At 60.6% G+C, this 57,193-nt stretch carries 50 protein-coding genes and 1 pseudogene (1 of these 51 cut by a window edge); 24 read left to right on the top strand and 27 right to left on the bottom strand.

Features of this window, described 5'->3' with window-relative positions; genetic code table 11:
* The 5 genes from ACQZ6J_RS23440 to fhuB all read left to right on the top strand — a co-directional run.
* Positions 1-433: the 3' portion of an RNA polymerase sigma factor gene (locus ACQZ6J_RS23440; RefSeq protein WP_449085808.1), read on the top strand. The gene continues 77 nt to the left of window position 1, outside the view; the window shows 433 of its 510 coding nt (coding positions 78-510); its start codon lies beyond the left edge, outside the window; the stop codon is at positions 431-433.
* 76 nt (positions 434-509) lie between these two features.
* Complete coding sequence (locus ACQZ6J_RS23435; RefSeq protein WP_449085807.1) at positions 510-1,457, top strand: FecR family protein; 948 nt, start codon at positions 510-512, stop codon at positions 1,455-1,457.
* Positions 1,458-1,580: 123 nt separating this feature from the next.
* Positions 1,581-4,019, top strand: coding sequence for a TonB-dependent siderophore receptor (locus ACQZ6J_RS23430; protein ID WP_449085806.1), 2,439 nt, complete (start codon positions 1,581-1,583; stop codon positions 4,017-4,019).
* Positions 4,013-4,954 carry an ABC transporter substrate-binding protein gene (locus tag ACQZ6J_RS23425; RefSeq protein ID WP_449085805.1) on the top strand — a complete coding sequence of 314 codons (942 nt, stop codon included), beginning with the start codon at positions 4,013-4,015 and terminating at the stop codon, positions 4,952-4,954. Before ACQZ6J_RS23430 ends, ACQZ6J_RS23425 begins: the two co-directional genes overlap by 7 nt.
* A 4-nt stretch (positions 4,955-4,958) precedes the next feature.
* On the top strand, positions 4,959-6,944 hold the full coding sequence (fhuB, locus tag ACQZ6J_RS23420) for a Fe(3+)-hydroxamate ABC transporter permease FhuB (protein ID WP_449085804.1): 1,986 nt from the start codon (positions 4,959-4,961) through the stop codon (positions 6,942-6,944).
* A gap of 218 nt (positions 6,945-7,162) precedes the next feature.
* Here fhuB and ACQZ6J_RS23415 read toward each other — a convergent pair whose 3' ends face one another.
* Positions 7,163-7,639 (bottom strand): MarR family winged helix-turn-helix transcriptional regulator, encoded by a 477-nt coding sequence (locus tag ACQZ6J_RS23415; RefSeq protein ID WP_163989182.1) that lies wholly within the window; start codon positions 7,637-7,639, stop codon positions 7,163-7,165.
* Between the two features lie 91 nt (positions 7,640-7,730).
* Between ACQZ6J_RS23415 and ACQZ6J_RS23410 the strand changes: the two genes are divergently transcribed.
* The 5 genes from ACQZ6J_RS23410 to ACQZ6J_RS23390 are packed head-to-tail and all read left to right on the top strand — an operon-like array spanning position 7,731 to position 13,858.
* A complete protein-coding gene (locus ACQZ6J_RS23410) occupies positions 7,731-8,966 on the top strand; it encodes a M20 family metallopeptidase (protein WP_449085803.1) in 1,236 nt (411 codons plus the stop codon).
* 33 nt (positions 8,967-8,999) lie between these two features.
* Positions 9,000-10,022: an ABC transporter permease gene (locus ACQZ6J_RS23405; protein ID WP_163989186.1), complete on the top strand. Its 1,023-nt coding sequence runs from the start codon at positions 9,000-9,002 to the stop codon at positions 10,020-10,022.
* 45 nt (positions 10,023-10,067) lie between these two features.
* Positions 10,068-11,222, top strand: a complete 1,155-nt coding sequence (locus ACQZ6J_RS23400) for a sugar ABC transporter substrate-binding protein (protein ID WP_163989188.1) — start codon at positions 10,068-10,070, stop codon at positions 11,220-11,222.
* 14 nt (positions 11,223-11,236) lie between these two features.
* Entirely contained in the window at positions 11,237-12,826 is a 1,590-nt protein-coding gene (locus ACQZ6J_RS23395; RefSeq protein ID WP_449085802.1) for a sugar ABC transporter ATP-binding protein, read from the top strand.
* A gap of 12 nt (positions 12,827-12,838) precedes the next feature.
* The gene (locus ACQZ6J_RS23390) at positions 12,839-13,858 is read left to right on the top strand and encodes a succinylglutamate desuccinylase/aspartoacylase family protein (protein ID WP_449085801.1); all 1,020 of its coding nucleotides are present in this window, start codon (positions 12,839-12,841) and stop codon (positions 13,856-13,858) included.
* A 155-nt stretch (positions 13,859-14,013) separates the two neighbouring features.
* On the opposite strand, the gene ACQZ6J_RS23385 is transcribed toward ACQZ6J_RS23390, so the two are convergent.
* Positions 14,014-16,131, bottom strand: coding sequence for an oxidoreductase (locus tag ACQZ6J_RS23385; RefSeq protein ID WP_449085800.1), 2,118 nt, complete (start codon positions 16,129-16,131; stop codon positions 14,014-14,016).
* Positions 16,132-16,263: 132 nt separating this feature from the next.
* Between ACQZ6J_RS23385 and ACQZ6J_RS23380 the strand changes: the two genes are divergently transcribed.
* Together ACQZ6J_RS23380 and ACQZ6J_RS23375 are read left to right on the top strand one after the other, a co-directional pair.
* A complete protein-coding gene (locus tag ACQZ6J_RS23380; protein WP_449085799.1) occupies positions 16,264-16,398 on the top strand; it encodes a hypothetical protein in 135 nt (44 codons plus the stop codon).
* A 153-nt stretch (positions 16,399-16,551) separates the two neighbouring features.
* On the top strand, positions 16,552-17,190 hold the full coding sequence (locus ACQZ6J_RS23375; protein WP_449085798.1) for a TetR/AcrR family transcriptional regulator: 639 nt from the start codon (positions 16,552-16,554) through the stop codon (positions 17,188-17,190).
* A gap of 183 nt (positions 17,191-17,373) precedes the next feature.
* On the opposite strand, the gene ACQZ6J_RS23370 is transcribed toward ACQZ6J_RS23375, so the two are convergent.
* The 4 genes from ACQZ6J_RS23370 to ACQZ6J_RS23355 form a co-directional block, all read right to left on the bottom strand.
* The gene (locus ACQZ6J_RS23370; RefSeq protein WP_449085797.1) at positions 17,374-18,501 is read right to left on the bottom strand and encodes an NAD(P)/FAD-dependent oxidoreductase; all 1,128 of its coding nucleotides are present in this window, start codon (positions 18,499-18,501) and stop codon (positions 17,374-17,376) included.
* Positions 18,502-18,530: 29 nt separating this feature from the next.
* A complete protein-coding gene (locus ACQZ6J_RS23365; RefSeq protein WP_449085796.1) occupies positions 18,531-18,704 on the bottom strand; it encodes a hypothetical protein in 174 nt (57 codons plus the stop codon).
* A gap of 30 nt (positions 18,705-18,734) precedes the next feature.
* On the bottom strand, positions 18,735-20,261 hold the full coding sequence (locus ACQZ6J_RS23360; protein WP_449085795.1) for an amino acid ABC transporter permease/ATP-binding protein: 1,527 nt from the start codon (positions 20,259-20,261) through the stop codon (positions 18,735-18,737).
* Between the two features lie 104 nt (positions 20,262-20,365).
* Entirely contained in the window at positions 20,366-21,196 is an 831-nt protein-coding gene (locus tag ACQZ6J_RS23355) for an ABC transporter substrate-binding protein (protein WP_432444388.1), read from the bottom strand.
* 175 nt (positions 21,197-21,371) lie between these two features.
* Between ACQZ6J_RS23355 and ACQZ6J_RS23350 the strand changes: the two genes are divergently transcribed.
* On the top strand, positions 21,372-22,442 hold the full coding sequence (locus ACQZ6J_RS23350; protein WP_449085794.1) for a LacI family DNA-binding transcriptional regulator: 1,071 nt from the start codon (positions 21,372-21,374) through the stop codon (positions 22,440-22,442).
* A 66-nt stretch (positions 22,443-22,508) separates the two neighbouring features.
* On the opposite strand, the gene ACQZ6J_RS23345 is transcribed toward ACQZ6J_RS23350, so the two are convergent.
* The 6 genes from ACQZ6J_RS23345 to ACQZ6J_RS23320 all read right to left on the bottom strand — a co-directional run bounded on the left by ACQZ6J_RS23345 (position 22,509) and on the right by ACQZ6J_RS23320 (position 29,438).
* Positions 22,509-23,147, bottom strand: coding sequence for a flavin reductase family protein (locus ACQZ6J_RS23345; protein ID WP_163989208.1), 639 nt, complete (start codon positions 23,145-23,147; stop codon positions 22,509-22,511).
* A gap of 17 nt (positions 23,148-23,164) precedes the next feature.
* Entirely contained in the window at positions 23,165-24,319 is a 1,155-nt protein-coding gene (locus ACQZ6J_RS23340; RefSeq protein WP_449085793.1) for a M24 family metallopeptidase, read from the bottom strand.
* 69 nt (positions 24,320-24,388) lie between these two features.
* Entirely contained in the window at positions 24,389-25,984 is a 1,596-nt protein-coding gene (locus ACQZ6J_RS23335) for an ABC transporter substrate-binding protein (RefSeq protein WP_449085792.1), read from the bottom strand.
* Positions 25,985-26,015: 31 nt separating this feature from the next.
* The gene (locus tag ACQZ6J_RS23330) at positions 26,016-27,608 is read right to left on the bottom strand and encodes an ABC transporter ATP-binding protein (RefSeq protein WP_449085791.1); all 1,593 of its coding nucleotides are present in this window, start codon (positions 27,606-27,608) and stop codon (positions 26,016-26,018) included.
* A 16-nt stretch (positions 27,609-27,624) separates the two neighbouring features.
* Positions 27,625-28,497 carry an ABC transporter permease gene (locus tag ACQZ6J_RS23325; RefSeq protein ID WP_449085790.1) on the bottom strand — a complete coding sequence of 291 codons (873 nt, stop codon included), beginning with the start codon at positions 28,495-28,497 and terminating at the stop codon, positions 27,625-27,627.
* Complete coding sequence (locus ACQZ6J_RS23320) at positions 28,497-29,438, bottom strand: ABC transporter permease (RefSeq protein WP_163989217.1); 942 nt, start codon at positions 29,436-29,438, stop codon at positions 28,497-28,499. The genes ACQZ6J_RS23325 and ACQZ6J_RS23320 overlap by 1 nt, the downstream gene beginning before the upstream one ends.
* Positions 29,439-29,641: 203 nt before the next feature.
* Between ACQZ6J_RS23320 and ACQZ6J_RS23315 the strand changes: the two genes are divergently transcribed.
* A complete protein-coding gene (locus ACQZ6J_RS23315; protein WP_163989219.1) occupies positions 29,642-30,340 on the top strand; it encodes a GntR family transcriptional regulator in 699 nt (232 codons plus the stop codon).
* Positions 30,341-30,482: 142 nt separating this feature from the next.
* Here the strand turns inward: ACQZ6J_RS23315 and ACQZ6J_RS23310 are convergent, their stop codons facing one another.
* The 3 genes from ACQZ6J_RS23310 to ACQZ6J_RS23300 all read right to left on the bottom strand — a co-directional run bounded on the left by ACQZ6J_RS23310 (position 30,483) and on the right by ACQZ6J_RS23300 (position 33,826).
* Positions 30,483-31,577, bottom strand: coding sequence for an amino acid ABC transporter permease (locus tag ACQZ6J_RS23310; RefSeq protein ID WP_449085789.1), 1,095 nt, complete (start codon positions 31,575-31,577; stop codon positions 30,483-30,485).
* Between the two features lie 2 nt (positions 31,578-31,579).
* The gene (locus tag ACQZ6J_RS23305; protein ID WP_449085788.1) at positions 31,580-32,728 is read right to left on the bottom strand and encodes an amino acid ABC transporter permease; all 1,149 of its coding nucleotides are present in this window, start codon (positions 32,726-32,728) and stop codon (positions 31,580-31,582) included.
* 69 nt (positions 32,729-32,797) lie between these two features.
* On the bottom strand, positions 32,798-33,826 hold the full coding sequence (locus tag ACQZ6J_RS23300; protein ID WP_449085787.1) for an amino acid ABC transporter substrate-binding protein: 1,029 nt from the start codon (positions 33,824-33,826) through the stop codon (positions 32,798-32,800).
* A gap of 194 nt (positions 33,827-34,020) precedes the next feature.
* On the opposite strand from ACQZ6J_RS23300, the gene ACQZ6J_RS23295 reads away from it, so the two are divergent.
* Both ACQZ6J_RS23295 and ACQZ6J_RS23290 read left to right on the top strand, forming a co-directional pair.
* Positions 34,021-34,713: a GntR family transcriptional regulator gene (locus ACQZ6J_RS23295; RefSeq protein WP_449085786.1), complete on the top strand. Its 693-nt coding sequence runs from the start codon at positions 34,021-34,023 to the stop codon at positions 34,711-34,713.
* A gap of 209 nt (positions 34,714-34,922) precedes the next feature.
* Complete coding sequence (locus tag ACQZ6J_RS23290; RefSeq protein WP_163989228.1) at positions 34,923-35,675, top strand: GGDEF domain-containing protein; 753 nt, start codon at positions 34,923-34,925, stop codon at positions 35,673-35,675.
* 177 nt (positions 35,676-35,852) lie between these two features.
* On the opposite strand, the gene ACQZ6J_RS23285 is transcribed toward ACQZ6J_RS23290, so the two are convergent.
* The 3 genes from ACQZ6J_RS23285 to ACQZ6J_RS23275 are packed head-to-tail and all read right to left on the bottom strand — an operon-like array spanning position 35,853 to position 38,157.
* A complete protein-coding gene (locus tag ACQZ6J_RS23285; RefSeq protein WP_449085785.1) occupies positions 35,853-37,076 on the bottom strand; it encodes a cyanate transporter in 1,224 nt (407 codons plus the stop codon).
* 3 nt (positions 37,077-37,079) lie between these two features.
* Complete coding sequence (locus ACQZ6J_RS23280) at positions 37,080-37,553, bottom strand: nucleoside deaminase (RefSeq protein ID WP_163989232.1); 474 nt, start codon at positions 37,551-37,553, stop codon at positions 37,080-37,082.
* Positions 37,554-37,563: 10 nt separating this feature from the next.
* On the bottom strand, positions 37,564-38,157 hold the full coding sequence (locus ACQZ6J_RS23275) for an ankyrin repeat domain-containing protein (protein ID WP_449085784.1): 594 nt from the start codon (positions 38,155-38,157) through the stop codon (positions 37,564-37,566).
* Positions 38,158-38,638: 481 nt separating this feature from the next.
* Here ACQZ6J_RS23275 and ACQZ6J_RS23270 point away from each other — a divergent pair, with 481 nt between their 5' ends.
* Entirely contained in the window at positions 38,639-39,496 is an 858-nt protein-coding gene (locus ACQZ6J_RS23270; protein WP_449085783.1) for a LysR family transcriptional regulator, read from the top strand.
* A gap of 66 nt (positions 39,497-39,562) precedes the next feature.
* Here the strand turns inward: ACQZ6J_RS23270 and ACQZ6J_RS23265 are convergent, their stop codons facing one another.
* Complete coding sequence (locus tag ACQZ6J_RS23265; RefSeq protein WP_204326695.1) at positions 39,563-39,865, bottom strand: hypothetical protein; 303 nt, start codon at positions 39,863-39,865, stop codon at positions 39,563-39,565.
* Between the two features lie 256 nt (positions 39,866-40,121).
* Positions 40,122-41,042, bottom strand: coding sequence for a LysR substrate-binding domain-containing protein (locus ACQZ6J_RS23260; RefSeq protein WP_449085782.1), 921 nt, complete (start codon positions 41,040-41,042; stop codon positions 40,122-40,124).
* Positions 41,043-41,142: 100 nt separating this feature from the next.
* Here ACQZ6J_RS23260 and ACQZ6J_RS23255 point away from each other — a divergent pair, with 100 nt between their 5' ends.
* Both ACQZ6J_RS23255 and ACQZ6J_RS23250 read left to right on the top strand, forming a co-directional pair.
* Entirely contained in the window at positions 41,143-41,694 is a 552-nt protein-coding gene (locus ACQZ6J_RS23255) for a carboxymuconolactone decarboxylase family protein (protein WP_449085781.1), read from the top strand.
* Between the two features lie 76 nt (positions 41,695-41,770).
* Complete coding sequence (locus tag ACQZ6J_RS23250; protein ID WP_449085780.1) at positions 41,771-42,415, top strand: pyridoxamine 5'-phosphate oxidase family protein; 645 nt, start codon at positions 41,771-41,773, stop codon at positions 42,413-42,415.
* Positions 42,416-42,457: 42 nt separating this feature from the next.
* On the opposite strand, the gene ACQZ6J_RS23245 is transcribed toward ACQZ6J_RS23250, so the two are convergent.
* Both ACQZ6J_RS23245 and ACQZ6J_RS23240 read right to left on the bottom strand, forming a co-directional pair.
* Complete coding sequence (locus ACQZ6J_RS23245; protein WP_449085779.1) at positions 42,458-42,805, bottom strand: DUF488 domain-containing protein; 348 nt, start codon at positions 42,803-42,805, stop codon at positions 42,458-42,460.
* Positions 42,806-43,018: 213 nt separating this feature from the next.
* On the bottom strand, positions 43,019-43,918 hold the full coding sequence (locus ACQZ6J_RS23240; RefSeq protein ID WP_449085778.1) for a DMT family transporter: 900 nt from the start codon (positions 43,916-43,918) through the stop codon (positions 43,019-43,021).
* A gap of 251 nt (positions 43,919-44,169) precedes the next feature.
* On the opposite strand from ACQZ6J_RS23240, the gene ACQZ6J_RS23235 reads away from it, so the two are divergent.
* The 4 genes from ACQZ6J_RS23235 to ACQZ6J_RS23220 all read left to right on the top strand — a co-directional run bounded on the left by ACQZ6J_RS23235 (position 44,170) and on the right by ACQZ6J_RS23220 (position 50,603).
* A complete protein-coding gene (locus tag ACQZ6J_RS23235) occupies positions 44,170-44,874 on the top strand; it encodes a L,D-transpeptidase (RefSeq protein WP_449085777.1) in 705 nt (234 codons plus the stop codon).
* A 538-nt stretch (positions 44,875-45,412) separates the two neighbouring features.
* Complete coding sequence (locus ACQZ6J_RS23230; protein ID WP_449085776.1) at positions 45,413-47,782, top strand: methyl-accepting chemotaxis protein; 2,370 nt, start codon at positions 45,413-45,415, stop codon at positions 47,780-47,782.
* Between the two features lie 467 nt (positions 47,783-48,249).
* Positions 48,250-49,584 (top strand): acetyl-CoA hydrolase/transferase family protein, encoded by a 1,335-nt coding sequence (locus ACQZ6J_RS23225; protein WP_449085775.1) that lies wholly within the window; start codon positions 48,250-48,252, stop codon positions 49,582-49,584.
* 218 nt (positions 49,585-49,802) lie between these two features.
* Positions 49,803-50,603: an alpha/beta fold hydrolase gene (locus ACQZ6J_RS23220; protein WP_449085774.1), complete on the top strand. Its 801-nt coding sequence runs from the start codon at positions 49,803-49,805 to the stop codon at positions 50,601-50,603.
* A gap of 74 nt (positions 50,604-50,677) precedes the next feature.
* Here the strand turns inward: ACQZ6J_RS23220 and ACQZ6J_RS23215 are convergent, their stop codons facing one another.
* From ACQZ6J_RS23215 to ACQZ6J_RS23205, 3 genes are all read right to left on the bottom strand, one after another.
* The gene (locus ACQZ6J_RS23215) at positions 50,678-52,270 is read right to left on the bottom strand and encodes a bifunctional aspartate transaminase/aspartate 4-decarboxylase (protein ID WP_163989247.1); all 1,593 of its coding nucleotides are present in this window, start codon (positions 52,268-52,270) and stop codon (positions 50,678-50,680) included.
* 27 nt (positions 52,271-52,297) lie between these two features.
* Complete coding sequence (gene aspT / locus ACQZ6J_RS23210) at positions 52,298-53,986, bottom strand: aspartate-alanine antiporter (protein ID WP_163989248.1); 1,689 nt, start codon at positions 53,984-53,986, stop codon at positions 52,298-52,300.
* A 240-nt stretch (positions 53,987-54,226) separates the two neighbouring features.
* On the bottom strand, positions 54,227-55,204 hold the full coding sequence (locus ACQZ6J_RS23205; RefSeq protein ID WP_449085773.1) for a quinone oxidoreductase family protein: 978 nt from the start codon (positions 55,202-55,204) through the stop codon (positions 54,227-54,229).
* Between the two features lie 102 nt (positions 55,205-55,306).
* On the opposite strand from ACQZ6J_RS23205, the gene ACQZ6J_RS23200 reads away from it, so the two are divergent.
* Positions 55,307-55,681: a winged helix-turn-helix transcriptional regulator gene (locus ACQZ6J_RS23200; protein WP_163989251.1), complete on the top strand. Its 375-nt coding sequence runs from the start codon at positions 55,307-55,309 to the stop codon at positions 55,679-55,681.
* A 96-nt stretch (positions 55,682-55,777) separates the two neighbouring features.
* Here the strand turns inward: ACQZ6J_RS23200 and ACQZ6J_RS23195 are convergent, their stop codons facing one another.
* Entirely contained in the window at positions 55,778-56,965 is a 1,188-nt protein-coding gene (locus tag ACQZ6J_RS23195) for an adenylate/guanylate cyclase domain-containing protein (protein ID WP_449085923.1), read from the bottom strand.
* A gap of 49 nt (positions 56,966-57,014) precedes the next feature.
* Positions 57,015-57,193 (bottom strand): annotated as a pseudogene (locus tag ACQZ6J_RS23190) (EmrB/QacA family drug resistance transporter); the annotation flags it as partial.

The raw sequence follows: 57,193 nt of genomic DNA, 5'->3' as shown, positions 1-57,193 counted from the left end.
CAGGGAAACGGCCCACGATCTCACCCAGGATGCGTTCGTGCGGTTGCTGTCTTATAATGGCCGCCCCGATCGCGGCCAAGGCAATCCGCGGGCGCTTCTTTTCCATGTCGCCCGCAATCTCAGCATCGATTTCTATCGGCGGGAGCGCCTCGTCCAATATGCCGACCTGACGGATGAAGAGTTTCTTGCGATTCCCGATCTCAGTCCTTCGGTCGAAACGATTGTCTACGATCAGCAGCGCCTCGCAATTACCGCCGCCGCGCTTGCTGAGCTTCCCGAACGCACCCGGCTTGCGTTCGAACTGCACCGGCTCGGCGATATGACGATCAACGAGGTTGCCGAGCAGCTCGAACTGTCGTCGACACGGACATGGGCGTTGATTCGGGAGGCGTATCACCATATTCGCCAGCGCCTGCAGGCTGCTACCGACTGACGTACGGATAAATTGAAGCGCTTGTTCGTTTCCATCTATAGTGTTCAACCGATCAGCCTTACCGACAAGACCAATCATGCAGCACGATATGGGAGATGACGATCGATTGTTCGAAGAGGCGATGAATCTCATCATCCGCCTGCAGAACGATCGCAGCAATCCCGTCGCGCTCAACATGATCCGCCATTGGCGCGCGCTGAGCCCGGCTCACGAGCGCACATGGGCGGAGGTGCTGGAAATCCACGCCATGTCCGGGAAGGTTCTTACGGATCAGTACCAGCTCGAATCCAAGCCTGGGATTTCCCGACGCAAATTGATGCTCATGGGGACTTTGCTCGTCGGAACGGCGGCTGTCGGGGGGGTGCTCGGTCCGGGTCTCATCGCCAAAGCGAGCGCCGATTTCGCCACGACGACGGCCGAGATCAAGCGTGTTGCCCTTCCGGACGGGAGTATGATCACGCTCGGGCCGGACAGCGGGATCAAGCTGGCTTTCAACGACCGGCGACGCGACATACGACTGCTCTATGGCATGGCATTCGCAGAGGTGGCCAAGGATGCCGATCGTCCTTTCTCCGTCGGTGTCGACGAGATAACGGCAACGGCGCTTGGGACCGCCTTCGATGTCAGCGATGACGATGGCTTCGTGACGATATCGGTGGATCACGGTCTGGTGCAGGTCGATGCCTCGGTAGTCGATCGGGCGCAACTCTCAGCCGGTCAATGGTTGCGGGTCGATACGAATGGGCGGCGTTTCGATCGCGGCACGCGCAGCGCCGGGCAAATCGCCGTCTGGCGCGATGGCATGATCGTTGCCGACAACGAGCCGATTTCAGCCGTCATCGCCAGGATCACCCGCTGGCAGGCCGGGAAAGTATTGATCGCCGACCCTGGTCTCGGGTCCCTTCCCATCAGCGGCGTGTTCGATCTCAATCAGCCGCTCAGGGCGCTCGAAGCCGTCGTCCAGCCCTATGGCGGCAGGGTGCGTCAAATTTCGCCGTGGCTCACCGTCATTACGAAAATCTGATTTTTTTCGTCAGGAAAAGAGAAAATCCATCAACCATGCTCGTCTCCATCGATAGGGCGGCAAATACCGAGCTTGACCAGGCAAAGCACGCTCTTTCGCATCTGTATCAATTGGAGTGGTTTAATGGGGCGTGGATTGGCTTTTCTGTTTCGGGGCAGGAATGGCGGCAGCGCAAGCTTGGCTGCGTTGATGGTGTCGACCATGTCGGTCGGCCTGGGTGTCATGCAAGTGGGTCCGGCGCATGCGCAAACGACAGCCGCGATCAATTTCTCGGTGCCGGCGGGGTCGCTCGATCAGGCGCTTGCCGCCTTCGGCAGGCAGTCCGGCCTTCAGGTCACCTACACGCCGTCGATCACTGCAGGCAAGAAGTCGCCTGGCGCGTCCGGACAGCTCTCCCCGGATCAGGCGCTTGCCCGAATCCTCAAGGCATCCGGCCTGTCCTTTTCATTCACCAACTCCACGACCGTCGCGATCTCGGCGGCAGCGGCAAGTGGCACCGTCGATAGCGCCGGTGCGACTGCCTTGGCGCCAATTGAAATCCGGAGCGGGAAGGAAAGCGCGTGGGGGCCGGTGAACGGACTGGTCGCAACGCAGAGCGCTTCGGGCACGAAGACCGATACGCCGCTTGCCGAAACGCCGCAGTCGATATCGGTCGTTTCCCGCAAGCAACTTCAGGACCAGGCGGTGCGCAATGTCGGAGAGGCGTTGCGCTACTCGCCGGGCGTGCTTGCGGAAGAATATGGCGGCACGGATTCGCGTATCGATCGCTACATGATACGTGGTTTTGCCAGCACCAATCCTTATCTGGACGGCCTGACCACCAACACCTACTACACGCTGCTGTCGCCGAAGATAGAGCCCTACGGGCTTGAGCGGGTCGAGGTGTTGAGCGGGCCGGCGTCATCGCTCTATGGCGCCAATAGCCCGGGTGGCCTTGTCGCCGCAGTCAGCAAGCGGCCGACCGATACGCCGCTGCATGAATTTCAATGGCAGGTCGGCTCGCCGAAAGGCGCATCGGGAGCCTTCGACTTCAGCGGGCCGGTCAGCGATGACGGAACTCTTCTGTATCGCCTGACGGGGATTGCCCGGGCGGCCGATACCCAGGTCGACCACGTCGACACCAAGAACTACTACATCGCGCCCGCCTTCACCTGGAAGCCGGATGAGGATACGACCTTTACCTTCCTCTCCAAGTTCCAGCGATCGAACGATGGCGGGTTGGTGCAGAATCTGCCGGCATTGGGTACGCTTTATGGCGCGCCGTTCGGCAAAATTCCAACCAGCCTGTTCATCGGGGAGCCCGATTTCAACGATATTACCCGCTCCAGCAGGTCGGTGGGCTATTCGTTCGAGCATCGGTTCAACGATGTTTGGACGGTGCGCCAGAATTTTCGCTATTCCTATACGGATACGGACATCCAGGAGATCGGGACGTCGGGGTTCATTCCCGGAACCACGCAACTCAACCGCTGGACCTTGGGCGCAAACGCCAATCTTCACGACCTCGCGGTGGATACGCAGGCGCAGGCCAAGTTCGATACTGGGCCGCTCGATCATACGCTTCTGTTCGGTGTCGATTACATGCGCTCGCACAGCCGTTGGTCTGAGAGCGACGGATCGGCGTCGCCCCTCGATGTGCTTGATCCGGTCTACGGCCAGCCGTTCACCGTGCCGGCGGTCGATTTCGCGACCGACGACCATGTCCGGCAGACGGGGGCCTACGCGCAGGATCAGGTTGCCTTCGGCAATTGGCGCGTTTCCGGTGGGCTGCGTTACGACTGGGCAAAGACCAGCGACATGGACCTGGTTTCGGCCGGCAATCCGACCGTCGAGAATGACGACAAGAAGCTGACCGGGCGCGCCGGCCTCCTCTATCTCTTCGACAACGGCATCGCTCCCTACTTCAGCTATTCGACCTCGTTTCAGCCGACGCCTGGCCTGAATTCGACGACCGGGGATGCGTTGAAGCCGACGACCGGCAAGCAATACGAGATCGGCGTGAAGTATCAGCCGTCCGGCTACAACAGCTACATGACGGTTGCTGCCTATAATCTCGAACAGACCGATGTGACGACCACCAATCCCGGCCCGCCGGTCACCTACGAACAGACCGGCGCCATCCGCATGCGTGGTTTCGAAGTGGCAGGGGTCGCCGATCTCGACAACGGCCTGAAGCTGATCGGGAACTACACCTACAACAACGGAGAGATCACCAAGGACGACGATTCCTCCCTGCGTGGGAACCGGCCGAAGGACGTGCCGCAGAGCATGGCCAGCCTCTGGCTGGACAAGACCATCGAAAGCGGCGCAGCCGAGGGGCTCGGGTTCGGCGCAGGCGCGCGCTATGTGGGCAGCCGTTACGGCGATAACGCCAATACGCTGAAGATCCCGGATTATTTCCTCGTCGATGCTTCCGTCCACTACGACTACAAGGATTGGCGTTTCGCGCTTAACGGCACCAATCTGTTCGACAAGAAATATGTCGGCACCTGCGATGACGATACGTTCTGCTACTATGGAGAGCGCAGAGCGGTACTGGGCACGATTTCGGTAAAATGGTGATCCGGGACAGGTCCTCCCTCGGGAGTGCTCGACAGGCAGATGGTGGGCCGGGAAACCCGCTGACGCGCCGGCGATTTATCGCCGGCGCAGCCGCATCTCTTGCCGGGTATCCCCTCGCATCGAAGGCGGCGGCGGCAGAGCGCAAAATCGTCTCTCTGAACTGGGCGATCAGCGAGACGCTCTATGCCCTGGGCATCACGCCGATCGCCGCCGCCGAGACGGCGTCCTATGACCTGGTGGTGGGGCAGCCAAGGACACCGGCCGCGACCGTCGACGTCGGGCTGCAAGGTGCGCCGAATTTCGAATATATCGCCCAATTGTCTCCCGACATCATCCTCATCCAGACCTGGCAGGAATCGTTGCGGGCGCCGCTCGAGCGATGCGCGCCCGTCGAAACCATTGGCATCCATACCGGGGAGGGGGATGTCTATCAGCATGCCTGCGACGCGGTCCGCAAGATCGGAGCCTTGACCGGACGGGCAGCCGAATCGGAAGCATTTCTTGCAGGCGTCGAAGCCAGGTTCGCGTCGTTGCGAAAGAATGTTCAGGCCCGATCGGTGGCTCCGCTCTATCTCGTGCAAATGATAGACGACAACAACCTGACGGTTTTCTCGCGGGGAAGCCTGTTCGATGCCGCTCTTTCCAAGCTCGGTCTCATCAATGCATGGCAGGGCGAACCCACTTTGCTGTGGGGTGGGTCCGTCGTCGGCATCGAGCAGCTCGCGGCAGATCCCAAAGCCGGAATAATGCTCATCGATTCCCCCGGGCTTGCGCCGGAGGAAGCCCTGACGAAGAGCCCGTTATGGGCGACATTGCCGGCGGTTCGATCGGGTCGCTTTACCAGGATCCCGTCATACTGGGGGTTTGGAGCGCTGCCGACATCAGTCCGTTTCGCAGAGACGGTCGCGTCCAGCCTCGAAAGCCTCTCCGGGTGATTGCATGAGACCGCAGACTCCATCCTCCGGCACCAATGCACTTGTCATCGGCGGTCTGGTGCTTGCGCTGGCCCTCGTGCTGACAGGGTTCAATCTCAAAACCGCGTTTCCGCGGCTTGAATGGCACGATCTGGCGCAGCGAGCCCGCGAAGGGGATCTGCTTGCAGCCATCGCATTCTATAGCGCCTTGCCGCGTATCGCCGTTGCCATGCTTTGCGGTGCCGGGCTCGCCTTGTGCGGAACCATGTATCAGCAGGTGCTTGGCAATCCGCTGGCGGAGCCCTCGACGCTTGGGGTCTCTTCGGGTGCCTATCTTGCGGTATCGACCTTGTCCTGGCTGCTGCCAGGCCTGGGTATGCCGGAGAGAATCCTGATCGCCATGGCAGGAGCGGGGCTCGCCATGGCGCTGGTGCTGATCCTGGCCTGGGGTCACGGATTGTCGGTTCTTGCGTTGTCCTTGAGCGGATTGACCCTGAATCTCGTCTTCGGCTCGCTTGCGTCGATCATCATCACGTTCCATCGCGACGCTATGGTTTCATTGTCGTTTTGGGGATCGGGGGCTCTTCGGCAGAATGACTGGAGGGCGGCCGAAACCCTGGTATTCACCCTTCTTCCCGCCATTGCGGCTCTTGTTCCCGTCACGCGGTCGCTCTCGCTGTTCAGTGTCGGCGATGAGACGATGTCGGGATTGGGCGTTTCGGTCCGAACCTTTCGCCTGATGACGCTGGCGCTGGCCACATGGATCGCGGCCGCCATCGTCGCCTGTGTGGGAATAGTGAGCTTCGTCGGGTTGACCGCTCCCTGGCTTGCTCATCTGTTTGGCGCCAGGCGAATGGTGGAGCGGCTATTGGTGTCCGCCATGGTCGGCATGGCGCTGCTACTGGCAACCGATCAGCTGTTAATTGCATTCGGACCGATGGCGCAGTCGATTCCCGCCGGCTCGTTGACGGCATTGGTCGGTGCGCCGGTGCTCCTTTGGATATTGCGCAAGCCAAGGGCGACACAACCGGCTGCCGCTGCGAGCGCTTCCATTTTTTCCGTCCCGCGCGCGTCGATCATGCCGGTCGTGCTTCCTTTTGCGATGTTTGGCATGGCGGCGGCCATGATGATCGGAAGGGACGCTCACGGCTGGCATATTCTCGACCATGATACGCTTGCAAAGGTTCTTCCCTGGCGCTGGCCGCGCGTGCTGGGCTCGGCCGCAGCCGGAGCAGCATTGGGGGTTGCCGGTTCCGGCTTGCAGCGACTGACCGGCAATCCGATGGCAAGCCCCGAAGTTCTCGGCGTTTCAAGCGGCGCGGTTCTCGGCGCTCTGCTTGCCATGTTCGTCGCCTCGCCGGATCTACCCGTCACCCAGGACATCGGAGCCGTCGTCGGCTCAGCGGTCGTGGTTGCGCTTCTGGCGCTGTTCGCGCGCCAGGGAAGGTTTGCGGCGGGGCATGTTCTGATGGTCGGAATCGGGCTCGGCACGGTGCTCAGCGCAATCTCCAGCGCATTCGCACTTCTGCCCGATCCGCGCTTTCAAATCCTCCAACTCTGGATCGTCGGATCGACGGACGGCATCTCGCCATTCTCCGCTGTCGTTGCGGCTATCGTCGCAACGGCCGGCTTCGCCGCCGCCTGCCTGCTGCGACGCTGGCAGGCCATGCTGCAGCTCGGCGCGCCGTTTGCCGCCGCCGCGGGCGTGACCGTCGGCCGGGCGCAAATAGGGATGCTGATGCTTGTATCGGTCCTTTGCGCAATTGCCACATTGATTGTCGGCCCGCTTAGCTTCATCGGCCTCATGGCGCCCCATCTCGCAGAAATACTCGGGGCCCGGCGTGTCGTTCCTCACCTGGTTCTGACGGCAGCCGTGGGGGCGCTTATCATGGTTCTGGCGGATTGGCTGGGCCGGAATCTCCTGTTTCCCTACGAGGTTCCCGCCGGTCTTCTCGCCACGTTCATCGGTGGTCCATACTATCTCTGGCTCTTGCATAAGCGTGCTGTTTAGGAACGCAGGCGGCGGCCGACGAAAGCTTGGGGGCACCCATCATGGCCCGATACGAAGCTCGAAGAGCCGGTTGCCAAGGTCTCCGGCATTTGGCCGCGAAGCTGAGGGCGATCTTGCCGGCTGGCGAAAACCGCCCAACGCACCCGGCGCCGCTTCATCCCCGGCCTCATTCGGCAAATGCCGGGGCTTCACATCTGGACGATGACGGAACTGGTCGATCAGTCGTCAGGTCTCGCATTTTCATCCAAGTGTTCGACGCGCGGCTTCCATTCCGCCAGCTTTGCCAGGCATCTGTCGAGTATTTGAAGTTCTTGCTCGGTGAGCACCTTCAACATGTCCTCGTTCATCGTATCTCCGATGATGTCAGCTTGCTCTGCGAGTTTATCCCCTGCCGGGGTCGCCTGAAGAAGGAATTGCCGGGCATCCTCCTTCGATAGAATCCGTTCGATCAAACCGCGCTTTGCCAGGTTGGTGATGAGGCGCGAGACGAGTGTCCTGTCCAGATTGGATTCCTGAACGACCCAATTGACCGGCTGGCCCGGCGTTTCCACGACAATGGTCAGGATGCGCAGGTGCTGTATGTCAAGGCCGAATTCTCGACGATAAACCTTGTCGGCAGCCTCCTTGGCAGTGCGAGCCACCTTCTCCAAGCGAATGTTCATGTAGCTCCGAAACGAACGCTTCAACTGCACCATTGCCAAATCCTCAAATATGTTATATCTCGCAATATGTGCAAAAATAACATAATTACCGAAATCACATATTGCTCCGTAGGGATACGCTAACATGAAGGTTGCTGGCAATACGGCGGTTCAGTCCTTGAAAGACCGGGCAAATCGAGCCGTCGACTCGTTGGCGCCAACGCTCGTATCTCTGTCGCTACGGATCCACGCCAATCCCGAACTCGCTTTCAAGGAATTCGAGGCGTCCGCGGCTCTGTGCGATACGCTCGAAGACCTTGGCTACGCACCCCAGAGGGCCGCATATGGTCTCGAAACCGCCTTTGCCGCGGAATTCGGCAGTGCCGGACCCTATGTCGCTCTACTTTCCGAATTCGACGCCCTTCCGCAGGTGGGACACGCTTGCGGACACAACATCATCGCTGTGACGGGGCTCGGCGCATCGCTGGCGCTCGCTTCTCTCGGCGGCGATCTTCCAGGCCGCGTCCGCTATTTGGGAACGCCCGCGGAAGAGGATGGTGGCGGAAAGGAGCTCATGGCCCGTCGTGGCGCTTTCGACGGTGTCGATTGCGCAATGATGGTCCACCCTTCTACGGAGGATGTCGCTGCCTACCCGTTGCTTGCGGTCAATGACGTGACCGTCCGATATCACGGCCGCGCAGCCCATGCCGCCTCATGCCCGGAGGTGGGTCTGAATGCGCTGGACGCGCTGGTATCAGCCTATCAGGCCATATCCGCCCTTCGCCAGCATGTGCCGGCGGGCCAGAGGATTCATGGAATCATCTCGAATGGAGGCGCGGCTTGCAACGTGGTGCCGGATCTCGCCGAAGGGCATTTCGCCGTCAGGGCTCCGACGCTTGATGCGTTGCGCTCGTTGCAGGCCCGGGTCAATGCCTGCCTTGAGGCCGGAGCTCTGGCGACCGGGACCAGGGCGGAAATATGCTGGAATGACGTTGCCTACGCGGATATGCGCACCAACTGGCCGCTGGCGAAAGTCTATCAGCACAATGCCGAGGGTATCGGGCGGACCTTCGAGCGGTTCGAAGATATTCCGATTGCGCGCGCTGCAAGCTCGGACATGGGTAATGTAAGCCATCGCGTACCATCTATCCATCCGATGATTGCGATGGCTCCGAAGGGAACGGCCCATCATCATCGTGATTTCGCGGTTTGGTCGGCTTCCGACGAAGCTATGCGGGCGGCGATCGACGGCGCCAAGGCTCTGGCGATGACGGCAATCGATTTCATGACTGACGCGGACCTGCGGCAACGAGTCGGTGAAGCTTTTCTCGGCGCTCAAGCCAATCAATCCAGCGGTGTGCTCAGGCCGGCAGCGAAGTAGAAAGCGTTTCGTCTGAAAGGGAGGAAGATTGTGATGACTATCCAGGGTGAGGTGGCCTTGAACTTGAAGAACGGGGAAAGCAAACAGCCAAGAAACCACTCGGCGTCGCGCCTGGATCCCGGCGAAGTCGCGAGCCGTTATGGACTCCTGATCGCTTGGCTTGCGCTGGTGTTGATCTTTTCGATTGCAAGCCCGGAGATATTTCTGAGCAAGGCGAACTTTGCCAACATATTCGGGTCGCAGGCCATTCTGGTCGTGATGACGATGGGCATGATCGTTCCCCTCATCGTCGGTGAATTCGATCTCTCCATGACCGGCCTGATGTCCTGTTGCCTCATGATTATCGGGGTGCTGAACGTCCAATATGGCTGGCCGATCGGGTGGGTCATACCTCTCGTCGTCCTGCTTGGATTGGCGGTTGGATTGATCAATGCCTTCATCGCCGTTCGAATTGGCGTCGACTCGCTTGTTGTGACGCTGGGCATGGGAACCTTGCTGACGGGGGCTTCCTACGGCATCAGCGGGCTCAGCATCATCGGAATATCTCCGGTGCTGACCGAACTTGCTAGAACCAAGGTATTCGGCATCCAGATGGCTTTCTACTACGGCCTCCTGCTGACCATCGTCTGGTGGTACATCCAGCGGTTCACCCCCTTGGGCCGAAATATGCTTTTCACGGGCGCAAGCCGGGAAGTCGCGCGCCTGTCGGGCATCGATGTCGATCGCCTGCGCGCGGGCTCCCTCGTCGTGTCCAGCCTCATCGGAGCCGTTGCCGCAATCATTCTTGCGGGTGTTTTGGGTTCGGCCGACCCCAATGCGGCAAACGGATACCTGCTTCCGCCGTTCGCTGCGGCTTTTCTGGGCGCGACGGCGATCACGCCCGGGCGGTTCAATCCGTGGGGCGCCTTCATCGCGGTCTACTTCCTGATCACGGGGATCGTAGGCCTGCAAATACTCGGTCTTTCCGGCTGGATCGAACAGGTCTTCTACGGGGGAGCCTTGGTCGTAGCCGTTACCTTGTCGCGCCTGGCGGCCAATCGTCTCAGGAAGAACTGACGACGCCGAGGCGTTCCATCTATTCATGAAGCGGAGGAGAAAATCATGAAACACGAATCCTATAAGGCCGGTTTTCCCTGGAAGGCGAGAGGGGTCTTCACGGTGTCGTCGGTCTTGGTGATGATGTCTTTGGCCGCCCCGGCGCGGGCTGACGACACGTCGCTGACCGGGCAGGCAAAGCAGATCGTCGAGAAAGCAAGTGCGGCTTTTTCGGAGGGCTCCGGGGCATCTGCTGTCGACGTCGGTCAAAAGCTCTCCGGAAAATCGATCTTCTTTATTTCGGCCGGCCTGAGCTTCGAATTCAGCCAGGAGGTCCTCAAGGGCGTGCAGGACGCATCCGGTGAACTCGGGATGAAGGTCGTTACGGCCGACGGCCCGGATTCGTCGCAGGCATCGGCGGCAATCGATCGCGCCATCAGTCGGAGCGCATCTGCGATCGTGCTGCAGGGCATCGATCCCTATACCGTCCAAGCCTCGATATCGGATGCCGGGAAGGCCGGCATACCGGTCGTCAGCACCGCTGCCATTCCGGCGGGTCCGCTGCCCAAGGACATCGCGGATGCGGGCCTTTCGGCGAATGTGAACATCTCGGTTGTCGACGCCGGCAAGATCACCGCCGCCTATATTGCCGCGAAAGGCGAGCCGGACGCGGAGGTGGCGCTCATCAGCTGCTCCACCTTCCGCTCCGACACCGTTTTTGCCGAGGAATTCACCAAGGAACTGGTGCGGCTATGCCCCGGTTGCCAGATCATCCACAAGGATTCGCCGCTGCCGCAGTGGCAGACGACTTTGCCATCGCTCGTGCGCACCTTGATCACGGTAAACCCGAAGATCACCTATGTCGTGCCCTCGGTCGATTCCATGGTGCCCTCGATAAAACCCGCGATCATTGCCGTCGGCGCGGGTGACAGGGTCAAGATCGTAACGAGCAATGCGTCCCTGCCGGATATGCAGGCCATCGCCCTGAAGACGGACCAGGAGGTTGCCAATCTCGGCGCCTCCAACGAGCGGATGGGGTGGGCTACCGTCGACCAGATCGCACGCCTGCTTACCGGCCAGCCCGCGATCGACAATGTCGAGCCGCAGCGGTTGTTCACCGTGGACAATATCGACGGCGTGGATCTGACCAAGCCCGCCACCACATGGTACGGCTTCGATTTCCGAAGCTATTATCGCAAGCTTTGGGGCATGAAATCATGAGCCCGGCAAATGACATGGCGGTTGCCGATCCGGTGATCTCGCTGCGGAACATCTCGAAATCATTCGGTCCGCGCAAGGTTTTGGATGGCGTGAATCTCACGCTCTCGGGAGGGCAGGTACATGCGCTCCTCGGGCAGAACGGGTCCGGAAAATCAACACTCATCAAGATCCTGTCAGGCGTATACCAGCCTGACGACGCGGGGCAGCATGGCCGGATGCTCCTGCGCGGCGAACCGGTCGACCTGCCTCTCGATCCCAATTTTGCCGCAACGGCCGGGATTGCCGCGGTCCATCAGGATCTTCCCATCATCAATTCCGCCAGTGTACTGGAAAATCTGATGATCGGACGGTTCGAGACCGGGCGCGGGTGGCGGATCGATTGGCGTCGCGTTCGCAATGACGTGGCACGGGCCCTTGGCGAATTTGGCATTCACGCAACGCCGGAGCAACTCGCGAGCGACCTGCCGGAAGCCGATCGCGCCATGCTTGCCATCCTTCGAGGCCTGAAAGGGTTGCCGTCCGACAGGCCCGGCGTGCTCATCCTGGACGAGCCGACCGCACATCTTCCCCGCGATGGGGTAGACCGGGTCTTCGCCGCGATCCGGAAAGTGGCAAGCCAAGGTCACGCGGTGGTGCTGGTGACACACAGGCTCGACGAGGTTTTTGCCGTCACCGATATGGTATCGGTTATCCGGGATGGCATCATTGCGCACGTAGCCGGCACAAAATCATGTACCGAACGGGAGCTGGTCAAGGCCATTCTAGGTTTTGAGCTCGATGCGCTTTATCCGGAAAGGCAAACGAATGCCGGCGAAATCGTCCTCAACGTGGAAAACCTCTATGGGAAGCGGGTCCAGGACTTGTCCCTCGTTGCCCGCCGGGGCGAAGTGGTGGGCGTTACCGGCCTGATCGGCGCGGGCCAGGAGGAAATTCCGTATCTGCTCTACGGTGCAAGAAAGGTAAGTTCCGGTTCGGTAACCGTGTGCGGCCAGGCTTTTTCGCAAGCCGAGCTTTCACCCGCAAAATCCATTCGTGCGGGAATGGCCCTGTTGCCTGCCGATCGTCGCAACGCCTCGGGCGTCGGCACCGCTTCCGTTCGTGAGAACGTCAGTCTGCCGATCCTGGCCCGCTTCCTGAAGAACGGCATCTTGCGCGAGAAGTCCGAGCGGAATCATGTCCGCGAGCTGCTCGGACGATTTGAAGTTCGGCCCCTGGATCCGGAGCTGCCGCTTTCGGCGCTCAGCGGCGGCAACCAGCAGAAGGCGCTGCTTGCCAAGTGGTTTCAAATGAAACCCGATGTGTTGCTGCTGCACGAGCCGACGCATGGTGTCGACGTGGGTTCGCGGCGGACCATTTTTCGATTGATCAAGGACGCGGCCGACCAAGGCGCGGCCATTGTGCTGTTCAGCACCGAGTATGCCGATCTGGCCAATCTCTGCGATCGTGTTGTTATCATGCGGCATGGCCGCAAAAGCGCCGAACTCAGCGGAGCCTCGCTCAGCGAGCAGCGGATTGTGGCGCTATGCATGATGGACGAGCAAGGCTCGACCCTCGGGCAAGATGAAATGAGCGATGCCAGTGCGCCTGCTCCGGTCCTTAACTGAAAGAGACAATCTATGAAGCCGATCAAGATCGGGGAAATCAACGCCGAACCCGGTAAGAAATGCCGAACCTCGCTTGGAGCCATTCGCACTCCCTCCGGTTCCGAGCTGAGCATTCCATGCATGATAGCTCGCGGCGTGGAAGACGGTCCGACGCTGGTTCTTTCCGGCGCGACCCATGGCGACGAGATTGCAGGGACGGGGGCAATCATCCATCTCATGCAGGCGCTCGATCCGTCGAAGATGAAGGGATCGGTCATTGCTCTGCCCGCGGCGAATGTGGCAGCTTTCGACCAGGGAGCATATTTTACCCCGCAGGACAGTCGCAATATGGCGTCCGGTATCTATTGGACCACTGACCCCAAGAGCACCATGACGGCGCGGATGGGCGCGCTCCTTGGTCCCCTCTATCAGATGGCTGATTACTACATCGACATCCACGGCAATCATGAGCCGTGTGTCCCCATGTCGATGATGAATCTCAGTTCCGCGCGCGATTTGGTGGTTCGTGAAAAAACCATCGCGCTTGCCGATGCCTTCGGCGTGACGCCGGTGGATATGAGCGACCCTGTCGCGCATCCGGACTGGGTCGGTTCGGCCGACGACTATCCCGTCCCCACGGCCATGGCGAATGGCGTGCCGGCGCTGATGGTCGAGCTGATGATGTCGCGCACTTGCATGGATGCCGAGCGGGGCCGCAAGGGTGTGATGAACGTCATGCGAATGCTGGGAATGATGGAGGGAAGCCCGGAAGAGCAAGTGTCGCCGAGGGCTCTTCCCGGGCGCTATAAATATTGGGGCTCCCTCAGTTCTCAGGCGGCGGGCCTGCTGTGGCCGAAGATCGCGCCGGGCGAACTGGTTTCCAAGGGGGAGGCGGTTGCGGAAATCACCAATCTTTATGGTGACGTCCTGGAGCTCATTGTCAGCCCTGCCGACGGATTCATCTGGGCGTTTACCGGCGCGCTGTATGGCTCTGGAACCTTTGCCTTGCCCGAAGGGTCCGATATCGGATTTTTCGCGGAGCGGGTTTTGTAGTCGATCGTCGGATACCTTCGATATTCAGGAAGGATGCCGCGCTCGATCTATTGTGTTAGAGGTAAAGGCGGCTGTGCCCTCGGGCTCAGCCGCACTTTCTTGCGGTTGGGCGGCTTTGCGGCCATCCTTGATGCGGTGACGCACTGCGCCGACCGTCAGTACAGATCGGCGGTGAGTTTCCCGGGCGTTGCGTTGCCATACAGCATGGCAATGTCCTCACGTTTGAACGGCACGCGAGCGTCTTCGGGCGCGGTGCCATAGCCCTGCGCGTATTGATGCCCGGAATATACGGCGGATGCTATCAAGCCCGGAGCGAGACAATCGCCAAGCCTCGTTACGGACTTGATGCCCGCATCCGCCCATTCGCATTCCCGCGCCTTCATAGCCAGCCAGAGGTCGTCGTTGGGCAGGCGTGCCGTCACGGGGACCAGCGTCGCACAGTCTATCGAGCTCAGCTTGCCGCTATAGACACATGACAGCGTCAGGCTGTCGCGCGTTCTCCCGGCAAGGCCGACCGACGGGATGATCTGGACCCCGAGATCGATCAGGCGTTTCTGTATGCGCGACTGTTCGAGCGTGTAGTTGCTCCAGGGTGAAACCTGCGACTCGGGCGTCAGGAAAATGACATGCCGGCCGGCTTCGACGAGGACTTCGGCGAGAACGCTGCCCAGGTAGAACGAATCGTCATCGTAAATGACCACCGGGCCATCGTCGGTCACCGCCTGGCCTCCCTCGTCAATGACTGAGTCGGGCGACACGATCTTCCCCTCGGAGAGAAAGGCAAGCGGGAGGCGGTGCGTGCGGCCGACGCCATCGCAACGCCAGCGGCTGCCGGTTGCGAGCGCGATGTGCGGCACCCCGTACTGCAGCACGTCGTCGACGGTCAACGGGCTTTGCAGGTAGATCTGCGCGTTTGGGCGCACCTGCAACTGCCCCACGCGCCAGTCCCGGACACGCGCCCAGGTCGCCAGTCCGGGCAACCTGCTTTCCCGCGAAATCCGCCCGCCCCACTCGTCGCCGCTGTCAGCCAGAACGATATCGACGCCAGCCTGCGAAAGGGCGCGGGCGGCTTCGAGACCCGCGGGGCCGCCGCCTATGATCAAGGCCGGCTCGGGGTGGTCTTTTGCAGACAGCCGCTCAGGATGCCATCCTTTGCGCCACTCCTCGCCGATCGTCGGGTTCTGGGTACAGCGCATCGGTGTGTTGGTGTTGTCACCCGAGGCGCAGATGTTGCATCCGATGCATTCGCGGATGTCATCGATCCGTCCCTCCTCGATCTTTCTCGGAAGGAACGGGTCCGCGATCGACGGGCGCGCCGCTCCTATGAAATCCATGATGCCTTGCCTGATCACCCGCACCATGCTGTCGGGTGATGTGTATCGTCCGACGCCGACGACGGGCTTGGTCGTCACCGATTTCACGAAGCCGATGTAGGGTTCTTGATAGCCCTCTTCCGAAAAACGCGCTGTCTGACTGTCGTTGGACCAGTTGGACAGGTTGACGTCCCATAGATCGGGCTCTTCCGCGAGTGCGGAGATAACGTCCCGGCCTTCCCCTTCGCTGGTGATCCCGGCTGGTCCCAGCAACTCATCGACGGCAAGGCGAACGGCGATGGCACAGGTGTCGCCAACCGCCTCCTTGGTGTCGCCGAGAATCTCCCGGAAGAGCCGCAGCCTGTTCTCGAAGCTGCCGCCATATTCGTCGGAACGGTGATTGTGGCGCTTGGACAGAAAGTGCTGCAGCACGCTCATATCGTGCCCCGAATACAGGTAGATGATGTCGAAACCGGCCCGTCTCGCACGGATGGCGGCCTCGCGATACCAGCGTCGCATGTCGATGATGTCGGCCTTGTCCATCGCGCGCGCTTGAACCGGATCAAGGCTGTCGCTCACCGAATTCGACGGCGCGAGCGGAATCATTCGGCTGAAGCGGTTGGCGACATGCAAGCCATTGTGAACCAGCTGGATCGCTGCGAGGCTTCCGTGAGCGTGGATTCTTTCTGTTACTGCCGCAAGCGTCGGCAGGTCCCCGTCGTCCCAAAGGCGGGCCTCGTTTGCGGGCGTCAGATCGGAGGTCGGGTGGATTTCCGCCTCCTGCGTCGAAACGACCGCCCAGCCTCCCTCCGCCTTGATCCCGCGAAGATGGGCCTCGGCGTTGGGATAGCGATAACCCATCCCCGAACAGTGCGGCACTTGATAGAATCTGTTGCGGGCCGTCAGCGGTCCGATCCGGACGGGTTCGAAGAGGATATCAAACCGGGGGTCGCGTTTCATGGTGTTCCCTTATTGGTTGTGAAGATGCTCGCCCTAAACGAAAAGGTGGCCCCGAGCACAGGCAGGATATCGCGTTGCTTGTTCCATGCAAGCAAAAAATTATACGATCGTATAATATCTTATAACCTATTGATGAAATGGCCGATCCATGTCGGTTCCGCCGTCCAGACGGTGCGGCCGGGCGATGCGAGAAAGCCGATCACCGCACCGCCCGGCCTCCTCGCAGATCTTTTCGAGGCGCAGCCGGAGCCGGAGACGCGCGTTTGACACGATGCGGCTGAGATCGTGTAGGTGAGGCCAAGGCGGCCATATGCCTGTATAACAAGCTTGAAATACCCGCTCGTTCATCTATGAGGAGGTGAAACATAAAATATATCAATGGCATCGTTACCCATGGCTCGCCAGCGTGAGGATACCGGTTTGACGAAAAACGATCCGACGAAATCCCGGGCGCGCTTCCGTCGTGAGACCCCTGACGATCGTCGTCGACAGCTGGGCGAAGCGGCGCTGCGCTGCATTGTCAAGCATGGAAACGCCGGTGTTTCCGTGCGCCAGATCGCTGCCGAAGCCGGCGTCACTCAAGGATTGATCACGCATCATTTTGGCGAGCTGAACGAACTTGTCATCTATGCCTTCGACATTATGGCGAGTGAGATGCTGCAGGGATTGATGAACGTCGTCGATCAGGCGGATCCTACGCCGCAAGGCCGCCTGAACGCATTCATAGAAGCATCGTTCTCGTCGATGCTGTTCGATCGTGATGTTCTCGGCGTATGGGTCGTTTTCTGGGGGCTCATCCTGCATTCTCCCAAGCTAAGTCTCTCGCAGCAGCGAGAGTTCTCCGGCTACGTGAAGGCGGTCGAAGCTCTCTTGAAGGACCTTGCGGATGACGAGGAAATTGCCGTTGGAGACATGCGGCTTGCAGCGCTTTCCTTCAGCGCGTTGCTGGACGGCCTGTGGCTGGCGTGGTGCTTGAACCCGACGACTTTCAAGCCCGAGGAAGGCGTTCAGTTGTGTCACAACTGGATCAAGGGATTGCGGCTAGGCGCCTACGCATAGCGCGTGCCAGCTCCGCCACATCGCTTCCATGAACTTGGACGCTTGGTGCTGAGCCGAAGAGCGCCCAGGCGGAAGCCGAGCGACGCCACAGATCCAGACAGGATCGAGCCGATCTGGTTGCGACGCCGACGGACCTGTCATGGCCACCCCACCATCGTGAGGTGGCCCGCGTTGCCCGAAGTCCTACTTGTAGAAGCGTTCCGGCCTGAACTGGGCGAAAAGAGGGTGGCGCTTGCCCGTGGCGATTTCGTCGGCAAGGAGTTCGCCTGCGATCAGCCCAAGGGTCGCGCCGCTATGGCTGAACGCGACGAAATACCCTGGGATGGAACGCAGTTCACCAAAGACGGGTTCGCCGTCGCCTGGGATCGGCTTCAGGCCGACACCGAAATCGTTCAGCTCCAGTTTTGGATGCCCCTCGAGAACCTTCGACGCCTCCTCAAGCAATCCGTCCAGAGTGCTTTGACGGATGTCGTAGCTGCCGTCTTCCTTGACGCCCACTTCTTCCTCGGACCATGCCGAGTCAAGTGCAAACGCACCGTCCGGCGTCGGCCTGATTGCGACACGAGGGGTGTTGAGGACCGCCTTTAGCGGGTGTTCAAGAGGCTTTGTGCGGACAAGCAGCGCGACCGGCGTCTGATCGCCGATGTGAATTCCCGCCTCTTGCACGATGGCAGGCACTTCTCCGCCCGCGGCAAGCAGAACCGCATCCGCCGGCCATGTCTTTCCGTCGGCGGTCCTTACGCCGATTGCCCGACCATTTTCGACCTCAACCGTCGCCCGTCCGGCACCCGTTTCGATCGTGCCGCCGAGCGACTGGAATTCCCCGGCAAGGACCGCGATCAGGGATGGCAGGTCGACCCAGCCTTCACCGGGATTGAAGATGGCGCCCTGCGGCGTGATCCGGGCGCCGTCGATGCCGGGAACGGTCGCGGCGACTGTGTCGGCGTCGACTGATATGGCGTGGTATCCGAGCTCGCGCTCATAGTCGAACACGGCGGCGATCTGATTGGCGCCGTCGTCGGCGTCCCAGGTCAGGCCGCCATCGAAGCGCAGCCATTTTGCGTCGGGATATTCGTGCGAGAGCGTCCGGTAGCGATCGATGCCGGCGAGGCGCAGCCGATGATAGGCGTCGGAGCGCATTCTCGATGAGTTCAGCCATGCCAGGGAGCGCCCGGAAGCCCCGTTGGCGAGAGGGCCGTCATTGATCAGCGTCGTCTTGATGCCGAGCCTGGCGAGATGAACCGCCGTCGACATTCCGAAAATACCGCCACCGACGACGATCACATTCTCTGGTTTCTTTCGTTCGCTCATCTTCATGGTCCTGGTTTGCATGATGGTTGTCAGGGTTGTTCGAAACGGCCGCAGTGCCCCGCGCGGAAAAGCGCGTCGATGACCTCCACGCCGCCGCTGGGCGGATCGCGCCCCTCATCGCTGGTGATGCGGCTGCCTGGGCTCAAAGTCTGGGGAGCGATCCTGGCGGTGCTGAGAATTCCCCAGCGGAGCGTCTTTTCCATTTGCAGATTTCCTTGCCGCTTTTCCCTCGATCACAGAACTTCCGCCAGGAAGCGGCGAAGCCGATCGCTTTTCGGGGCGTCGAAAATCTCCGTCGGCGATCCGACTTCGACGATGCGGCCTTCGTCCATGAAGACGACCTGGTCGGCCACCCGCCTGGCAAACCCCATCTCATGCGTGACGACCGCCATCGTCATCCCCTGCCGGCCGAGATCGGCCATCAGGTCGAGCACGCCCTTGACGAGTTCCGGATCGAGCGCGCTCGTGACCTCGTCGAAGAGAATGACTTCGGGATCCATGGCCAGAGCCCGGGCAATGGCCACGCGTTGCTGCTGGCCGCCGGACAGGCCGGCCGGACGATGATCCTTCCGGCCGATCAGGCCGACTTCGCCAAGCCTAGCCTCGCCGATACGCCGGGCCTCGCTGCGGGACATGCCCTTGATCTTGCGCAACGACAGCATGACGTTCTCAAGCGCGGTATGGTCGGGGAAGAGGTTGAAATGTTGAAACACCATGCCGACGCGCCGACGGAGCGCTTCCGGCTTCATGGTCAGGATGCTTTCGCCATCGAGAAGGATGTCGCCGCCCTTTGGCTCGACCAGCCTGTTCAGGCATCGCAGCAGCGTCGATTTCCCCGATCCGGAAGGCCCGATGATGCAGGTCACCGAACCTCGCGGGATTGCCAGGTCGACGCCCTTCAGCACGTCGAGGTGACCGTAGCTCATACTGAGGCCACGGATATCGAGCGAGCCGCCGGCAACCTTTTTGCCCGCTTCGGAAACGGCCGGCGGCGTCTTGGCCGCCTTCAGCTCGCTGACTTCCACGAGACCGCTCGCCGCGCCCGTCGAATGTCCCTGCTTGCCCATGCGAAGGCGTTGATCGATGTAGTTGACGAGGTGCGTCAATGGAACGGTGATGACGAGATAGAAGATGCCCGCAAGCAGGAGCGGAGAAAGATTGCCGGTGACGACGGCCTGATCCTGTCCGACGCGAAAGATCTCGCGTTCCGAGGCCAGAAGCCCGAGGAAGTAGACAAGGCTCGAATCCTTGACGTTGCCGATGAACTGGTTCACCAGGGCGGGAAGGACGCGCCTGATCCCCTGCGGAATGACGATCAGGCGCATTCCCTGGCCGTAGCTCATGCTCAGCGCCCGGCACGCTTCCATCTGTCCGCGCTCGACGCTTTGGATGCCCGCGCGAAAAATTTCGCCGATATAGGCGCCGGCGATCAGGCTCAGCGCAATGATGCCGAGCGGAAATGGAGACGGGCCGAACAGTTCGCGGCCGATACGGGCGAATCCCTGGCCGATGATCAGAATGGTCACGATCGCGGGCAGTCCGCGAAAGATATCCGTGTAGATGCGTGCGGGCAGTCGCAGCCAGCGGGATTGCGATATGCCCATGACCGCCAGGATCATGCCGATCACGACGCCTAAAATCGTCGAGGCTGCGGCCAGAATAAGCGTGTTCTTCAGGCCGACGGTGATCATGCTTGGCAGCACTTCCGCCATGGCGTCCCAATCGAGGAAGCTGCGGCGAAGATTTTCGAGCCAGTCCATCCAATTCCCCATGAGTTATCGCGCGGCGGTTGGCCGCGTCATCCTGCCTTATGCTCCGGCGGGACAGGTTTTCGGCCGCCCGCTTGCGCGGGCGGCTCTACCGGTCACTTCTTGGGAAGATACTGGTCCGGCATGGGCGAGCCGGGGAACCACTTTTCGTAGAGCGTTTTCCAGGTGCCGTCCTGCATGGCTTCGTGTAGCCCCTTGTTCAGAGCTTCCCGGAACGCATCGTTGCCCTTCCTTACGACGAAGCCGGCCGGGGCGTCGAATGACGGGATATTCACCGCGATCTTGAGGGTCGGATAGCGTTCGCCGTACTGCTTGGCGGCTTCGTAGTCGAGGAAGTGGGCATCCACCGTTCCATTGTTCAGAGCGGCTACGGCTGAATTGTTGTCAGGGAATTTGACGAGGTCGGTGCCGGTGAAGTTCTTGGTCGCATAGGCCTCCTGCAGCGTACCCTGCACGACGCCCAGACGCTTGCCTTTCAGTGTGGCGGCATCCTTTATGCTGCCATCGGCGGTCAGGACGGAGAGATAGCCGGCCAGATAGCCGTCAGAGAAATCGACGGTCTTCTTGCGCGCCTCGGTCGTGCCGATCGCGGCGACGGCAACGTCGAATCTCTGGTTGGCGACGGAGGGCAGCAGCGCGGAGAATTCCTGGCCGGTAAACGTCACCTTCTCCTTGGGGAAACCGATCCGCGAGGCCACATTCAGGAACAGTTCTATGTCGAACCCCGTGAACTGTCCGTCCGCGGTCGTAAATGTGTAGGGCTTCGCGTCCCCCATCGTTCCGACGCTGATCACGCCGGGATCGATGAGGCCATACGGATTGTCGGCGGCGATCGCCGATCCGGAGGCCGCGGCAAGGAGTAGGCATGCGGCAATGCCGGCCCGAACCGGGGTCGTGACGGCCGCCCATAGGCTCTGTTTAAACATTGTCATTCTCCGCTCTGAAAGTTGCTCTTATTGGCACTTCAATCGATTTTGATCGCCGACAGGAATCGGCGATTTCTGGTAAAGATACCGGTCTCATTTAAAAAGAGACCGGTCTCACATCGAATTTGATATAGGTCAATTGACGACCCGTCAATAACTCTTGTAGTCGTGGTGCATGAAAGATTTCGCCCCTTCGAAGCGGCCCGTTACCGTCGCAGACGTCGCCAAAAGCGCAAAAGTATCCAAAGCCACCGCGGCTCGCGTTCTGGGGGGCTATGGCACCGTCAGCGACAAGGTTCGAAGCCAGGTTACGGCTGCCGCAGCGGTGCTGGGGTACAGGCCGAACGAGCTTGCCCGGAGCATGACGACCGGCCGTTCGGGCACGATCGGCGTCGTCGTCGGCGACATCGAGAACGCCTTCTTCAGCCTGGCGGTCCGCGGCATCAGCGACGTCGCGCGAACCGCGGGCTTCAATGTCATCATCGCGAATTCAGGGGAAGAGCTTTCGGCGGAGAAGGCCGCCATCGACCTCCTCATCGGAAGACGCGTGGACGGTCTGATCGTGACCCCCTCCGATTGCGGTGCGTCTGAGCATCTCAGCGATGCAGTCGGCGTGGGGGTTCCGCTGATTCTGTTCGACCGTGCGATCCCGGCGCTGCAGGTCGATGCCGTGACGGGGGCAGACCGCGACGCGGCCATGATGGCGACCCGTCATCTCCAGAGTTTCGGACATCGGCATATTGCCTACGTCACCGCTCGGGAAGGCGAGGTCGGGGAATATTTCACCGACGAGAGCCAGCTTCCCGCGACTTCGGTCCTTCGCCGCGTCGAAGGATTTCTTGCCGCACAGTCGGCCAACGGCGTGCAGGATGCCCACCGCCTCGTTCGGCTGGGAGCCGTCGACCAGGACCATACGGACGCGGTCGTCGCTCACCTTCTCGGCGGCACGCCGAGGCCGAGCGCGATCATCGCCTCGGATAGCGTCGTCGGCCTCGAGGTGTTTCGCTCGCTGCAGACACGCGGTTTGTCGGTTCCCCGCGATATATCGATAATTTCATTCTTCAACGCAGACTGGACGACAGTCACCACGCCACCCATAACCGTGGTGGACCAGCCGGTATATGAGATGGGAAGACGCGCAGCGGAACGGCTGATCGCCCGGATCGACGGAGGGGCTGAAGCCAGCCAGCATTTTACCATTCAGACGACGTTGATTTCACGCGGCTCGGTCGGGCAGGCAAGCTGAGACCATCCGGCGGGTTGCGGCTTCGCTCAACCGGCACCGGGTTCCCGCTTTTGCCGTGGCCATGGCCTATGCCAACTTGGGGGTCAGCATCTCGAACCTGTCGCGGATCGTCGAACAGGTATCGCCGCCCAGCCGCGCGATGGAGTCGATGATGTTTGGATCGACATGCAAGCCCTCGTCCACCGCGCCTTCATGATAATGCGCAAAGACGATCTCGCCCATGATGATCTGGCGCGATTTGCCCAGCTCCAGCGTGATATGCCTGCGGCATTCGAATGCGGCGGGGGCCTCCTTTATCCAGGGTGACGCAACCATTTTTCCGGGCAGGGCCGTCAGGCCCGCCTCCGCCATCTCGTCGACGCCTCTCGGGTATTTCGCGCCGCAGACGTGCATTGCCTCGGCTATGGCATGCGAGACGATATTGACGGTGAAGACCTCCGTCATCCGGATGTTGTGACCGGTATCCTTGAAGGACATGTCCGGCTTGTTTTCGACTCCGATCGCCACGATCGGCGGATCGGCGGAAAGGCAGTTGAAGAAGCTGAAAGGAGCCGCGTTGTATCGGCCGTGTTCATCGACCGTCGTCACCAGCGCGATCGGCCGCGGGATGATCGTGCCGATCATCAGCTTATAGCGTTCATGCGCGGTAAGCCTGGTGAAATCGAAGGCGGTCCTGTCGCTCGGAGCGGCTCGGTTCTCATTCATATGGATAGCGTTGTTGTTCATTTGACACCAAAAACTGCTTCGTCGCCGCTCAGGGATTCAAATCCGCTGGCGGTCAGTACGCATGGCATGCTGGCGCCGACGCAACCGACGCCATCCTCGTAGAGGCAGGGGGTCACATGGAAGCACATGCCTTCCTCGAGAACGGCATCGAAATCGCGGCGGATCGCCATGACGTCGTCCTCGCCCCAGCCAGGCGGAAACGAGCCGCCGATGCTGTAGGCCGGGCGCGTGACCATCCATTCGGCAAAGCCACGGCGTTCGATCACGCCTTCGAACAGACGGGCGGCTTCGTGCGCCGTCATTCCGGGGCGAACATGGGCGAAGCCTTCGTCGAGGGCTTCCTTGCACACATCGAACATGCGGCGAACCCGGTCGGACGGCGCTCCGATCGAGTAGAAGCGGAAGATCGGCGTATGATAGTCGAAGACGGAGGCGGCAGGCTCGATATTGACCAGTTCCCCGCGCGCAATGGGTGCCCCGCACCAGGTGACATGGGCGCGAGCCGTGCGCGGGCCTGCGCAGACATTCGCCATCTTTGCCGGCCGGTGGCTGCCGTTGGCGAGCATGCTGTTGGTGACGACTGCAGCAAGCTGCGCATCGGTCATTCCTTCATGCAGTGCCTCGAAGCCATCCCGGCACGATTGCGCGGCGATCTGGCCTGCGCGCCGCAGAAGTTCGATTTCGGCGGGGCTTTTGACGCGGCGCAGCTGTTCGACAAGCCCGGAAGCGTTGAGGATAGCCCCATTCTTCGGACCAACGAAGCCGCGCAGAGCCGTCTGCACGGTCCCGTATTCGACCGCGATGACGGCTTTGCCGGGCACGAAATCGGCGAGCGTGCGATCGAGGACGGTCGAATAGTCCTGGCCGTCCCGCACGCCGACGCCTTCATCCGCCCAGATCTTGCCCTTGAGGGCCCTGATATTGCTGAGTTCCGTCAGGCGCATCACCCAGATCGCCTTGCCGTCGGCTCGAACGATCAGGGAGGTTGCGCCATGGGCGAGCGATCCGAACCCGGTGAGGTAATACATATTCTCGGTCGAGTTCAGCACACAGGCATCGATGCCATGCTCGGCCATGAGTTTTCGCAGCGCGTCCCTGCGTGCCAGGTACTCATTCGGTTGGAAAGGCAAGCGGTCGAAGTCGGTCGGCATGTTTCTGCTCGCTGTTGGATGGTCGATCTGATGGCGGCCGGCGTCAGGCCGGCAGTCCTCGGCGTTGCATCAGTCGCTTTTCTTGACGTTCCAGAACACCGGAACATCCTGCGTCGTCAGCACACCGGAAAGCTTGTTCGAATACGCCACGAAGGTATTCCACTGGCCGAGCGGGATGTGATGCCCGGTTTCGAAGGCGCGTTTGGAATATTCCGCCGCGACGGCCTTCTGTGCGTCGATGCCGTCGGCAAGGGCCCATTTCAGGCGCAGATCTTCAAGCGTCTTGTCGCAAGGCCAGCCGAAAATGCCCTTCTCGCAGGCGGCGGAGAAGGTGATGCTCCAGACCGGATTGGCGACGACCTGTCCGCCGACATAGGAATGAAGGAGGTTCCAGCCGCCCTTGTCCGTCGGCTCGGTGGAGTTCCGGCGCTTCAACACGGTCGCCCAGTCCATGGCCTGCACGTCGACCGTCAGGCCGATATCGCGCATTGCCTGCACCGTCACGACCGTTTCCGGATGCACGATGCTCTCGTCGGTCGGGTCGAGGATCACGATCGGCTTGGAAAAGTCCCAGCCGGCTTCCTTGAAAAGCGCCTTGGCCTTCTCGGGATCGGGCGCCTTGAGGGAATCGAGCCCGGCCTCGGTCTCCATCGGGCTGCCGCATATGAAGAAGGAGGCACAGGTCTTGTAGTAATCCGGATTGCCGTTGACCGCCTGGAGGTAGGCCTGCTGGTTGGTCAGGTAGAACATCGCCTGCCGGGCTTTCGGATTGTCGAAGGGCGGCTGCGTGTGGTTGAAGAAAAGCGTGCCCTGCGTGCCGGTCTCGTTGATGACCTGGGTTTTCAGGTTGCCGGCGGCTTCGATGATCGGAAGAAGATCCAGCGAAGGGTTCTGCCAAAAATCGATCTCGCCGCTCATCAGGGCTGACAGGGCCGTCTGCTGATCCTTGATGATATCCCATTCGACCCGGTCGAACTGCGCGACCTTGCCGCCGGCCAGGCCGCTGGCGGGTTCCGGCCTGGGAACATAGTCGGCGAACTTCTCGTAGACGATCTTGCTGCCGGGGATCCACTGGGCCTTGTCGAACTTGTAGGGGCCTGAGCCAATATATTCGGTGATTTCCTTGTAGGGATCGGTCTCGGCGATGCGCTTCGGCATCATGAAGGGGACGTTCGAGGCCACCTTGCTCAGAGATTCCAGGACGATGCCGTAGGGCTCCTTGAATTCCAGCTCGAAGGTCTTGTCGTCGATGACCCGCATTTCCTTCAGCTCGCGCGCCATCAGCTGCCCGGCGGCATCGCGCGCCTGCCAGCGCTTCAGCGACGCGACGCAATCCTCGGCCTTGACCGGCTGGCCGTCATGCCATTTCAGCCCGTCGCGCAGCGTGAAGCGATACGTCTTCTTATCCGCCGATAGCTGCATGTCCTGGACCATTTCGGGCTGCGGCTTGAAATGTTCATCGAGCGCGTAGAGCGTGTCGTAAATCATGAAGCCGTGCATCTTCACGATATCGGCCGTCGACCCCATGGGATCGAGAACCTGAAGGTCGGCGCTTGGAACGATCCGGAGTGTGGTTTCCGCCCAGGCGGCACCGGCGCCGAGGCTTGACAGCAGGAATGCCGAGGCAAGCAAAGTCCTGCATGAGGCCTTTATCGAGTTGATCATTGTCATTCCCCTTTTTGTTCAGGTCGTTTTCTCAGGCCGGAAGCTTCTGCTCCGCCCTGCCGGGTATCGAGGCAAGAAGTTCGCGCGTGTATCGATGCGCGGGAGCGGCAAAGATGGAGGAGACGGATCCCTGCTCGACGATTTCGCCGCGATGCATCACGATCAGCCGATCGCAGATCTGGGCCGCCACCCGCAGATCATGGGTGATGAAAAGGATCGCCAGATCGAAGCGCTTCTGGATATCGTCGATCAGGCGCAGGACCTGCGCCTGAACGGAGACATCGAGCGCCGACACCGCCTCGTCCGCCACCAGAATGTCGGGTTCCATGGCAAGCGCCCGCGCAATCGAAATACGCTGCCGCTGGCCTCCGGAGAACTGATGCGGAAAGCGATCCACCGCGTGCGGCTCCAGCCCGACGAGCTGCATGAGTTCGCGTGCGCGATCCAGCGCTTCGGCCTGGCTTCGTCCGAAGTTCATCGGCCCCTCGATGATCGATTGGCCGACAGTGCGCCGCGGGTTGAGCGACCTGTACGGATCCTGGAAGATCATCTGCATGCGCTGACGCAAAGTGCGGTCGCCCTGGACCTGCGGCAATTCCACGGTGCCGGATGAAGGCTCGATCAACTGCATGATGCAACGCGCAAGCGTCGACTTGCCGGAGCCGGATTCGCCGATGATGCCGAGCGTTTCCCCGCGTCGAACGGAAAGGGAGGCTCCCTGAAGGGCATGGACGGTTCGGGCTTTGCGAAACAGGCCGCCGCTTCGATATGTCTTCGTGAGCGCCTCGGCCTTGAGAGCGACGGCGCCGGTGACGACATGCCCGTTTCGCTTCGGTTCGAGCGTGGGAACCGAGGCAATCAGCATGCGCGTATAGTCGGAGGCCGGCGCATCGAGCACCTGGTTGACCGCGCCCTGCTCGATCATCTTGCCGGCTCTCATGACAACCACACGGTCGGCGATTTCGCGGACGACGCCGATGTCGTGCGTGATGAACAGCACACCCATGCCGCGCTGGCGCTGAAGGTCGCGGATTTGCGCCAGAATTTGCGCCTGCGTCGTCACGTCGAGCGCCGTCGTCGGTTCGTCCGCGATCAGCAATTTCGGTTGGAGGATCAATGCGGCTGCGATGAGAACGCGCTGCCGCTGGCCGCCGGAGAGCTGATGCGGAAAGGCGTGATACAGGCTTTCCGGCTCCGGCAGGTGAACTTCCGCCATGGCGGCCAGAACCTTCTCGAAGCGTTCCCTGGACGATAGCGACAGATGGGTCCTCAGAACCTCGTCGATTTGCTTGCCCACGCTCTGAACGGGATTGAGCGCCGTCGTCGGCTCCTGAAAGATCATGCCGATGCTGCGCCCGCGCAGCTCCCGCATTTCGGCGGGAGTTGCCCTGGTGATGTCCTCGCCTTCGAACAGGATGCGTCCGGCGGGCTTCGGGAAGACCTTCGGCAACAGCCCCATGATGGATTGTGCCGTCACCGACTTTCCGGACCCCGACTCTCCAACGACGCAGACGATTTCGCCGGCGGCGACCGAGAAGGAGACGTGATCGACGGCAAAGCCGCGATCGCCGCTGCCGGGAAGGGAAATGGCGAGGTTTTCGACCTCGATGACTGGTGGGGTCATTTTCATCGAAATTCCCTCACATCCGTTTTGCGATCCGGGGATCGAGCGTATCGCGCAGCCCATCTCCGAGCAGGTTGATACCAAGCACCGTGAGAGCCAGGAAAAGGCTCGGCAGGAAGACCAGGCGGGGAGCGACCTGGAAAAAGGTGCGGCCTTCGGAAATCATGTTGCCCCAGCTTGGAATTTCCGGCGGCGATCCCGTCCCGAGGAAACTCAGTCCCGCCTCGATCAGAATGGCCGAGGCGCAAATGTAGGTGCCGAGCACCATCAAGGGTGCGTAGGCGCTGGGCAGGATATGGCGCACGAGGATCTTCGGGGTCGGCGTGCCGACGGAGATGGCCGCCTCGATGAACGGCTCCTCGCGCACGGTCAACACGACGCTGCGGACCAGCCGGACGACGCGCGGGATCTCGGGGATCGTCAGCGCGGCGACGACGCTTGCGATGCCGGCGTGGGTCAGCGAGACGAGAGCGATGGCCAGCAGGAATGTGGGAATTGCCATCAGGCCATCCATGATGCGCATCACCACGGCGTCCACCCAGCGGAAATAGCCCGTCACCAACCCGATCGTGACGCCGGCAGTCAGCGCCACCGTCGCGACGCAAAGCCCGATGAGGATCGAGCTGCGCGCACCGTAGACCGCACGGCTGTAGACGTCGCGCCCGAACAGGTCCGTTCCGAACCAGGCGAGGGCTGAGGGCGGCTTCAGCCTCATGCCCGGCGCGATCCGCGTGGGATCGACGGTTCCGAGGAGGGGAGCAAGGATCGCGGCGATGACGATCGCCGCAACGAGCAATCCGCCGATGAGGATGGACGGATGGGATAGAGGCGCCGGAAGCCAGGGCTTTCGGGAGACCGGGGCGACGGAAGACGAAGCAGGGCTGTTCATCAGTAGCGTACTCGCGGGTCGAGGAAGGCATAGCCGATATCGATCGCCAGATTGACGAGGACATAGACGCCGGAAAATACGAGGATGACCCCCTGGATGACGGGATAGTCGCGCTTCAATATCGCATCCACGACAAGGCGGCCGACACCGGGAATGTTGAAGACAGTCTCGATCACCACCACGCCGCTGATCAGAAGCGCAACGCCGATGCCGATGACGGTCAGGATCGGTATTGCCGAGTTGCGCAGGGCGTGCCGTGTCACGACGATCCGTTCCTTCACACCCTTGGCCCGCGCGGTTCGGATGAAATCCTCACCCATCATTTCCAGAACGCTTGCGCGCGTGATGCGTGCGATCAGCACGAGATAGGCAAGACCCAGCGTCATGGTGGGCAGCGCGATATTGGAGAGGAAAGGGAAGATCCCCTGCCGGATGCTGGTGAACCCCTGCACCGGCAACACATGCAGCTGCAGCGAGAAGACATAGATGAGGCAGTAGCCCAGCACGAAGACCGGGATCGAAAACCCGAGGACGGAGATGAGCATCAACGCCCGATCCAGCCAGCTTCCAGCCGTGGCACCGGCTATCGTGCCGAGAGGAACCGCAATCAGGATCGAAAAGAAGATCGTCGTCAGGGCAAGCGAGGCCGTGGGTTCGAGGCGCTGCAAGATAAGATCGGTGACGGGAATGTTCGAGAAGATCGACACGCCAAGATCACCGCGCAAAAGCGAGCCGACCCAAAGGATAAACTGGGTCAACAGTGGCTGGTCCAGTCCGAGGGTCGCGCGGATTCTCTCGATCGTCGCTGCATCGGCGTTGTCGCCCGCGATGACGACGGCGGGATCTCCCGGGCTGAGTCGCAACAGCAGAAAAACGACGATGGAGACGATCAGAATCACTGGAATCAGGCTCAGGATTCTCTTGGCGATGAACGATAGCATGCAATAGTTCCCGCTTCTTCTGATTTATTATTGTATGCAATTTGTGTTATTTTATGCATGCAATCTCTGTTTCGTAAAGTGCCATTCGCAGTTCCGCGAAAATAAAGCGGCAAATACCAACCGAAACGGCGGGTCAAAAAAGGCTGGACACACACAATGGTCGTATGCAATTCGAGGAGGAGCCCAGAGGTTGGAGATCCGGAATGGCAGACAAAGCGAGCGATGCTGGCGGTGGCCGCTCCCAGGCTGTTCACCGCGCGTTGAAGCGAGCGATTATCGACCAGGCATTGCCGCCGGGGTCGAAGTTGCCGGAAGATTCGATCGGTGAGCGAATGGGTGTCAGCCGGACCCTCGTCCGCGAAGCGCTGGTTCGCCTGAGCCAGGAAGGGCTGGTCGAGTTGCGCCCGAACAAGGGAGCGGCGGTTGCCCGGCCCAGCCTGGAGGAGGGCCGCGATCTGTTCCTGACGCGCATGGCGCTGGAACGGCTGGTGGTGGAAACGCTTTCAGGCAATTTGACGCGGGATCAAATCGACACGCTTTCGGCTCACATAGAGGCAGAGGATTCCGCCCGAGCGCAGCATGCCACATCGATCCGCCTGGCGGGTGAATTCCACACGCTTCTTGCGCAGATGACGAACAATTCCAGCCTCATTCGTTACGTGAACGAACTGGTCGGGCGCAGTTCGCTGATCCTTGCGCTTTACGGAAGACCGCATTCCTCCGAGTGTGCGGTATCGGAGCATCGGGATCTGCTGGACAAGCTGATTGCCGGCGACACGGCCGAGGCAACCGCTCTCATGACCCATCATCTCGATTCCATAACCACCCGCGCCGTCCTGCCCAAACAGGATGATATCAGGGATGTGCTTTCCGCCTATGCCACGGCGGAAGGTCTGGGTTAGGCAATGGTGCAGTCCGGGTGGGCGCTTTGCCGATGCCCGCCGGTCGACGGCGGAGTTCGGCCATTCGCGCACGCCGCCACGGTCCGATCCGTCATCGCAGCGGGCCGATGTCGAGACGGCGATTAAGCCGGGCTGACCGTTCCTAGTCGTGCGTCGTCCTGAAATAGGGCTCCAGAAACCGGCTGTAGCTGCCCATCAATGCGCTGAAGGCGAAATAGACGGCGGCTGCGAAGAGGTAGCCCTCCAGGACCGCAATGCCTTGCCAGGCAGGGTCGCGCATCGCAGACCGCACCGTATCGAGAAAATCGAGAAGACCGACGATGGTCACAAGCGTCGTGTCCTGGAAAAAGCCGATGAACAGGCCGACCAGCGGCGGGATGACTTTCTTCATGGCTTGTGGAAGTACGATCTTGTACATGACCAGCCAATAATGCAGACCCAGGGACGATCCGGCCTCGCTCTGCCCCCTCGGTATATCCTGCAGGCCGCCACGGACGATTTCGGCGATATAGGCGGCCGCGAAAATGATGATCGCAACCTGCGCCCGGACCAGTTTGTCGATCGTGATGCCGTCCGGCATGAACAGGGGCAGCATCACCGTGGCCATGAACAGGATGCTGATCAGCGGAACGCCGCGCACGATCTCGATGAAACTGATCGCGAGGATGCGGATGATCGGCAGATCGGATATGCGGGAGAGCGCCAGGAGGATTCCCAAGGGCAGAGCGCAGGCCAGCCCGACGAAGGAGAGCAGGAACGAGAGCGGCAGGCCTCCCCATTGGCTGGTCGGCACGGGCATCAGGCCGAAAAAACCTCCTGCCATGAGAATATAAAGCACCGGCATCAGCACCAGTAACCACGCGCCAAGCAGGGCCCGCCCCCATAGCCGCGGCAGCATCGACACCAGGGCGGCGCCGACGAACAGGATCAATGCCAGAAGCGGCCGCCACTGCTCTTCAAAGGGATAGAAACCGAACAGCATATAGCGCAGCTTGGCGGCAAGAAACGGCCAGCACGCACCCGCGGCGCTTTTGCAGTCGGCCGGCGTTCCGGCGAATGTGGCGTTTACAAGCAGCCAATCGATCACCAGCCTTCCCAGTGTGAACAAGGCGCCGGCGCAGACAAGCGTAACCACGGTGTTGCTGGGTGTCCCGAACCATGTCCGTATCCACTGGGCCTGCCGTCTGGGTGGCCGTTCCGATGCAACGGCAGTCAATTGCAGATCCATATCGGCCATCGTCAGCGCTCCCTCAACGCGATGCGGGCATTGGACCAATTCATGAGAAGTGAGATCACAATGGAAAGGCCGAGATATACCGCCATGAACACCGCTATCGTTTCCATGGCCTGTCCGGTTTGGTTCATGATGGTATTCGACACCATGACAAGATCGGGATAGCCGATAGCGATCGCCAGCGAGCTATTCTTGAAGACGGTCAGATATATGTTCGTGAGCGGCGGGATCATGATCCGCAACGCCTGCGGCAACACGACCAAACGCATTGCACGGCCGCGTGAAAGGCCCAGCGCCATCGAGGCTTCCCATTGCCCCTTGCCGATGGCTTGAATTCCGGCCCGTACGATCTCGGCTACGTTTGCCGACACGTTGAGCGCGAGGCCGAAGAGAAGCGCCACGAATTCAGGCCGGATCTGCAGGCCGCCGCTCAGGCGGAAGCGACCTGGCTGGGGATTGTCCCAGCTCAAGTTGACTCCGTATACAAGCCAGACCAGCAGGAGCGGAGCGACGGCAACGGCAACGGCAATTGTGCCGCCATAATTGGGTTGTCCGTGAGCGAGACGGCGATGCAATGCAATACGATGGACGAGAACGGCTGCCATCAGCCCGATGACAATCGCAGCCAATGGAAGAGCAAAGCCATCCACAGCCGAGACGGCGGGAACGGCAAGCCCGCTGTTGGAAAGATAGACATGCGGAGCTATTTCCAGCGCCGCACGAACCGGTGGTAACACGTTTATGACCAACGCATACCAGAAGAGCAGATACAGCAACAAAGGAACGTTGCGCAGCAGCTCGACATAGACAAGCATCAAGCGCTGCAGCAATGGATTGCGCGACATTCGCCCGATACCAACGAGCAAGCCGATGAAGGTGCCGAATAGTGCCGATAACAGCGAGACTTTCACGGTATTGGCGATGCCGACCAGCAAGGCACGCGCGACAGTGTCGCTCGGCTGGTAGTCGATCGCCGCTTCGCTGATGACGAAGCCTGCCTGTCTTGACAGATAGCCGAAGCCCGTCGCGATATCCTGCTTGGCCAAATTCTGGCTCGCCGTCGTGAACATGGACCAGGCGAGTGCGGCGACGAGCGCGACCACCAGGCACTGATAGAACAGCGCGCGATACCGCACGTCATGAAGCAAGGTCATGCATTCTTCCGAAAATTCGAGGGCCAGGGATGTCCCGTATTCGGAATGCCGAATACGGGACCGGTTTCCTTAGCGGAAAGGCGGGGCATACAGCAGGCCCCCGGCATTCCATGGCGTATTCGGACCGCGCGTCAGGCCCAGGCGGGTCCTTTCGCCGAGATTGCGGTCGAAGATCTCACCGTAGTTCCCGACCGACTTGATGATGTTATAGCCCCACTTCTTGTCCAGCTTCAGCATCGGGCCGAGCTCGTCCGTCGCGCCGAGCATGCGCTGGGTTTCCTGGTCGTCGCTTTTCAGCTTTTCGTCGACGTTGCCCTGGCTGATGCCCTTCTCTTCGGCAGCCATCAGCATCCAGATGGACCAGGATACGATGTCCCGCCAGTTGGAATCGTTCTGCCGAACTGCCGGCGCGAGCGGTTCCTTCGAAATGGTTTCGGGAAGAACCACGTAGTCGTCGGGGTTGTTGGCAACCGCTCGGATCGAGGCTAGGTCGGAACGATCGGAGGAAATGGCCTCGCAACGGCCGCTGAAGAAGGCGGCGCGATTTTCGTCAGGGCTCTCGAATACCACCATTTCGAACTTGGCACCCTGGGCTGCAAAGAAATCGCTGAGATTTTGAGCCGTGGTCGTTCCGGGCAGGGTGCAGATCGCGGCGTCTTTCAGCTCCTTGGCGCTGGTGATCCCCAGTGATTTCGGAACCATCAGTCCCTGGCCGTCGAAAAAGACGTAAGGGCCGAAATCGAGGCCGAGCGAGGCATCGCGGGAAAAGGTCAGCGTCGTCTGCCGGGACAGGATGTCGATCTCGCCGGACTGAAGCGCCTGGAAGCGAGTATTGATGTTGGTCGGAACAAACTCCACTTTTTCGCCATCGCCAAACACCGCGGCAGCGACCGCGCGGCAGATATCGGCATCGAAGCCTTCCATCCGCCCCTTGTCGTCCGGTGCCGCGAAGCCAGGGTTGGCAAGCGATACGCCGCATACCACCTTGCCGCGCTGCCTTACCGTATCGAGCGTGTCGGCCCGGGAAATCGTCGGAGTCAACATGCCCAGCGTGGCGAACGCGCAAGCGACGCCAGCCCACAAGATCCCATATTTCATAAATTTCCTCCCCATTTTCAGATATGCGCGACGCCATGCTCCCCCGCATGGTTAAACTTCGCACACATTGGTTGTATACAATGAAAGTATACGTAATACAACATCGCGTTTTGAAGCCGCGCTGATATTCTTGTAAAGGTTGGGCACGGCAGTGATTCTGTTGCCGCCGATGCCGGGGTGGGGAATTGACAGACGTGGAAAAAAAGCCGAGCCGCGCCAATTTTGTGTACAACGCGTTGCGCGAGGCCATTCTCGAGCAGGCCCTCAAGCCGGGAACAAAATTGGCCGAGGACGTCATCGCGGAGCAGTTCGAAGTCAGCCGCACGAGTGTCAGGGCCGCACTTCAGCAGTTGCGTGGCGATGGGCTCGTGGACATAGAGGCCAATAAGGGCGCATCCGTTGCCGCGCCGTCGGCAGAAGAGGCGCGGGACATATTTTCGCTGCGGCGCATGCTGGAAGCCGAAGTCGTTCGCAGGCTTGCCGGACAGCTCAGCAAGAAGGAATGCGACCGGCTTCGTGCCCACGTTCGATCCGAGCAGCAGGCGAAATCCAGTAATTCGTCTCTGTCCATTCGTTTGACGGGTGAGTTTCACATACTTCTGGCGGAACTCACGGGCTCGCCGTCGTTGACCCGCTTCGTGCGCGAGGTGGTTTCACGCTGTTCCCTCATTCTTGCCCGCTTTGCCCGCAACCATTCAACGGAATGCGCTGTGGACGAGCATGAACGCATCATCACGGCCCTCATGTCCGGGGATGGCAAGGCGGCCGAGGAATTGCTGCTCCATCATCTGGATTCCGTGGCGGAGCGCGCCGATCTGCGGGAAGTCCCTTCGGACAGCAACATGGTCGATATTCTCAAGCACTACGCCTTGAGACGGTCGTCATAGCAGCCGTCGCAGCGATGGAGTAAAAGTAGGGCAGGCACTGGCGGCTAAGCCGCTTTGCAGCCTTCCGGAGTTTCTATCCAGTGATCCAGGCAAATCTGCCGGTGGGGCAATCCTTTCCGCAAATGAATGGTGTTTTACGTATTCGCGTAGAGGATCTTAAGGAAATCATAGCTAATGGACCTGGGTGCAATTGATCCAGCGGTTTTGCTATGCGCATTGTTCTGATCAAAGCCGTTTTGACCGGCTTCCTATCCCTCGCGGCGTCCCTGGCGATCTGCTTCAGCATCGTTCCGGCTCTCGGCGGCCAGGTTGACGGCCTTGGGTTGATGATGGCCATCCTTTGCCCGTTGACCATAGCGATCCCCGTTTCCGCCTTCCATTTTCGTCAGTCGGAAAAGCTTCGGAGAGCCGAAGCGCGGGCAGCAGATGCGCTCTTGCGGCTTGCCAGCGCCTATGAGGAGCTACGGCTGCAGTCACGGCGCGACGGGCTGACGAATGTTCTCAATCGCCAGGCCTTTCAGGAGGATCTGGACGGCTTCGGCAAATCGGGCATGTCGGGAGGTTTGTTGTTTCTCGATCTCGACCATTTCAAGTCGATCAACGATCGATACGGGCACGCGGCCGGCGATGAGGTTCTGCGCTGTGCAGGCCAGGTGCTGAATGCTCATTGCGGCCGCGACGACCTCGCGGGTCGCCTGGGAGGCGAGGAGTTTGTGCTTTTCTTTGGCGGACTGTCGGCCGAAGACATGCCCGAACGCTCCGAGGCGATCAGGCTGGCCATCGCGCATCTGGACGTTCGCGTGTCTTCCGGAGCGATCGTGCGCGTTTCCGTAAGCATCGGCGCGGTATGGTGCGAAGCAGGCTTCGATGCCGAAAAGTGTCTCGATGCCGCGGACAGGAATCTCTATGCGGCGAAGGCAAACGGCAGGAATATGGTTGCATTTGCCGCTTCCGACGCGTGATAGGGACCGGTGAAACTCAATCTGAAGGGCTCCTGAGCCTTTCCGCTTTTCTTCGAACCGCGAAAACGCTCCATCCTTTTGTTTTCACGCAATGCCGGACGGAAAACCGTTATGCACCTTTCCTGGAATTGATCGAGGACATCGAGCGTGGAGAGGCCGGCTTCCTGGTGAATGGCGCTACGCGATGCATTTCGGATCGCGTATCGCGACCTCTTTCGTCATCGGCAGCGCCTTTTCGTAGGTGTGTGGGGCCAGCCGATACGTCAGTACCATGACGATCATCACGTTTGTCAGGTGGAGCATCCAGCCAGCCTGATAGCCGCCTGTCAGATCATGCAGAACTGCGACGATCCATGGCGGAATAGCCGCGATCAGGAAGCCGCCGCCCTGCATCAGGGCCGACAAGGCCCCGGCGTGCGCGGGGACCGCCAGATGGTCTAGCGCCACCACCATCGACAACGCGAAACAACCGCCGAGCCCGGCGCCGATCAATGCGGCCCAGACCGAGGGCGCAAGCTGTGGCCAGAACCCCAGGCCTGCAAAGCCCGCCGCTTGAAACAGGAGCGTCAGCCATACCCACTTTCTGCGATCGCCGTCCCGGCCGATCAGCATGGGAAAGAACAGCGCCGACGCGGCCTGGCATACGGCCATGACTGCGAGCAGGCTTCCGCTTGCGGGGCCGCTCCATCCTTGTGCCTGATAAGACGGCGCCAGCCATGCGACGGCGGAAGAATAACCACCGTTGACGAGCCCGAAACAGGCCATCAGGAGCCAGGTGCGCGGGCGCCTCAGCAATCTTGATGCGACATTCCCGGCCGGCCCGGATTGGTCATCCGATGGAAGATAGACCCAGGCGAGAAAGACGGCGACCACGGCGGGGATGGCAAGCCACGCGAGGCCCATGTGCCAGTCGCCTGTCGTGTCGGCGATGAGCGGCGAGACTTTTGCCCCGAATGCGCCGCCGCCCATCAGCATCGAGGAGTAGAGGCCCATGACGCGAGCGGCGTTTGCCGGAAACATGCGTTTTATGACGCCCGGGAATACAGCCTGCACGATTGCGACGCCGAAACCGATCACCGCCGCCGTTGCCACCAGCGCCCAGCCCGAGTTGGAAAAGAGACGCAGGACCGATCCCGTTCCCAGCACGGCAAGCGCCGCGATTATCGACCGGCGTGCGCCTATTCCGCTTTGAAGCGAGGGGCCGACGAAGGCGACGAGCCCCATCAGGATCATCGGCACAAGCGTCAGAAGGGACATGCCCTGCAGCCCAAGGCCGGTTTCCGCCCGGATATCGGCGGCAAGCGGCCCGATGCTGGTGATAAAAGGCCTCAAGTTGAGTCCGATGATCGCAACGGCCAGCAGAAGCGGGCCCGTGGAAGTTGGCAGGGTGGTCTTTTCCATAATTTAAGCTCGGGTTTCCTGCCGGCGCTTCCAGTCGGCGTAGAGGTCGGGCCGTGATTTCAGGCGAACCGCGACATGGTCGATTTTCATCGACTGCTCGGCGAAGGGCTTGGCCAGATCCTCGTAGATCGCTGCGGTCGAAAGGCCAAACGGCGCGCCGTCGTCATTGGAGTAGGCATAAACGACCCGATCTATGCCCGCCAGCCGCATCGCCGCCATGCACATGGGGCAGGGGTGGCCGCTGGCATAGACGGTACATCCCTTGAGGCTGGCTGACTGGAGCTTCCGGCTGGCGAGACGGATGGCGGTCATCTCCGCGTGAGCCGTCGGATCGTTGGTGCTGAGGATTTCGTTGACGCCGGTTGCGATGACGTTGTCGTCTTTAACGACGAGAGCTCCGAACGGACGACCGCCCTGTTCGGAATTCGAGTAGGCGAGTTCGATCGCTTCGCAAAGGAATGGCGATTCCTTGTTCATGGTGGTCTCTTTATCTTGCGCCGGCTTTGAGGAGAATGTCGGCGATTGTCGCGTAGCCGCGGCTGCGGGCGAGCTGGAGAGGCGTCGCTCCTTCACCGTCGGCAAGATTGACGTCGGCCTTCGCATCGATCAGGGCTTGAACGATCTGCTGATGCCGCTCTCCGCCATCGCTCAAGATGATGGCCTCGATCAGGGCGGTCCAGGCGAGGTTGTTGACGTGGTCCACATCGACGCCCGCTTCGATCAACGTTCGAACCGTCTCGACATGCCCGCGTTCCGAAGCCGGGATGAGGGCTGTGCCGCCGAACCGGTTCGTGCTTTTGAGATCCGCACCATGGCCAAGCGTCATCTTCAGGATTTCAAGATGGCCGCGCGCTCCGGCATACAGATAGGGGCTGTCCAGGATCATGTCCTTGGCGTTCACGTCCGCGCCGGCCTCGATCAATGCCTTGGCCGCCTTCATGTTGTTTTTATGTGTTGCGACCAGCAGCGGGGTTTCGCCCGATTTGTTTCGCGCATCGATATCCACGCCGCCGGCAAGAAGTGTCCGGATCTCGCCGATATCATCGCTGGAAGCCGCCGCAAATAGCTTTGCCTCGCTCATTGTCCGTTCCGATGCAAAAAGCGGAGTAACGATAAATGTCATGAAGACCATAACGCTGATGGCGAGTCTTCTTCGCACCTATCATCTCCTCCTGTTTTCAATAGTGTTTAGGGGGCGGCGGCCGATACGCCGCTTCAACGTGCCTTTGGGCTTATCGACTGCCGCGATTGCCAGAACCTCGGCAAAGCCGCATTGCGCAGGCGGCAGGAAACATCGGTTTCGTCATCACAACTCTCTTGATTGTCATGTTTGCGTGCGGCCCGATTGTCCTTAACAGATAGTCCGGCTCGAGGGGCTGGACTCGCCTGGTCGCAGCTGGGCGGCGCGGGAGCCGGCTCGAATGTAGGTGAAATTGCCGACATTCTGAAATTAAATGTTTCCATAGATCATATTCATATTGTGCATGATACAAGGATAGGATGTGGATGTGAAAAGTTCGGATAGCATGTCGCAACCCGATCATTTGAAGGTCTGATGGATCATGTTGGATCAACGCCTGTTGCGTGCCTTTGTCACCATAGCGGATACCGGAAGCTTCACCGCCGCCGCCGAGCGGCTGCATATGACCCAATCGACGATCAGCCAGCAGCTTGGCCGTCTCGAGCAGGCGGTCGACCGCGTCCTTATCGATCGAACGGATCGCCCCGTCAGGGCGACGGAGGCAGGCGAGCGGCTTCTAGGCTACGCCCGGCGCATTCTCTCGTTGCAACACGAGGCTGAAACGCTGCTTGCCGATCCTGCCGGCACGGCCGCTATTCGTATTGGACTTCCAGACGACATCGTCACCTTGCCGATGAGCGAAACCTTCGCGTCCTTTTCGGAAGCGCATCGCGAGATCCGCCTCGATGTGACGACCGGTCTCAGCCGTGATCTTACCAGACGCTTTCGCACTGGCGAGTTCGACATCGTGGTCGTCAAGGAGACGACGGCAAGCGCCGATCATCGGGCGAGCTTTCCGGAGGCCGTGGGCTGGTTTGAAAGTGCAAAATCGCCCCGCATCTGGGTCGATCCCATTCCACTGGTCGCTTTTTCCGTGGGTGGTCTCTATCGTGAAACGATGTTCGAGCGTCTGGAACGTGAACGCCGCCGCTTCTATGTCGCCTTTACCAGTACAAGCCTCAATAGCGTGCTGGTTGCCGTCGAAGCCGGCCTTGGCATCTCCCTGATTCCGATCAGCACGGTCAAGGACTATGATATCCGGCCGGCGGGGTTTCTGGGTATGGAGACGGCAATGGTCACGTCGATCTACTCCTGGGAGAAGACCGGCCGCGTTGCCGAGCTTGTCGAGCTCATGTCCGCGGTCCTGGCCGAGCGTTATCAACTCTCCGCACGATCATGATCGCAGACGGATGAAAAGCCGGAGCATGGCTCCGGCTTTCTGTGTATTTTATCGTCGCGTCGATGCTTAGTTGTTCAAGGCGCCGCCGATGATCGCACCGAGTGCAAATGCGGCTGCAGGATACCAGAGGCCGTCGCTGTGGCGACGATAGCCGGGCCGCCGATCGCGGTAACCCTGATAGCCGTGATAGTAACCGCGCACGTCCTTGCCGCGATGCGGTCCCCATCCGGGACGTCCGGGTCCGTGCGGGGGAGCGTTGCGATGCACGTCTCCATGACGGTCATGGTGGCGACGGGGCCATTCCTGCGCATTGGCAAGAGGCGCTGCGAGCGTTGCAGCGGCAACGACGGCAATGAAAATCTTCTTCATCGGTACTTCCTTGTTATTGGCAAGGCGACCTTAGTAATCATAAGGTGAACGAGGAGTAAAATTTCTCCCTTAAATGTTGCGCCTGAAGGATCCCACGCCTTCTATGTGTGTCTCCAAATCGGGTCGTCGGGCTGGATGACGAGCGCCGATGTTCGCCTGTGGCGCGAGCGCAGAAAACATAGAAGCATCCTTGCACGCTCGATATAGCCGGCTGTTGGGATTATTTCAGTCTTCGTATCCTTCCCGTTGCGGTGTCTCAATCATGGGCATGGCTCGCAGGCGGATCGAGGCGGCGCTTCAACCCGCGTGTCGCGAAATCGAGAAAGACCCTTACCTTCTGCGGAACCAGCCCGCGTGACGGGTAAAGAATGCTGATGGGCCAGGGGTCTTGTTCGGCCTCGTCGAGCACCGTTTTCAAGAGCCCTTGCGCGACGAGATCCTGAACCTGGTACGAGAGCACGCGAACCAGGCCGAGCCCGGCGACGGCGGCATCTATGGCGGCCTCGGCGGTGTTGACGGCGAGGCGCGAATGGATTGCCACATTCTCTTCGGATCGGTCCTTTCGAAAGGACCATGACTGCGTCGACATCAAACCTTCGAAGCTGACGCAGACATGTTGTTGCAGATCATCCGGTTTCTGGGGACTGCCATGCTCCATCAAATAGCCGGGGCTGGCGCAGATGACGCGCCTGGTGGTTCCGATATTGCGTGACAGAAGACTGCTGTCGGGTGGTTTGCCGATGCGCACCGCCAGGTCCACATGCTCCTCGGGAAGATCGAAAAGCCGGTCCGACTGGATCAGACGAACGTCGATCTCGGGATAAGTCTTCAAAAATTCGACAATGACGGGAAGGAGATGCAGCCGGCCGAAGACAAGCGGCGCCGTGACGACGAGATTGCCCTTCGGCGCACGAAACTCGCCGGACGCCAGACGCTCGGCTTCCGTTACATCCTCCAGGATGCGGCGGCATGCGGACGTGTAGTCCCTTCCGGTTTCCGTCAGGATCAGGCCGCGTCCCGCGCGCTGGAAAAGGCGTGTTCCCAGATGTGCCTCAAGTTCCGAAATCTTGCGGCTGACGGTGGCAAGCGGAAGATCAAGTCTGCGCGACGCTGCCGAGAGACTGCCCTCATCGGCGACGGATACGAGGATCGACATGGCTTCGAGGCGGTCTGGCATGATTTCCATAAAATGAGAGGATCATTCCCATTTATAGCCGATAGTCGCGGAATTCGAAAGTATCTAACTTTTGTCGCGGGTCACGAAGAAAGGAAATCCCATGTCCCGCATTGCCATTCCCGCCTCTATCGAAGCGGCACCGTCGGCATCACGGCCCCTGCTGAACGCCGTCAAGCAACAACTCGGCGTCGCGCCGAATCTCTTTCGCCTGATGGCGGTGAGTCCCCAGTCGCTGGAAGGCCACCTTGGTCTTTTCGGGGCGCTTTCTAAGGGCAAGCTCTCGGTCCAGACACGGAACCGCATAGCGCTGGCGGTCGCCGAGGTTAACGGTTGCGACTATTGCCTTTCGGCACATAGCTATCTCGGTGAGACCCTGGCCAAACTAAGCGCATCCGAAATGGAAGCAAATCGGCAGGGACGGTCCACCGATCCGAAGGCCGAGGCCGCGATCATCTTCGCGGTCAAGGTTGCGCGCGAGCGCGGCGGCGTCACACAGGACGACGTGGAGGCCGTCAGGGCTGCGGGCTACGATGACGCCCAGATCATCGAGATCGTGCTGCATGTCGCCCTGAATACATGGACAAACTACATCAACAAGGTCGCCGACACGGACATCGACTTTCCGATTGTCAGGGCTGGAAAAGCCGTCTGATGCAGGCCGGCCGCTCGTTTGTGCGGCCGGCATATCTCTGTGATCGACAACAAGCCCCGCCCAATCAGGTGAGACCATGTCCGAGACGAATTCTGGCCATGCCAGCGATATAGCGTTCAGTCCAATAGTGAAGGCGATCCAGGTTCGCAAAGGATCCCGGCGAGCCTATGAACGAATGGAGACGGGAGGTTCGTGGCAGACCGCAATCTCGACGGACCTGAAGGCCTTCATCGAAAGCCGGACGACGGCTTTCCTGGCGACGGCGAATGCCGAAGGCCAGCCCTATGTTCAACACCGTGGCGGGCCGCCGGGTTTCCTGAGGGTTCTCGACACCCAGACGATCGCGTTCGTCGATTTTGCCGGAAACCGCCAGTACATCACGCAGGGGAACCTGGAAGAGAATCCGAAGGCCCATCTTTTCCTCATCGACTATGCCTATCGCCAGCGCGTCAAGATCTGGGGAAAGGCAAGGGTGGTCGAAGGGGACGAAGCGCTGGCCGGGCGGCTGTTTCCGGAGGGGTACAAGGCGCGCGTCGAGCAGGTGATCCTGTTCGACGTGGCGGCTTGGGATGCCAACTGTCCCCAGCACATTCCGCAGATGTTCGAGGCAGCGGCGGTCCAGGCGGCGTTGGCCGAGAAAGACGGCGTGATTGCCAGGCTCGAACAGCAGATCCATCAGCTGGAGCTTGAGCGCAATCGCGCTGCTTCCGCCCAGCAATAAAAGATAGCGCGTCGGCGACTTGGAGGCCATCGATGCCGGGGGCTACGGGCTGCCGATGAAATCCCTGAGCACCACGGCGTTATTGTGCTCGGTGTCCTTGGCGCCGTAAAGAAGCGTTGCCGTCGATCCGCCGATCTTTCGCCTGAGTTCATCGACGGCCACCGGATTGCTCTGGAGTTCGGCAAGGTAGCGCTGGCGAAACGCGTCCCACCTGTCGGGATCGTGACCGAACCAGCGCCGAAGCTCGGCACTGGGCGCTATCTCCTTCAGCCAGAGGTCGATATGCGCTTCCTTCTTGCTGACGCCGCGGGGCCATAGCCGATCGACAAGGATGCGCGTTCCGTCTTCCTCGGCTGCGGGTTCGTAGATTCGTTTGATCTGCAATGTCATGTCCAAGCTTTCGCCTTCAATGCATACCGAACCATCGGCTTCCTCAATCAGATGTCTCTCGCTCGAAGCCTTTCAAGATGACCTGTATCGGGCGTCATGCTCTTGTGGATCGTGACCTGACAATACAGGCTGAACAAGCAAATTTCACCTCGGCCTCGGTGCTGACGGCGCCGAGGCTATTCCATTGAACGGATATCGACGGCGTCGGCCCTGCTAGTATTGGGCGCTCTTCTTGCGCGCGCCCTCCATGCGGCGTTCCCACAGGACGAGCAGCAGGCTCGAGGCGATGATGAGAAGTGCGCCGACGAAGACATTCGCGGCCGGAATCTCGGCCCAGATCAAGTACCCGTAAATGAAGGCCCATACGAGGCCGCTATATTCGATCGGCGCAAGCGTGGAAGCGGGGGCGTATCGGAAACCTTCGTAGAGCAGGAATTGCCCGATGGTCGAGATGACGCCAAGCCCCAGCATGAGCGCCCAGCCGCTAGCATCAGGCGTTTTCCATATCCACGGAAATGACAGCGCGCAGGCTATCCCGAACAGCAGGCTCGTGGCGTACATCTGGGTGAGCGTCGTCTCGCTTCGGCTGACGAGGCGGATGAGGATCGTGCTCCACGCCCAGCAGAAACCCGCAACCACACACATCAGGGCGGGCACGAGGTTTGGAGAATGACTGGGATTTGCCGCGATCGCGACACCGATGAAGCCGCCTATGCAGGCGATCCAGCGACCCGCACCTATCTTCTCCTTGAGGATGAAGATTGACAGCACCATGACGATAATGGGCGCCGAGAAATAAAGCGTCGTGAGTTCGGCCAGACCCAAATGGCGGGCCGCGTTGTAGAACAGGAGCCAGGCGAGCAGCATCAATGCAGCGCGCAGAACGACCGTGCCCCGATATGGGCTCTGGAAGATCGACGGGTGGCGCCGGTAGCGCACGAGCACGCCGGCGACCACGACGATGACGAGGCTGCGCATGAAAAGGATCTGCGGCACTTCATAGCTGGCGACAAGCCACTTCACCATCGCATCCTGCAGCGCGAAGCAGGCATAGCCGGCGCAGGCGAGCGCGATGCCGGCAATCGGGCCCTTCTCGGGTTTTCCGGAAATCATGGAGCCTCGCAATGATGCTTCGAATCGATATTCCCAACTGCATTGCAGGAAGCGGCGGGCGGCGCAACCGGTCGCAGGCGCCGCCTGAAGCGGCCGTGTCCCGGTTTCCGAACCTGTGCCGCTCCTGCAACAGGCTACATCTTAAAGTCTCTGCCTGCGACTAAACTCAACCTGTGTACATCCTTTCGCCTTTTTCTCGCAGTCGGTCCTCTCCGCGACTGAAAACTAACGAACGAGGTTGGAGAATAGGATTGAGAAACTGGAAGATGACGTGGGTGTTTGTGGCTGTTGCATTGTTCATGCTTGGGGCGTGTTCAACCAAAGCTGAAGATATCGAGCTCTCCAGCAGCAGTGTGACCGTATCTTCGGCCGTATCCGATACGCCGAGCCTGATAACGACCGCGGACGAAGGCGACGACCCGGCATATTTATATCGCGAAATGATCGACGCGGGATTCAGAATTCCAGCTGTCGATGTCGCAAAGATGAATCCTGACCATATTCGCCGGGAGGTCGACTTCGAAACGAGCGAGCCGCCGGGCACCATCGTCGTCGACCAGCGGGCACGCTTCCTCTATTTCGTCAGGCCGGGCGGCAGGGCCATTCGCTATGCGGTGGGCGTCGGGCCCATGAGCCGGAGTTTTCGCGGGACCGCGACAATCGCGCTCAAGCGCACCTGGCCGCGCTGGGTTCCAACGGCCAACATGATCCGACGCAGCCCGGAGCACTACGGGCGCTTCAAAGATGGTGTGGACGGAGGTCCTGGCAACCCTCTCGGCGCGCGCGCTCTTTACATATACAAGGATGGGCAGGACACCTACTATCGCGTGCATGGAACCAATGCACCGTCGTCGATCGGCAAGGCGGTTTCCGCCGGTTGCATCCGTCTCCTCGCACAGGATATCATCGATCTCTATGGCCGTGTGAGCACCGGCTCCCGTATCGTCGTGCAATAGGGCAGGCGTATCTGGCCCGACGACGCTCAGGTGTCGAGGGGGACGACATCGGCGACCCCGATCGAGCGTCTTCCGGCCGGAGATGGCAAGCGTTCAAATGCCATTCGCAACAAGACGGTGTTCGAGGGACAGCCTCTTGCTATCCGGAACAAAGGAACCGGCGGCCCGGCTCGCTTGAGGTTGTCCTCGTGGCAAGATCGCCGCCGCCGGCGGGCGGCGAAGAGGCCGTTTTGATGGGCTGGCGCGCTGCTGATCGGGCCATATAGAGCGCCGATACCGCACGGTCCTTTGCCGTCAAGAACTTCCTTTATATTTCAATGTGTTGCAAACATTATGATAGGCCGGATCGCGAGCATTTCCATGCTGTCTCCGGTAGATAAATCGGAGCTATTCTGCCTCAAGAACCGTTTTTTAATCATAAGTTGCTATGAATTTAAAGTTGAGGCCCGAAAAGGCTGCGCGAATTCGGATTTTTGACTGGCGATTGGAAGTTTTACCTTGAATTAAATGGAATTTCAGCACGAATTGGGAGGGGTGAATGCTGTTTGGATCAACGACAAGTCGTAATTTGTTCTCTATCGCTGCTTGCGGCGTCGTGGCGGTCGTCGCCGCTTCCGGTGTTCTGTTCTATCGTTCCTACACCGATGTTCGTACCGGCAGCATCGAGCAGATGCGCGGCATCGCGAGAGCGGAGGCCCTCAAGGTCGAGAGGGATATCGGCGGCAAGGTGCGCATCGCCGACAGCCTGGATACCGTCCTGGCGACGATGAAACAGATTGGTGACGCCGATCGCGCCAAAGCCGACAAGATCCTGCTCAATATCCTGCAGGCCAATCCCGAAATTCTTGGAACCTGGACGGGTTGGGAGCCGAACGCGTTCGATGGCAAGGACAAGGATTTCGTCGGCAAGGAAGGGCACGACCAGACGGGTCGCTACATACCGTACTGGGTTCGCAGCGGCGGTCAGATTACGCACACGGCGCTGGCAGACTACACTGTTTCAGGCGCGGGCGATTACTACCAGATCCCGTTCAACCAACGCAAAACGATCATTCTCGAGCCCTATTCCTATGCGGTGGATGGCAAGGATGTCCTGATGACCTCCGTTGCCGAGCCGATCATTGTCGATGGCAAGCCGGTCGGCGTTGCCGGGCTCGATCTATCGCTTCAGGATACCAATAAGGCGTTTTCCGCCATCCGCCCGATGGGAAGCGGTTTTGTCGGACTGGTGACCGGCGCCGGCAAGATCGTCAGCCATCCCGACGCGGGGCTGATCGGAAAAAGCCTCTCGCAAAGCGGTGCCGAAACCGCCGGATGGGACGGCTTGATTGCCAAGCCGGGCATCGAGCAGGAAATCACGAGCCAGGATGGCACGGCATCGCTTGCCGTCGCCGTTCCCGTCAAACTGGTCGAGGGATCGGATTGGTTCGCCATCATCTCCGTGCCGAAGGCAACGCTGTTTGCGCAGCTCTACAGAATGATCTGGGATGCGGTCGCGACGACGGTGGCAGCGGCGTTGCTGCTCGGTTTCGCGGGGTGGCTGATCGCACGGCGCTTCATCGGCCGCATCTCCAATGTCATCGGCGAGACCGCGGAGCTTGCCGCGGGTAGGCTCGATGTGCGGTTCAAGGACATTGGCGCAAAGGACGAGCTTGGCGATCTGTCGCAATCGTTGAATCTTCTTCTGGAAAGCAATCGCGAGAGAGCGCGTTTGGAGGCGGAGGCGCATGCCGGCCGCGCGCAGCAGGAGGCCGAACGCGTCGAGCGTGCGCGGGTCCACCAGGCGCAGGAGGCCGATGTCAAGTTCGCCGTCGGCGAACTGGCGGTGGGTCTGGCGAAACTTGCCGACGGCGACATGACGACTACACTCGAGCAGCCTTTCACGGCTGCCCTGGACGAGACGCGGACGAATTTCAACGCATCGGTGGCCAAGCTTCGCTCCGCCATGCTTTCATTCAACCAGAATGCCTCCGTGATACAAAGCGGTGCCGACGAAATCCGTTCGGCGGCCGACGATCTCGCACGCCGGACGGAGCAGCAGGCGGCATCGGTGGAGGAAACTGCCGCGGCACTCGAACAGATCACGACTTCGGTAAAGGATTCCACCAATCGAGCCGAAGAGGCAGGCTCGATGGTTGCCCGTACCAAGCAGAACGCCGAGCGGTCGGGCGAGATCGTCCGGCGTGCGGTCGAGGCAATGCATGACATCGAGGGCTCGTCGAAATCCATCTCGAACATCATCGTCGTCATCGACGAGATTGCCTTCCAGACCAACCTGCTTGCACTCAACGCCGGCGTCGAGGCTGCCCGCGCGGGTGAGGCGGGCAAGGGTTTTGCCGTGGTGGCGCAGGAAGTTCGCGAACTGGCGCAGCGTTCTGCCGGTGCCGCCAAGGAGATAAAGGCCTTGATCAGCTCGTCGGGCGATCAGGTCCGGCACGGCGTCGCGCTGGTGACCGAGACCGGCGATGCCTTGCAGGGCATCGTCCAGGAAGTGCAGCAGATCGACCGCAACGTGCATGCGATCGTTCAATCGGCTCGCGAACAATCTACCGGGCTTCAGGAAATCAATACGGCCGTCAACCAGATGGACCAGTCGACCCAGAAGAATGCGGCGATGGTGGAAGAATCGAATGCCGCCTCGCACACGCTTGCGACGGAAGTTTCTGCTCTTTCGCAACGACTGGCGCAGTTCCGCCTGACCGGTTCGCCGGCCAGCGCGCCGGCTGCGATCCACACGCGGCGTCCGGTCCAGCGCCGCGTGCAATCCGGACAGAAATTCGCATCTCTGGAAACCTCCAGGCCGGTCGCATCGCCGGCCCGCTCCTTGAATTCCAAACTGGCCGCCGCATTTGGCGGCAGCTCGGCATCCGCCGCCGCTGCAGTCGAAGGCGAGTGGGAGGAATTCTAAATCGGCATGATCGGACGGCATGCGCCGGGCATTTCCCGCGCATGCCGCCGTCAGACAACCACTCGCTCGGGGTTCTCTTGCGTCTTTCGGGAACGCAGGATTTCACGATTACGCTCGCATCGCTAGCGTGAACGGTGTCGGCGAGCATGGTGAGCGTCAGCGCCATGTCCTGCAGGCCCCTGGTCTTCTTCTTAAGCGTTTCGATGTGGCCCTGCGCCGGGCGTTCGATCTCGGCGACCGAAAACTGGATGTTGCCGTCCGTGGTCGCATACGCGCGACGAGTGTGAGGGACGCTTTCACTGGCGGCGGGTTGATGTTCGGGTCTTGCGCAAACAGCAAGTTGCGCGCTTTTATGTCAGCGCGTCCTACTGCAAAAAGCGCTCGCAACGGCCATGGAGGTGAGGTCGGATGTGATCACGCGGTGGATGCCAATTTGTTTCGGCGGTGGCGTTCAAGGGGAGGATTCAATGGCCACTACTCATCAGACGCTCTATCGCGAACGCCTGCGTTCCGCACATGAGGCCGTTGCCCTGATACCATCCGGCGCCAAGATCGCCATGCCGATCGCCGCCGGCCAACCGCCGGCCGTTCTTGCGGCGCTCGCGGAGCGCGCCAGGGCGGGGTCCGTGAGGGACCTCCGGCTCTACTATCTGCTCTGCACAGGCATAGCCGGCACCAGCGTGTTCGATTTCGACCTGCGCGACCGCATCATTCCCATGAGTTATTTTCACGGAGGGGTGGAGCGCGCCCTCGACAAGAGGCGGATGACGGAGATGTTGCCCGCCGTCGACCTTGTGCCGTGCCATTTCAGCCAGGTGCCGCGCTCTCTGGTCGAGCATGTCGGCGTGGACACGCTGATTGCCACAGTCTCGCCCATGGATGCGGACGGGAATTTCAGCCTTGGCGCCAGTACCGATTATTCCCTTGCGGTATCCCGCAAGCCTGGCACGAGGCTGATCCTCGAGGTCAACCCCAACATGCCCTATGTGCGCGGCAATTGCATGATCCCGGTGTCGAGCGTCGCGGCAGTGGTCGAGAATGACGTCAGCCTGCCGGCGCTCGCTCCTGCGCCGCGCTCGGATGTCGATGATGCCATCGGTGCGATCATCGCCGGCCTGGTGGACGATGGCGATTGCTTGCAGATGGGTATCGGCGCGCTGCCCGACGCCGTTTGCGCCGGCCTTTCGCAACATCGTCACCTCAGCATCCATACCGAGATGATGACGTCAGGGCTTGCCGCCCTGGTCAAGGCGGGTGTGGTCGACAACAGCCGCAAGCAGACCCATGTCGGGCGATCGATCTTCACCTTCGCGCTGGGAGACAAGCCGCTTTACGATTTCCTGAACAATAATCCGGATATTGAAGCGCATCCGGTGGAATATGTGAACAATCCCTTTGTCATCGCGCAGAACTACCGCGCGGTGTCGGTCAACGCCACGCTGCAGATCGATCTCAACGGTGCGTGCAATTCCGAATTCGTCAACGGAAGGCAGTTTAGCGCATCGGGCGGTCAGGTGGATTTCGTGCGCGGCGCATATGCTTCGCGCGGCGGACGCTCGATCATTGCCTGCCATGCGACGGCGGCGAAAGGAACGCTTTCACGGATCGTTCCCACATTGACGGGCCCGGTGACGACATCACGCAATGATATCCATATCGTTGTCACGGAATATGGTTGGGCCAATCTCAAGGGTAAATCCGTCGCCGAGCGGGCCAAGGCGCTCATTGGGCTGGCTCATCCTGATTTTCGCGAGGAGCTGGATCGGTCAGCCCACCAGGCGGGGTTGTACGCACCGGCCTGACGAATCGAGGTTCTCAGCAAAGAGCTTGGGCTCTCTGAAAGCGCTGCATCCGTTGCTGCCGAAACATCATCGCTGGCGGCAAATCGTTCGGATGCTTCGATATGTCCGAGGCATTTCTCTGAAAATCGCGATAGCTTCCAGGCCGTGGACATGAAGAAAGAAAAATGCTGCCGTCCGGCTATCGTCGCCGGGCGGTTGATTGCAGCTTAGAGGTTGGAATGCGAAATACCGAGGAAGCCGAACACTGGATCGCGACACCAAAGGGAGATTTGTTTGCCAAGTCATGGACGCCCCGTTCGGAGAGCGGCGGTGTGCCCGTTATTCTGCATCACGATTCGCTTGGGTGCGTCACGCTCTGGAGAGATTTTCCGGCATTGCTGGCGACGACTCTCCAGCGGCGGGTGATCGCTTATGACAGGCTTGGCTTCGGTCAGTCGGCTGCACGCCATGACAGGCTCGATTTGAATTTCCTGCGCGACGAGGCGGTCCATCAGCTTCCGTTCGTTCTGGACAGCCTTGTGATCGACCGCTTCGTGGCATGTGGGCATAGCGTCGGCGGCGGTATGGCTGTCGAGACCGGCGCCTTCTTTGCGCAGAGATGCGAAGCCATCGTCACCATTGCGGCGCAGGCCTTCGTCGAAGACCGGACGGTCGACGGCATCAAGGCGGCCCAAGAGGCCTTCGCCGCGCCGGGAGCCCTGGACCGGCTCACCCGCTACCATGGCGAAAAAGCCGATTGGGTTCTCAAGGCGTGGATCGAGACCTGGCTGTCTCCCGCGTTCGAATCCTGGAGCCTGGAGCCGACGCTCGCCAAGATCAGTCGTCCCGTTCTGGCGATCCACGGGGATCGGGACGAATACGGTTCGCTTGCCCATCCCCGCAGGATTGCCCGCGGCCGCGGTGTCTGCCGTATCCTGCCGGATATCGGACACACGCCGCACCGGGAATGCCCGGATCTGCTTGCCGATGAGATAGCCGGATGGCTGACGAGGTTGAAAGGCTCCGGCACGGCGGCGTAGCTATGCCGGTCTTTAACGCGCCCGTGAACGTAGAGAGCGGACGCCGGATGGTCGTCATAGCCGGGGCGTGAATGTCACTTCGGCGCTTTCTTCTTGAATTCCTCGTAGTACTCATCCGCCAGCTTGCGGAGCGACCGGCCGATTGCCGCATATTCGTATTCATTGAGGTTCGCGAGCGAAGCACGCCCGGAGGGTTGCTGGGTGCCGAAACCGCGGCCGGGAAGCAAGACGATACCGGTCTCGTCGGCAATGCGGAACAGCAGCTCGTTGGCCGAGAACTTCTTCTTGACCCATTTTGCGAACTCCGCTCCGTAGAGTTTGAGGGAGATGTCCTCGAGGTCGAGAAGCGTGTAGTAATCGACAGAATTCGGATTGTCGGTCACGGAAACGCCGAGCTCGCGATAAAGCGCGGCCTCGCGCTTGCGGATGATCTTCTTCAGCGTCGATTTGTAGATGTCGTTCTCGTCTATGAGCGCAAACAACGAGAACAGCACCATCTGGACCTGCTGCGGCGTCGACAGGCCGGCGGTGTGGTTCAGCGCGACCGTGCGGCTGTCCGCGACCAGGCGGTCAATGAACTTCAGCTTTTCGACATTCGGCAGCAATGAGCCATAACGCCTGTCGAGCGCCGTCTTGGTCGCCTTCGGCAAGGCATGAAGCTTGTCATCCAGAACGTTGTTGTGGTGGGTGGCGACGACGCCGAGGCGCCAGCCAGTGGCGCCGAAATATTTCGAGAAGGAGTAGACGAGAATCGTGTTGTTTGGGCAGGTCGCAAACAGCGAGCGGAAATTATCGGCGAAGGTGCCGTAAACATCGTCCGTCAGGATGATCAGGTCCCGCCTGTGGTTCTTGACGATATCCGCAATCCTGTCGAGGCTGCGATCGTCAAGCTTTACCGATGGCGGGTTGCTGGGATTGATGCAGAAGAACACCTTGATGTTCGGGTCCTTCAGCTTGTCGAGCTCCTCGTCGGTATATTGCCATTCTTGTTTCGGATCGGCGTTGATCGCGACTTCGACAAGGCCGTATTCGTCGAGCTCGGGGATCTCGATATAGGGCGTGAACACCGGCATGCCGATGGCGACCTTGTCGCCCTTGCTGACGATGCCGTTCTGCTTCAACGTGTTGAAGATATAGGTCATGGCGGCGGTTCCGCCCTCGACCGCGAAGAGATCGATGCTGTCGCCCGTCAGCGAGCCGCCGATCATCTCCTTGACGATGTATTCCCGGACGATCTGCTCGCTGATCTTCAGCATGCGCGGCGGAACGGGATAGTTGCAGCCGAGAATGCCCTCGACCATTTCATGCAGGAACTGCGAGCCGGAGAGACCCAACTGGTCGCGGACATAGCTCAGCGCGCGTTGGAGAAAGGCCACGCCGGCCTGATCTCGATTTTCGCTGGTAAAGCGCTCGAAGCGCGCCTCGATGCCCTCTATATTGGGCAGGCCGCCGATCCATTTCTGCATGTAGGAATAGGAAAGCTCGGATTCCGCGGCGGCAAAGAGGCCGAGCCGGAAGAAGGCGCGGCGCGGCAAGGTCGCCATGAAATTCGGATTGCCGCGGCCGGCATTCAGCATGATGCGGTTTTCTTTGGCCGAAGCCAGTTTTATGAGTTCGTCCTTGAGTTCGAAAGGGCTCAGCTTCGCAAACTTGCTGTAGTCGGTCATGGTTCTCTCCTTGCTCGGTCGAGCATGTCAGACGAAGGCGACGACGAGGGGGCCAAGCAGGGTCAGGAAGACGTTGGCCAGAGCATAGGTTATGGCGAAAGGGGTCGTGGGAACGCTGTTGCCGGCCTTGTCGAGGATTTCGCCGAAGGCCGGATTGGCGCTGCGCGATCCGGAAAGCGCACCGGCAAAGATAGCGGTGTTATCGTACCGCAGAACGTAGCGGCCGAAGAGCATGGTGATGATCAGCGGCAGGATGGTGACGACGACGCCGATCAGGAACAGCGAAATGCCGCTTTCCGCGATCGTGTGCACCGCCTGCTGGCCGGACTGCAGTCCCACGACGGCGACGAAACCGGCAAGGCCGAGATCGCGAAGCAGCGTGGAGGCGCTCGTCGGCATGTTGCCGATCGCCATGTTGCGGCTGCGGTACCAGCCGAAGACCAGGCCTGCCAAGAGCGCGCCGCCGCCGCTGCCGAGCGTCAGCGGAATGGAGCCGATGCGCAAAACGAGCAGGCCGACGAGCAGGCCGATGACGATCCCCAGCCCATGGAACACGAAGTCCGTCTTGTCGCTGGGAACGATGACGGTGCCGACCTGCTTCGCGATGCGCTGGAGGTCTTCGCGAAGGCCGTGGATCGTCACGACGTCACCGGCGGCGATGCGGGTATCGGCAAGCAGAGTGAGCGGGCTTCCGCCGCGCTTGACCTGGAGGACGAAGACGCCGTGACGCAGGTCCTTGGTCGCCTCGATGATCTCGGCGACCGTATGGCCTGCATAATCCTTGTTGGCGATCACGACGTCCTGTGTCGTGACAACCATGTCCATCCCTTCCGAGGACTGCAATTCCGGTCCTATGGTTGCCGCCAGCGCGACCACGCCGGCGCGTCGGCCGACGACGAGCACGATATCATCGGTCTGCAGTTGCAGGCTCGGTTCGACCCCGATGATGGTGCCTGCGCGCTTCACGCGTTCGATGGCAACGGCGCCTCCGTCTCCCGCGCCGGCCTCTATCTCGGCAATCGAGCGCCCGGCGGCCTGGCGAACCTGAAACAGGCGGCCGACGAGATCCGGCAGTGCCGCGGCCTCGCCGGGTCCATAGAGTTTGGCGCCAGCCAGGAGCGCTGCCTCCGCCTTGATCGCGTCGTCGCGGATGCTGCGGCCCATGAACCAGGGAAGGATGTTGACGCAGACGATGATCGCGCCGAAAGAGCCGAAAATATAGGTGACGGCGTAACCGATCGCGACATTGGCCTGCAGGCGCTGCGTCTCGTCCGCGGCAAGGCCGAGCTTGCCGATCGCGGAACTTGCCGTGCCGATGATTGCCGATTGCGTCAATCCGCCGGCGGCAACACCTGCGGCCAGTCCCTTATCGAGCCCGAACGCCTTGGACAGCACGATGACGGTCAAAAGCCCGCTGATCGCGAGCACGACCGCCATCAGAATCTCACGGATCGACTGGCGCCCGAGCGAACGGAAGAATTGCGGCCCGCTTTCGAAGCCGACGGCGTAGATGAACAAGGCGAACAGGACCGCCTTGATGCCGTTGTCGATGGTGATGCCGATCTGGCTGAGGGCGACGGCAACCAAGAGTGACCCGGCGACGCCGCCGAGTTGAAATTTTCCGAACTGGAACTTGCCGATCCAATATCCGATGGCCAGCGATAAAAAAAGAGCGATCTCAGGGGCTTGGTGAAAAATAGACTGTAGAAACGCCATAGGTGCTCCGCTTACAAGTCTTTTCGCTTTCGCCCGCGGATTAGAAGCAAGGGTTGCATTGCCTGTCAAGCAAGACTTTTAGGAAAAGCTTAATAAGGGCGCAATGGGGATGGGTGGGGGAGGCCGCACCCATCCCAAGATGAAGCGCCGCCATGGATTCACCCGTCGCGCACGCTTGAATATTTCCGATGTGCTGGCCGTTTCCCATGGGAAATATGGTCTGTGCCGCCTCTCCGGGCATCAACCTGGAGTGAGGACGACTTTCCCGGTGGATGCGCGGGATTCGATCAGCCGATGCGCGTCGCCCGCGCGCTCCAATGGAAAACGTCCGCCGATGACCGGCGTCAGTCGACCCGCGGCGATCAGATCGAACAGCTCCGCGAGATCCCGACGCAGGTCGCTTGCCTGCACCAGCGGCAGCAGCGCCAGACCTTCGATCGCCTGGCTCTTTGCAAGCAGGCCGTTGATCGTCTCGTTGTCCAGGCTGAACCTGCCGAGAGCGCCGAAGAGCAATGTTCCCGTCGGTGCGAGCACGCTGGCAAGAGTATTTGTCAGCGCGCCGCCGACGAAGTCGTAGACGATGTCGATGCGGGACTCGGGTCCCGTTTCCGGCCATCGGGACAGCCATTTCCCGTCCCGATGGTCGATCGCCATGTCGGCACCGAGCGACAAGGCGAGTTCCAGCTTTTCGTCCGAGCCCGCCAGCGCGACGACATGTACCGCACCGGCGATCCTGGCGAGCTGAATGAGCAGCGTTCCCACCCCGCCGCCGGCTGCCGTGACCAGCACCGACTTGCCGCGTGGCGATGTGCGCCGGACGGCGTAAAGCGCGGTCAATCCCTGAACGAGGCAGGCGACCCCGGCATCGAACGAAATCGCATCGGGAAGCGGGATCACGGCGGCGGCCTTGACCACGATATAGTCCGCATATCCACCGTCGCGGCCGATCGCGAAAAGCGGCACGACGACACGGCTGCCTGTTTCGATATCGACGTCGCGGCCGGCCGCCTCGATCGTCCCTGCGACCTCGACCCCGAAGGTCATCGGCAATTGCGGCGTGACGGCATAACGATCCTGTCGCATCAGCACCTCGAAGAAATTCACCCCGGACGCATGAACCCGCACGAGAACCTCGTCCGCGTCGATTTCGGGTCGCGGAACGTCCAGTATCCGAAAGACATCAGGGCTGCCGAATTGATCGATGCGCGCAATTTTCATCACCATTCTCCTGTATTTTCTGCTCACAGGAGCATATTTTTATCTGTAAGGTGGCATGGAGCTCTACAGACAGATTTCTCCCATACGCACCAAAAGGTAAGCATGACCAAGCTATTGAAAAGATTGCCGGTGCTGCCGATCGAACGTGCCATCCGGACGATATCGGGCCGATGGAAAGCGGTCATTCTCTATCATCTTCTCGATGGGCCGAAGCGGCTGTCCGAACTGAACCGGCTCGTTCCGTCCGTGACCCAGAAAGTTCTGGTGCAGCAGCTTCGGGAGATGGAAGCGCATGGATTGGTAAGCCGGGAAGTCTTCCGGCAGGTCCCCCCTCGGGTGGACTATTCGGCGACCCCCCTCGGCCTCAGCCTCGAACCTGTGATGCTGGCGCTTTGCGATTGGGGGCAGCGCCATGCCGAAGCGCTCGACGAAGTCGACGCCATCGCAGACTGTATCGTTCGTCCGGTCAATACCTGAGTTGCGGGCTTGCGCCGGCCGTGCAACGGACATCCATGCGATCGCTTCGATTCTCCGGTACAACCCCGGAGTTGCGATCGATCGGGCGACGGGCGTTCAGCGAATGAGCGTAAACAGCTCCATCGGCTCGGCGAAGCCCTTCAAGCGGTGCGATCCGATCGAGGCGGCGTCTTTGATTTCGGCTTGCCGATGGAAGGCGTCGGATAGGAGAAGCGCTTCGCCTCTCTCGCTGCAGACGCTCTGGATGCGGCTGACGACATTGACGTCGGGGCCGATCAGCGTGAAGTCCAGGCGGTTGCCGGAGCCGACATTGCCATAGCTGACCTCGCCATAATGCAGCGCGATGCCGACCTTGATGCCGATGCCGTCATACTGGAAGCCATCCACCTCGTCGAGGATCGTCTTTGCCGCGCTCAATGCGGCATTGCAGGCTCCCGCCGCGTCGATGCCCGGGAAGAAGGCGAGAACGGCGTCGCCCATGAATTTCAGCACCTCGCCGCCCTCGCGGCTGATTGCCGGTACGACCTTGTCGAAGTAGGCGTTCAGGAGGCCGAGGACGGTGGCTCCCGCAAGCCGGTTGGAAAGCTCGGTGAAACCGCGCAGGTCGCAGAGCAGAAGGGCCGCCTCCATGGATTCGATCTCTCCGCGGCGGATGTGCCCGGCAAGGATCCGGCTTGCCGTCATGGGGCCGATATAGGTGTCGAGCAGGCTGAGCTCGCATTGCCGCAGGACCCGCAGCTCGCAGGTATTGCGCAGCGCCGGCAGGATGCGCTCGAGCACTTCCTGTTCGACCGGCGTGAAGCCGCCGGGGCGATGCGTGCCGAAGACGGCCGTGCTGATCGGCCCGTCCGCGTTGCAGAGTGGCGCTATCATCAGTTGCACCAGCCCGCGGCCGGAAAAGATGTCGATGTGCTGCCACGGGCCGTACGGGCTCTCGCCGGGACCGACGATCAACGGTTCCCGCATTCCCTGCGCCTTGAGCAGCGGCGTATTGGCGAAAGCCAGGCGCGTGCCATGTTCACGGTCATGTATTTCCACCGGCTCGCCCGGCGCCCAGGCAAAGGTGCGCCCGACGAATTCGGGATGCAGCGTCGTCAGGTGCAGGCTCAATCGGTCGACGGGAAGCCCGAGCGCCTGCAGGCGGCGTCCAAGCCCGGCAACCAGGCTCGCTTCGTCGAGAGCGTGGCATTCGTCACCCGTCAGCCATTCGACGAGGCTCAAGGTCGCTGCGGTGTTCATGCCGTCGCGCGCGGATCTGGAATTCACACTTACGATCTTGGGCATATCGTGCAGCAATGTCATGACGTTCTCCTTCTCTTCGAGGCGCGGCACGTCAGTGAGCGGCGCCGCCGGAGAGGTGAGCGGGTTTTTTGAGGATCAGGCTTGAGGAGAGCGCGATGATGAGGGCGATGGCGATGAGGAAGAAGGTATCGCTGAATGCCATGATGTTTGCCTGCTTGCGCAGGCTTGCCGCGACGGCGACGATGGCCTTGTGGGAGGCGAGGGCCTGGT

The organism is Rhizobium sp. A37_96, assembly GCF_053521765.1.
The sequence above is the reverse complement of the archived record's forward strand: the minus strand, read 5'-3'. Positions and strand labels throughout refer to the sequence as shown.

Coding starts and splice junctions, on each gene's coding strand:
- ACQZ6J_RS23310 (WP_449085789.1), bottom strand. CDS start 31,577: ATGGCCGATATGGATCTGCAATTGACTGCCGTTGCATCGGAACGGCCA.
- ACQZ6J_RS23245 (WP_449085779.1), bottom strand. CDS start 42,805: ATGACATTGCAGATCAAACGAATCTACGAACCCGCAGCCGAGGAAGAC.
- ACQZ6J_RS23225 (WP_449085775.1), top strand. CDS start 48,250: ATGGCCACTACTCATCAGACGCTCTATCGCGAACGCCTGCGTTCCGCA.
- ACQZ6J_RS23325 (WP_449085790.1), bottom strand. CDS start 28,497: ATGAACAGCCCTGCTTCGTCTTCCGTCGCCCCGGTCTCCCGAAAGCCC.
- ACQZ6J_RS23360 (WP_449085795.1), bottom strand. CDS start 20,261: ATGGACTGGCTCGAAAATCTTCGCCGCAGCTTCCTCGATTGGGACGCC.
- ACQZ6J_RS23405 (WP_163989186.1), top strand. CDS start 9,000: ATGACTATCCAGGGTGAGGTGGCCTTGAACTTGAAGAACGGGGAAAGC.
- ACQZ6J_RS23320 (WP_163989217.1), bottom strand. CDS start 29,438: ATGCTATCGTTCATCGCCAAGAGAATCCTGAGCCTGATTCCAGTGATT.
- ACQZ6J_RS23430 (WP_449085806.1), top strand. CDS start 1,581: ATGGGGCGTGGATTGGCTTTTCTGTTTCGGGGCAGGAATGGCGGCAGC.
- ACQZ6J_RS23265 (WP_204326695.1), bottom strand. CDS start 39,865: ATGAAGAAGATTTTCATTGCCGTCGTTGCCGCTGCAACGCTCGCAGCG.
- ACQZ6J_RS23305 (WP_449085788.1), bottom strand. CDS start 32,728: ATGACCTTGCTTCATGACGTGCGGTATCGCGCGCTGTTCTATCAGTGC.
- ACQZ6J_RS23215 (WP_163989247.1), bottom strand. CDS start 52,270: ATGACCGACTACAGCAAGTTTGCGAAGCTGAGCCCTTTCGAACTCAAG.
- ACQZ6J_RS23280 (WP_163989232.1), bottom strand. CDS start 37,553: ATGAACAAGGAATCGCCATTCCTTTGCGAAGCGATCGAACTCGCCTAC.
- ACQZ6J_RS23370 (WP_449085797.1), bottom strand. CDS start 18,501: ATGAGCGAACGAAAGAAACCAGAGAATGTGATCGTCGTCGGTGGCGGT.
- ACQZ6J_RS23390 (WP_449085801.1), top strand. CDS start 12,839: ATGAAGCCGATCAAGATCGGGGAAATCAACGCCGAACCCGGTAAGAAA.
- aspT (WP_163989248.1), bottom strand. CDS start 53,986: ATGGCGTTTCTACAGTCTATTTTTCACCAAGCCCCTGAGATCGCTCTT.
- ACQZ6J_RS23425 (WP_449085805.1), top strand. CDS start 4,013: ATGGTGATCCGGGACAGGTCCTCCCTCGGGAGTGCTCGACAGGCAGAT.
- ACQZ6J_RS23275 (WP_449085784.1), bottom strand. CDS start 38,157: ATGAGCGAGGCAAAGCTATTTGCGGCGGCTTCCAGCGATGATATCGGC.
- ACQZ6J_RS23345 (WP_163989208.1), bottom strand. CDS start 23,147: ATGAATGAGAACCGAGCCGCTCCGAGCGACAGGACCGCCTTCGATTTC.
- ACQZ6J_RS23255 (WP_449085781.1), top strand. CDS start 41,143: ATGTCCCGCATTGCCATTCCCGCCTCTATCGAAGCGGCACCGTCGGCA.
- ACQZ6J_RS23385 (WP_449085800.1), bottom strand. CDS start 16,131: ATGAAACGCGACCCCCGGTTTGATATCCTCTTCGAACCCGTCCGGATC.
- ACQZ6J_RS23285 (WP_449085785.1), bottom strand. CDS start 37,076: ATGGAAAAGACCACCCTGCCAACTTCCACGGGCCCGCTTCTGCTGGCC.
- ACQZ6J_RS23300 (WP_449085787.1), bottom strand. CDS start 33,826: ATGAAATATGGGATCTTGTGGGCTGGCGTCGCTTGCGCGTTCGCCACG.
- ACQZ6J_RS23400 (WP_163989188.1), top strand. CDS start 10,068: ATGAAACACGAATCCTATAAGGCCGGTTTTCCCTGGAAGGCGAGAGGG.
- ACQZ6J_RS23415 (WP_163989182.1), bottom strand. CDS start 7,639: ATGGTGCAGTTGAAGCGTTCGTTTCGGAGCTACATGAACATTCGCTTG.
- ACQZ6J_RS23270 (WP_449085783.1), top strand. CDS start 38,639: ATGTTGGATCAACGCCTGTTGCGTGCCTTTGTCACCATAGCGGATACC.
- ACQZ6J_RS23290 (WP_163989228.1), top strand. CDS start 34,923: ATGCGCATTGTTCTGATCAAAGCCGTTTTGACCGGCTTCCTATCCCTC.
- fhuB (WP_449085804.1), top strand. CDS start 4,959: ATGAGACCGCAGACTCCATCCTCCGGCACCAATGCACTTGTCATCGGC.
- ACQZ6J_RS23230 (WP_449085776.1), top strand. CDS start 45,413: ATGCTGTTTGGATCAACGACAAGTCGTAATTTGTTCTCTATCGCTGCT.
- ACQZ6J_RS23260 (WP_449085782.1), bottom strand. CDS start 41,042: ATGCCAGACCGCCTCGAAGCCATGTCGATCCTCGTATCCGTCGCCGAT.
- ACQZ6J_RS23195 (WP_449085923.1), bottom strand. CDS start 56,965: ATGCCCAAGATCGTAAGTGTGAATTCCAGATCCGCGCGCGACGGCATG.
- ACQZ6J_RS23240 (WP_449085778.1), bottom strand. CDS start 43,918: ATGATTTCCGGAAAACCCGAGAAGGGCCCGATTGCCGGCATCGCGCTC.
- ACQZ6J_RS23335 (WP_449085792.1), bottom strand. CDS start 25,984: ATGATCAACTCGATAAAGGCCTCATGCAGGACTTTGCTTGCCTCGGCA.
- ACQZ6J_RS23355 (WP_432444388.1), bottom strand. CDS start 21,196: ATGTTTAAACAGAGCCTATGGGCGGCCGTCACGACCCCGGTTCGGGCC.
- ACQZ6J_RS23250 (WP_449085780.1), top strand. CDS start 41,771: ATGTCCGAGACGAATTCTGGCCATGCCAGCGATATAGCGTTCAGTCCA.
- ACQZ6J_RS23340 (WP_449085793.1), bottom strand. CDS start 24,319: ATGCCGACCGACTTCGACCGCTTGCCTTTCCAACCGAATGAGTACCTG.
- ACQZ6J_RS23395 (WP_449085802.1), top strand. CDS start 11,237: ATGGCGGTTGCCGATCCGGTGATCTCGCTGCGGAACATCTCGAAATCA.
- ACQZ6J_RS23200 (WP_163989251.1), top strand. CDS start 55,307: ATGACCAAGCTATTGAAAAGATTGCCGGTGCTGCCGATCGAACGTGCC.
- ACQZ6J_RS23350 (WP_449085794.1), top strand. CDS start 21,372: ATGAAAGATTTCGCCCCTTCGAAGCGGCCCGTTACCGTCGCAGACGTC.
- ACQZ6J_RS23205 (WP_449085773.1), bottom strand. CDS start 55,204: ATGAAAATTGCGCGCATCGATCAATTCGGCAGCCCTGATGTCTTTCGG.
- ACQZ6J_RS23380 (WP_449085799.1), top strand. CDS start 16,264: ATGAAATGGCCGATCCATGTCGGTTCCGCCGTCCAGACGGTGCGGCCG.
- ACQZ6J_RS23410 (WP_449085803.1), top strand. CDS start 7,731: ATGAAGGTTGCTGGCAATACGGCGGTTCAGTCCTTGAAAGACCGGGCA.
- ACQZ6J_RS23220 (WP_449085774.1), top strand. CDS start 49,803: ATGCGAAATACCGAGGAAGCCGAACACTGGATCGCGACACCAAAGGGA.
- ACQZ6J_RS23435 (WP_449085807.1), top strand. CDS start 510: ATGCAGCACGATATGGGAGATGACGATCGATTGTTCGAAGAGGCGATG.
- ACQZ6J_RS23365 (WP_449085796.1), bottom strand. CDS start 18,704: ATGGAAAAGACGCTCCGCTGGGGAATTCTCAGCACCGCCAGGATCGCT.
- ACQZ6J_RS23330 (WP_449085791.1), bottom strand. CDS start 27,608: ATGACCCCACCAGTCATCGAGGTCGAAAACCTCGCCATTTCCCTTCCC.
- ACQZ6J_RS23315 (WP_163989219.1), top strand. CDS start 29,642: ATGGCAGACAAAGCGAGCGATGCTGGCGGTGGCCGCTCCCAGGCTGTT.